Source organism: Rhodococcus sp. 14-2496-1d (assembly GCF_002259365.1).
In the GTDB taxonomy this organism is placed as follows: domain Bacteria; phylum Actinomycetota; class Actinomycetes; order Mycobacteriales; family Mycobacteriaceae; genus Rhodococcoides.
Window position 1 is genome coordinate 1 of record NZ_NPFV01000005.1, and the last position, 56,526, is coordinate 56,526.

The 56,526-nt window shown below is 64.4% G+C and carries 58 protein-coding genes and 2 pseudogenes (1 of these 60 only partly in view); 33 read left to right on the forward strand and 27 right to left on the reverse strand.

The window, feature by feature from the left end; genetic code table 11:
• On the reverse strand, positions 1–195 hold a 195-nt coding region (locus CH296_RS02125; RefSeq protein WP_303396063.1), incomplete at its 3' end, for a carboxyl transferase domain-containing protein.
• 42 nt (positions 196–237) lie between these two features.
• Positions 238–1,380 (reverse strand): acyl-CoA dehydrogenase family protein, encoded by a 1,143-nt coding sequence (locus CH296_RS02130; protein ID WP_094683914.1) that lies wholly within the window; start codon positions 1,378–1,380, stop codon positions 238–240.
• Positions 1,381–1,474: 94 nt separating this feature from the next.
• On the opposite strand from CH296_RS02130, the gene CH296_RS02135 reads away from it, so the two are divergent.
• The 6 genes from CH296_RS02135 to CH296_RS02160 all read left to right on the forward strand — a co-directional run bounded on the left by CH296_RS02135 (position 1,475) and on the right by CH296_RS02160 (position 4,905).
• The gene (locus CH296_RS02135) at positions 1,475–2,056 is read left to right on the forward strand and encodes a TetR/AcrR family transcriptional regulator (protein ID WP_222092734.1); all 582 of its coding nucleotides are present in this window, start codon (positions 1,475–1,477) and stop codon (positions 2,054–2,056) included.
• A gap of 81 nt (positions 2,057–2,137) precedes the next feature.
• On the forward strand, positions 2,138–3,157 hold the full coding sequence (locus tag CH296_RS02140; protein ID WP_032394268.1) for an LLM class flavin-dependent oxidoreductase: 1,020 nt from the start codon (positions 2,138–2,140) through the stop codon (positions 3,155–3,157).
• A gap of 85 nt (positions 3,158–3,242) precedes the next feature.
• Positions 3,243–4,049, forward strand: a complete 807-nt coding sequence (locus tag CH296_RS02145) for a transglutaminase family protein (protein ID WP_094683915.1) — start codon at positions 3,243–3,245, stop codon at positions 4,047–4,049.
• A 114-nt stretch (positions 4,050–4,163) separates the two neighbouring features.
• Positions 4,164–4,334 carry a CsbD family protein gene (locus CH296_RS02150; protein ID WP_008718579.1) on the forward strand — a complete coding sequence of 57 codons (171 nt, stop codon included), beginning with the start codon at positions 4,164–4,166 and terminating at the stop codon, positions 4,332–4,334.
• An 86-nt stretch (positions 4,335–4,420) separates the two neighbouring features.
• Complete coding sequence (locus CH296_RS02155) at positions 4,421–4,681, forward strand: lipopolysaccharide assembly protein LapA domain-containing protein (RefSeq protein ID WP_094683916.1); 261 nt, start codon at positions 4,421–4,423, stop codon at positions 4,679–4,681.
• Positions 4,678–4,905, forward strand: a complete 228-nt coding sequence (locus tag CH296_RS02160) for a hypothetical protein (protein WP_094645482.1) — start codon at positions 4,678–4,680, stop codon at positions 4,903–4,905. Before CH296_RS02155 ends, CH296_RS02160 begins: the two co-directional genes overlap by 4 nt.
• Before the next feature lie 49 nt (positions 4,906–4,954).
• On the opposite strand, the gene CH296_RS02165 is transcribed toward CH296_RS02160, so the two are convergent.
• From CH296_RS02165 to CH296_RS02175, 3 genes and pseudogenes are all read right to left on the reverse strand, one after another.
• Complete coding sequence (locus CH296_RS02165; protein ID WP_094645483.1) at positions 4,955–5,260, reverse strand: hypothetical protein; 306 nt, start codon at positions 5,258–5,260, stop codon at positions 4,955–4,957.
• Positions 5,261–5,379: 119 nt separating this feature from the next.
• Positions 5,380–6,171, reverse strand: a complete 792-nt coding sequence (gene thiD, locus CH296_RS02170; RefSeq protein ID WP_094631561.1) for a bifunctional hydroxymethylpyrimidine kinase/phosphomethylpyrimidine kinase — start codon at positions 6,169–6,171, stop codon at positions 5,380–5,382.
• Between the two features lie 65 nt (positions 6,172–6,236).
• A pseudogene (locus CH296_RS02175) lies at positions 6,237–6,428 on the reverse strand (ANTAR domain-containing protein); the annotation flags it as partial.
• Between the two features lie 186 nt (positions 6,429–6,614).
• On the opposite strand from CH296_RS02175, the gene CH296_RS02180 reads away from it, so the two are divergent.
• The 7 genes from CH296_RS02180 to CH296_RS02210 all read left to right on the forward strand — a co-directional run bounded on the left by CH296_RS02180 (position 6,615) and on the right by CH296_RS02210 (position 12,645).
• Positions 6,615–7,052: an SRPBCC family protein gene (locus tag CH296_RS02180; protein ID WP_094631559.1), complete on the forward strand. Its 438-nt coding sequence runs from the start codon at positions 6,615–6,617 to the stop codon at positions 7,050–7,052.
• Complete coding sequence (locus CH296_RS02185; RefSeq protein WP_256980306.1) at positions 7,049–8,368, forward strand: APC family permease; 1,320 nt, start codon at positions 7,049–7,051, stop codon at positions 8,366–8,368. The genes CH296_RS02180 and CH296_RS02185 overlap by 4 nt, the downstream gene beginning before the upstream one ends.
• On the forward strand, positions 8,365–9,957 hold the full coding sequence (locus CH296_RS02190) for an NAD(P)/FAD-dependent oxidoreductase (protein ID WP_094683919.1): 1,593 nt from the start codon (positions 8,365–8,367) through the stop codon (positions 9,955–9,957). The genes CH296_RS02185 and CH296_RS02190 overlap by 4 nt, the downstream gene beginning before the upstream one ends.
• 157 nt (positions 9,958–10,114) lie before the next feature.
• The gene (locus tag CH296_RS02195; RefSeq protein WP_032394260.1) at positions 10,115–10,471 is read left to right on the forward strand and encodes an STAS domain-containing protein; all 357 of its coding nucleotides are present in this window, start codon (positions 10,115–10,117) and stop codon (positions 10,469–10,471) included.
• A gap of 31 nt (positions 10,472–10,502) precedes the next feature.
• Positions 10,503–10,892 carry an STAS domain-containing protein gene (locus tag CH296_RS02200; RefSeq protein ID WP_032394259.1) on the forward strand — a complete coding sequence of 130 codons (390 nt, stop codon included), beginning with the start codon at positions 10,503–10,505 and terminating at the stop codon, positions 10,890–10,892.
• Between the two features lie 28 nt (positions 10,893–10,920).
• Positions 10,921–11,370 (forward strand): ATP-binding protein, encoded by a 450-nt coding sequence (locus tag CH296_RS02205; protein WP_094631557.1) that lies wholly within the window; start codon positions 10,921–10,923, stop codon positions 11,368–11,370.
• A gap of 15 nt (positions 11,371–11,385) precedes the next feature.
• Positions 11,386–12,645, forward strand: a complete 1,260-nt coding sequence (locus CH296_RS02210; protein ID WP_094683920.1) for a PP2C family protein-serine/threonine phosphatase — start codon at positions 11,386–11,388, stop codon at positions 12,643–12,645.
• A 22-nt stretch (positions 12,646–12,667) separates the two neighbouring features.
• Here the strand turns inward: CH296_RS02210 and CH296_RS02215 are convergent, their stop codons facing one another.
• The gene (locus CH296_RS02215; protein WP_094683312.1) at positions 12,668–13,909 is read right to left on the reverse strand and encodes a TetR/AcrR family transcriptional regulator; all 1,242 of its coding nucleotides are present in this window, start codon (positions 13,907–13,909) and stop codon (positions 12,668–12,670) included.
• Between the two features lie 210 nt (positions 13,910–14,119).
• On the opposite strand from CH296_RS02215, the gene CH296_RS02220 reads away from it, so the two are divergent.
• Positions 14,120–14,515 (forward strand): LuxR C-terminal-related transcriptional regulator, encoded by a 396-nt coding sequence (locus CH296_RS02220; protein WP_256980307.1) that lies wholly within the window; start codon positions 14,120–14,122, stop codon positions 14,513–14,515.
• A 26-nt stretch (positions 14,516–14,541) separates the two neighbouring features.
• Here the strand turns inward: CH296_RS02220 and CH296_RS02225 are convergent, their stop codons facing one another.
• Both CH296_RS02225 and CH296_RS02230 read right to left on the reverse strand, forming a co-directional pair.
• Entirely contained in the window at positions 14,542–15,471 is a 930-nt protein-coding gene (locus CH296_RS02225; RefSeq protein WP_094645492.1) for an MBL fold metallo-hydrolase, read from the reverse strand.
• Between the two features lie 2 nt (positions 15,472–15,473).
• The gene (locus tag CH296_RS02230) at positions 15,474–17,138 is read right to left on the reverse strand and encodes an FAD-binding dehydrogenase (protein ID WP_094683921.1); all 1,665 of its coding nucleotides are present in this window, start codon (positions 17,136–17,138) and stop codon (positions 15,474–15,476) included.
• A 128-nt stretch (positions 17,139–17,266) separates the two neighbouring features.
• Here CH296_RS02230 and CH296_RS02235 point away from each other — a divergent pair, with 128 nt between their 5' ends.
• On the forward strand, positions 17,267–18,469 hold the full coding sequence (locus tag CH296_RS02235) for a helix-turn-helix domain-containing protein (protein WP_094683922.1): 1,203 nt from the start codon (positions 17,267–17,269) through the stop codon (positions 18,467–18,469).
• 111 nt (positions 18,470–18,580) lie between these two features.
• Here CH296_RS02235 and CH296_RS02240 read toward each other — a convergent pair whose 3' ends face one another.
• On the reverse strand, positions 18,581–19,480 hold the full coding sequence (locus CH296_RS02240; RefSeq protein WP_094684073.1) for a 3-hydroxyacyl-CoA dehydrogenase: 900 nt from the start codon (positions 19,478–19,480) through the stop codon (positions 18,581–18,583).
• Positions 19,481–19,822: 342 nt separating this feature from the next.
• On the opposite strand from CH296_RS02240, the gene CH296_RS02245 reads away from it, so the two are divergent.
• The gene (locus CH296_RS02245; protein ID WP_032394254.1) at positions 19,823–20,188 is read left to right on the forward strand and encodes a DUF1330 domain-containing protein; all 366 of its coding nucleotides are present in this window, start codon (positions 19,823–19,825) and stop codon (positions 20,186–20,188) included.
• Between the two features lie 58 nt (positions 20,189–20,246).
• On the opposite strand, the gene CH296_RS02250 is transcribed toward CH296_RS02245, so the two are convergent.
• Together CH296_RS02250 and CH296_RS02255 are read right to left on the reverse strand one after the other, a co-directional pair.
• Complete coding sequence (locus tag CH296_RS02250) at positions 20,247–21,071, reverse strand: dienelactone hydrolase family protein (RefSeq protein WP_094683923.1); 825 nt, start codon at positions 21,069–21,071, stop codon at positions 20,247–20,249.
• 139 nt (positions 21,072–21,210) lie between these two features.
• Positions 21,211–21,588 (reverse strand): hypothetical protein, encoded by a 378-nt coding sequence (locus CH296_RS02255; RefSeq protein WP_094683924.1) that lies wholly within the window; start codon positions 21,586–21,588, stop codon positions 21,211–21,213.
• Positions 21,589–21,656: 68 nt separating this feature from the next.
• Between CH296_RS02255 and CH296_RS02260 the strand changes: the two genes are divergently transcribed.
• Positions 21,657–22,205 (forward strand): TetR/AcrR family transcriptional regulator, encoded by a 549-nt coding sequence (locus tag CH296_RS02260; RefSeq protein WP_143546306.1) that lies wholly within the window; start codon positions 21,657–21,659, stop codon positions 22,203–22,205.
• 13 nt (positions 22,206–22,218) lie between these two features.
• Here the strand turns inward: CH296_RS02260 and CH296_RS02265 are convergent, their stop codons facing one another.
• From CH296_RS02265 to CH296_RS02275, 3 genes are read right to left on the reverse strand one after another with little or no spacing between them, the layout of a single operon-like run.
• Positions 22,219–23,013: a MerR family transcriptional regulator gene (locus CH296_RS02265; RefSeq protein ID WP_094683926.1), complete on the reverse strand. Its 795-nt coding sequence runs from the start codon at positions 23,011–23,013 to the stop codon at positions 22,219–22,221.
• A gap of 55 nt (positions 23,014–23,068) precedes the next feature.
• Positions 23,069–24,361, reverse strand: a complete 1,293-nt coding sequence (locus CH296_RS02270; RefSeq protein WP_045196129.1) for an MFS transporter — start codon at positions 24,359–24,361, stop codon at positions 23,069–23,071.
• The gene (locus CH296_RS02275; protein ID WP_094683927.1) at positions 24,358–25,974 is read right to left on the reverse strand and encodes a class I adenylate-forming enzyme family protein; all 1,617 of its coding nucleotides are present in this window, start codon (positions 25,972–25,974) and stop codon (positions 24,358–24,360) included. The genes CH296_RS02270 and CH296_RS02275 overlap by 4 nt, the downstream gene beginning before the upstream one ends.
• A 152-nt stretch (positions 25,975–26,126) precedes the next feature.
• Here CH296_RS02275 and CH296_RS02280 point away from each other — a divergent pair, with 152 nt between their 5' ends.
• The 3 genes from CH296_RS02280 (at position 26,127) to CH296_RS02290 (ending at position 29,069) form a co-directional block, all read left to right on the forward strand.
• A complete protein-coding gene (locus CH296_RS02280) occupies positions 26,127–26,744 on the forward strand; it encodes a TetR/AcrR family transcriptional regulator (protein WP_032394273.1) in 618 nt (205 codons plus the stop codon).
• Positions 26,745–26,835: 91 nt separating this feature from the next.
• Entirely contained in the window at positions 26,836–28,047 is a 1,212-nt protein-coding gene (locus CH296_RS02285; protein WP_032394250.1) for an acyl-CoA dehydrogenase family protein, read from the forward strand.
• On the forward strand, positions 28,044–29,069 hold the full coding sequence (locus CH296_RS02290) for a phosphotransferase family protein (RefSeq protein ID WP_094683928.1): 1,026 nt from the start codon (positions 28,044–28,046) through the stop codon (positions 29,067–29,069). Before CH296_RS02285 ends, CH296_RS02290 begins: the two co-directional genes overlap by 4 nt.
• Positions 29,070–29,083: 14 nt before the next feature.
• On the opposite strand, the gene CH296_RS02295 is transcribed toward CH296_RS02290, so the two are convergent.
• Positions 29,084–30,016: an arabinofuranosidase gene (locus CH296_RS02295; protein WP_094683929.1), complete on the reverse strand. Its 933-nt coding sequence runs from the start codon at positions 30,014–30,016 to the stop codon at positions 29,084–29,086.
• A 113-nt stretch (positions 30,017–30,129) separates the two neighbouring features.
• Positions 30,130–31,737 carry a bifunctional diguanylate cyclase/phosphodiesterase gene (locus tag CH296_RS02300; protein ID WP_094683930.1) on the reverse strand — a complete coding sequence of 536 codons (1,608 nt, stop codon included), beginning with the start codon at positions 31,735–31,737 and terminating at the stop codon, positions 30,130–30,132.
• A 191-nt stretch (positions 31,738–31,928) separates the two neighbouring features.
• Here CH296_RS02300 and CH296_RS02305 point away from each other — a divergent pair, with 191 nt between their 5' ends.
• Positions 31,929–33,086 (forward strand): beta-ketoacyl synthase N-terminal-like domain-containing protein, encoded by a 1,158-nt coding sequence (locus tag CH296_RS02305; RefSeq protein WP_094683931.1) that lies wholly within the window; start codon positions 31,929–31,931, stop codon positions 33,084–33,086.
• A gap of 69 nt (positions 33,087–33,155) precedes the next feature.
• On the opposite strand, the gene CH296_RS02310 is transcribed toward CH296_RS02305, so the two are convergent.
• The 3 genes from CH296_RS02310 to fdhA all read right to left on the reverse strand — a co-directional run bounded on the left by CH296_RS02310 (position 33,156) and on the right by fdhA (position 35,248).
• On the reverse strand, positions 33,156–33,530 hold the full coding sequence (locus CH296_RS02310) for a luciferase family protein (protein WP_143546307.1): 375 nt from the start codon (positions 33,528–33,530) through the stop codon (positions 33,156–33,158).
• Positions 33,531–33,730: 200 nt separating this feature from the next.
• The gene (locus tag CH296_RS02315; RefSeq protein WP_094631541.1) at positions 33,731–33,934 is read right to left on the reverse strand and encodes a zinc-ribbon domain-containing protein; all 204 of its coding nucleotides are present in this window, start codon (positions 33,932–33,934) and stop codon (positions 33,731–33,733) included.
• A 96-nt stretch (positions 33,935–34,030) separates the two neighbouring features.
• On the reverse strand, positions 34,031–35,248 hold the full coding sequence (fdhA, locus tag CH296_RS02320) for a formaldehyde dehydrogenase, glutathione-independent (RefSeq protein ID WP_045200100.1): 1,218 nt from the start codon (positions 35,246–35,248) through the stop codon (positions 34,031–34,033).
• 272 nt (positions 35,249–35,520) lie between these two features.
• Between fdhA and araB the strand changes: the two genes are divergently transcribed.
• Genes araB through araA form a run of 3 tightly spaced genes read left to right on the forward strand, consistent with a single transcriptional unit; the run spans position 35,521 to position 39,390 of the window.
• Positions 35,521–37,194 (forward strand): ribulokinase, encoded by a 1,674-nt coding sequence (gene araB, locus CH296_RS02325; RefSeq protein WP_094683933.1) that lies wholly within the window; start codon positions 35,521–35,523, stop codon positions 37,192–37,194.
• Positions 37,191–37,868 (forward strand): L-ribulose-5-phosphate 4-epimerase, encoded by a 678-nt coding sequence (locus CH296_RS02330; protein ID WP_094683934.1) that lies wholly within the window; start codon positions 37,191–37,193, stop codon positions 37,866–37,868. Before araB ends, CH296_RS02330 begins: the two co-directional genes overlap by 4 nt.
• A gap of 37 nt (positions 37,869–37,905) precedes the next feature.
• Positions 37,906–39,390: an L-arabinose isomerase gene (gene araA, locus CH296_RS02335; RefSeq protein ID WP_094683935.1), complete on the forward strand. Its 1,485-nt coding sequence runs from the start codon at positions 37,906–37,908 to the stop codon at positions 39,388–39,390.
• Between the two features lie 9 nt (positions 39,391–39,399).
• On the opposite strand, the gene CH296_RS02340 is transcribed toward araA, so the two are convergent.
• From CH296_RS02340 to CH296_RS02360, 5 genes are all read right to left on the reverse strand, one after another.
• The gene (locus tag CH296_RS02340) at positions 39,400–40,338 is read right to left on the reverse strand and encodes a TAXI family TRAP transporter solute-binding subunit (protein WP_094684074.1); all 939 of its coding nucleotides are present in this window, start codon (positions 40,336–40,338) and stop codon (positions 39,400–39,402) included.
• 25 nt (positions 40,339–40,363) lie between these two features.
• A complete protein-coding gene (locus CH296_RS02345; RefSeq protein WP_094683348.1) occupies positions 40,364–41,728 on the reverse strand; it encodes an MFS transporter in 1,365 nt (454 codons plus the stop codon).
• Between the two features lie 124 nt (positions 41,729–41,852).
• Entirely contained in the window at positions 41,853–43,253 is a 1,401-nt protein-coding gene (locus tag CH296_RS02350; RefSeq protein ID WP_256980308.1) for a HAMP domain-containing sensor histidine kinase, read from the reverse strand.
• Position 43,254: 1 nt separating this feature from the next.
• On the reverse strand, positions 43,255–43,914 hold the full coding sequence (locus CH296_RS02355) for a response regulator transcription factor (RefSeq protein WP_094683936.1): 660 nt from the start codon (positions 43,912–43,914) through the stop codon (positions 43,255–43,257).
• Between the two features lie 127 nt (positions 43,915–44,041).
• On the reverse strand, positions 44,042–44,689 hold the full coding sequence (locus tag CH296_RS02360) for a hypothetical protein (protein ID WP_143546308.1): 648 nt from the start codon (positions 44,687–44,689) through the stop codon (positions 44,042–44,044).
• Positions 44,690–44,805: 116 nt separating this feature from the next.
• Between CH296_RS02360 and CH296_RS28760 the strand changes: the two genes are divergently transcribed.
• Complete coding sequence (locus CH296_RS28760) at positions 44,806–44,961, forward strand: hypothetical protein (RefSeq protein ID WP_176459362.1); 156 nt, start codon at positions 44,806–44,808, stop codon at positions 44,959–44,961.
• Positions 44,962–44,988: 27 nt separating this feature from the next.
• Positions 44,989–45,747 (forward strand): hypothetical protein, encoded by a 759-nt coding sequence (locus tag CH296_RS02365; RefSeq protein ID WP_094683938.1) that lies wholly within the window; start codon positions 44,989–44,991, stop codon positions 45,745–45,747.
• Between the two features lie 209 nt (positions 45,748–45,956).
• On the opposite strand, the gene CH296_RS02375 is transcribed toward CH296_RS02365, so the two are convergent.
• Positions 45,957–46,364 (reverse strand): DoxX family protein, encoded by a 408-nt coding sequence (locus CH296_RS02375; RefSeq protein WP_094683940.1) that lies wholly within the window; start codon positions 46,362–46,364, stop codon positions 45,957–45,959.
• Positions 46,365–46,455: 91 nt separating this feature from the next.
• Here CH296_RS02375 and CH296_RS02380 point away from each other — a divergent pair, with 91 nt between their 5' ends.
• From CH296_RS02380 to CH296_RS02405, 6 genes and pseudogenes are all read left to right on the forward strand, one after another.
• Positions 46,456–47,748: a competence/damage-inducible protein A gene (locus tag CH296_RS02380; RefSeq protein WP_094683941.1), complete on the forward strand. Its 1,293-nt coding sequence runs from the start codon at positions 46,456–46,458 to the stop codon at positions 47,746–47,748.
• Positions 47,749–47,817: 69 nt separating this feature from the next.
• Complete coding sequence (locus CH296_RS02385) at positions 47,818–50,394, forward strand: AMP-binding protein (RefSeq protein ID WP_094684075.1); 2,577 nt, start codon at positions 47,818–47,820, stop codon at positions 50,392–50,394.
• A 72-nt stretch (positions 50,395–50,466) separates the two neighbouring features.
• A complete protein-coding gene (locus CH296_RS02390) occupies positions 50,467–51,513 on the forward strand; it encodes an NAD(P)-dependent alcohol dehydrogenase (protein WP_094683942.1) in 1,047 nt (348 codons plus the stop codon).
• A 156-nt stretch (positions 51,514–51,669) separates the two neighbouring features.
• Positions 51,670–52,542, forward strand: coding sequence for a helix-turn-helix domain-containing protein (locus CH296_RS02395; protein WP_094645515.1), 873 nt, complete (start codon positions 51,670–51,672; stop codon positions 52,540–52,542).
• 52 nt (positions 52,543–52,594) lie between these two features.
• Positions 52,595–53,195: pseudogene (locus tag CH296_RS02400) on the forward strand (sulfite oxidase-like oxidoreductase).
• A gap of 1 nt (position 53,196) precedes the next feature.
• Positions 53,197–53,949, forward strand: a complete 753-nt coding sequence (locus CH296_RS02405) for a ferredoxin reductase (protein ID WP_094645517.1) — start codon at positions 53,197–53,199, stop codon at positions 53,947–53,949.
• Between the two features lie 10 nt (positions 53,950–53,959).
• Here CH296_RS02405 and CH296_RS02410 read toward each other — a convergent pair whose 3' ends face one another.
• Positions 53,960–55,297 carry an alpha/beta hydrolase gene (locus tag CH296_RS02410; protein WP_094683943.1) on the reverse strand — a complete coding sequence of 446 codons (1,338 nt, stop codon included), beginning with the start codon at positions 55,295–55,297 and terminating at the stop codon, positions 53,960–53,962.
• A gap of 73 nt (positions 55,298–55,370) precedes the next feature.
• Complete coding sequence (locus tag CH296_RS02415) at positions 55,371–55,859, reverse strand: nucleoside deaminase (protein ID WP_045196162.1); 489 nt, start codon at positions 55,857–55,859, stop codon at positions 55,371–55,373.
• Positions 55,860–55,968: 109 nt separating this feature from the next.
• On the opposite strand from CH296_RS02415, the gene CH296_RS02420 reads away from it, so the two are divergent.
• Positions 55,969–56,526, forward strand: the 5' portion of a protein-coding gene (locus CH296_RS02420; protein WP_094683944.1) for a GNAT family N-acetyltransferase. Its footprint extends 18 nt past the window's final position; only the first 558 of its 576 coding nucleotides appear in the window; the start codon lies at positions 55,969–55,971; the stop codon falls past the right edge of the window.

A 56,526-nucleotide genomic window follows, 5' to 3' on the forward strand; every position in this document is an offset into this window, starting at 1 on the left:
GGCGAGGGCGTCGAGTTCGACGAACGAGCCCTCGTCGAGCAGGGCGGTGATCCGCTCACGGGCGGTCAGCTTGCCTTTGGCGTGGACCTTGTCCACCGCCGCCTCACCGGACGGAATCTCCGCAACCGCGAGACGTTTACGAAGATCGGCCAATTTACCCGCAGTGGTATGGATATCGGGTTCGGTTGTGGTCATGCAGATGTCCCCTACGTTGTGTGGAATGGCAAACGGAGATCGTCAGTTCGTGGCGAGCGAGCGCGCGATCACCAGACGCTGAATCTGGTTGGTGCCCTCGAAGATCTGAGTGATCTTGGCGTCGCGCATGTATCGCTCGACGCGGAAGTCGCGGGTGTACCCGTAGCCACCGAACACCTGTACCGCGTCGGTGGTCACCTTCATGGCCGCATCGGTAGCGATCAGCTTGGCCACGGAAGCGTTGCGCGAGTAGGGAAGTCCGGCGTCACGCCGACGCGCAGCATCGAGGTAGGTGGCGCGGGCCGAGTCCACTGCCGCTGCCATGTCCGCCAACACGAAACCGAGGCCCTGATGGTCGATGATCTTCTTGCCGAACGCCGTACGTTCCTGGGCGTACTTCACCGCGTCGTCGAGCGCCGCCTGCGCGATTCCCACGGCTACAGCGGCAATTCCGAGCCTGCCTGCATCGAGGGCACTGAAGGCGATCTGCAGTCCCTGCCCCTCCACGCCGATTCGCCACTCGGTGGGTACGTGGACGTTGTCGTAGTGCGCGGCGGTCGTCGGGATCGCATGCAGTCCCATCTTCTCCTCGGGCTTGCCGAAGCTCAGGCCGTCGGTTCCGTCCGGAACGAGGAAGCACGAGATACCTTTCGACCCTTCGCCGGTACGAGCGAACAGGTTGTAGAAGTCGGCCACTCCGCCGTGTGTGATCCACGCCTTCGAACCGTTCACGGTGTAGCCACCCTCGGTCGGGGTGGCCTTGCAGCTCAGTGCGGCAGCGTCCGAGCCGGCCTGTGCTTCGGACAGTGAGTAGGCGCCGATCTGCGCCCCACCGAGCATGTCGGGGAGTTTGTCGGCTTTCTGCTGTTCGGTACCGAACGCCATCACGGGATAGCAAGCCAGACCGTGCACGCTCACTGCGACTGCAACCGCCGCCCAGCGCGACGCCAGTTCTTCGAGGACCTGGAGGTACACCTCGTACGGTTGGCCACCACCTCCCCATTCCTCCGCGTACGGCAGGCTCAACAGGCCCGCCTCGCCGAGGGTGGCGAACACTCCCTCAGGGTAGGTCTCACGCCGTTCGTGGTCGTCGACGATCGGGTCGAGGACCTTGTCTGCCACGTCCCGGGTCAGGGCGATCAGATCACGCGCTTCGGACGTGGGCAACAGACGGTCGACGGGCACGTGAAAACCTCCGGGGCTATCGAATCAGTACTGCCGGACGATCCGCAGTACTGATGCACAGTACTGCACAAGCCGATGCAGTACCATCCCTGATGTGAACGCACCCGTGACCTCGCATGCCACGGCACGCCGTTCCGAACTCTTCGACCAGCTCGTGAGCTTGTTTCTGGCGGAGGGCTTCGCACACCTGACCCTCGACACCATCGCGGCCCGGCTTCGGTGCTCCAAGTCCACGCTGTACACCCTGGCGTCGAGCAAGGATCAGCTGGTCGGCGGCGCAACGGTGCACTACTTCAAGTCCATGACCACGCAGGTGGAGAACGCGGTCGCCGAGGTGGACGGCACCCGCAATCGCATCACCACCTATCTCACCGCGGTGGGGGCAGCTCTCGAGTCCGCGTCCGAACAGTTCATGACCGACCTGGCGTCACTGGAGGCGGCCCGCTCGGTATACGAACGAAACACCGCCATCGCCGCGCGCCGCGTCCAGGAGTTGATCAGCGAGGGCGTGGCCAGCGGCGAAGTGCGCGACGTGCACGCGGCCTTCGTCGGGGACGTGGCCTCCTCGGTCATGGTTCGCATTCAGACTCGCGAGGTGTTTCGACTGACCGGACTGAGCGACGGCGACGCTTACCTCGAACTGGCGAAATTGCTGACGGCGGGCATCGGCGCGTAGCCGCGGAGCAGGGAATGAATCGACCTCGGTATGCGCTGACACCCAACGAATACAGTTGATCCTTCAACGAAAGAGCGCGTGATGAAGAAGATCGGATTTCTGTCCTTCGGACACTGGTCGGCGTCCCCACAGTCGCAGACGCGGTCCGCGTCGGACGTACTGCTGCAGTCCATCGACCTCGCGGTCGCCGCCGAAGAACTGGGTGCCGACGGCGCGTACTACCGCGTCCATCACTTCGCCAACCAGCTCGCGTCACCGTTCCCACTCCTCGCCGCCGTCGGTGCCAAGACGAGCACCATCGAGATCGGAACCGGTGTCATCGACATGCGATACGAGAACCCGTTCTACATGGCCGAGGACTCGGGTTCCGCCGATCTCATCTCGGGCGGGCGGCTGCAGCTCGGAGTCAGCCGAGGATCGCCCGAACAGGTCGTCGAGGGCTACCGCTACTTCGGCTACACACCGGCCGAGGGCTCCGATCACGCCGACATGGCCCGTGAACACACCCGCATCTACCTCGATCTTCTCGAAGGCAAGGGTTTCGCACAGCCCAATCCGCGGCCGATGTTTCCCAATCCGCCCGGACTCCTGCGCCTCGAACCACACTCCCCCGGTTTGCGGCAGCGCATCTGGTGGGGTGCAGGCACCCGCGACACCGCCGAGTGGACCGCGCGACAGGGCATGAACCTGATGAGCTCGACGCTGTTGAGCGAAGACACCGGAGTGCCGTTCCATCGATTGCAGGCCGAGCAGATCGAACGATTCCACAAGACGTGGAGCGACGCCGGACACGACTTCGCGCCGCGAACTTCGGTGAGTCGCAGCATTTTTCCGATCGTGAACGATCTCGATCGCGCCTACTTCGGCCGAGAGGGCAGCGGCGACGATCAGGTCGGCTACATCGACGGCGGCAAGGCCCGATTCGGCAAGACGTACGCAGGCGAGCCTGATCGACTGATCGAAGAGCTCGCCGCGGACGAAGCTATCGCAGCCGCCGATACGCTGCTGCTCACCGTCCCCAACCAGTTGGGCGTCGACTACTGCGCCCACGTCCTCGACACTGTGTTGCGCGACGTCGCTCCCGCGTTGGGGTGGCGCTGACCACTCGCAGAGTGGGAGGGGATTGGTATCGGCGGATACGGGTACTGGCAGCTCGTTCACCCGCCCTCGCTTGCCAGGAGTTCCCATGCTCAAACGCGACGTATCCGCGCGCCTCGATGTAGACATCACCGCAGCCACCACGCTCGAATTCCAGATCGCAATCGCGCCGCATCCGGGCACGACGGTCACCGAATCACTGTCCTTCGTTCTCGACGGCAACCCCATCGAGGCGAAGGAAGTGAGCGGGCCGCACGGCAACCGAATTCACGTCATGCCCGCCGACGTTGGCAACCTGCAGGTCTCGTACGACGCCACCATCTTGGGCAACACCACCCCGGCACCGGTCACCGACTACGACATGTCGCTCTACCTCCGACCGAGCCGGTACGCCGAGGCCGACAAGTTCTACGGTTTCGCCGCAACCGAATTCGGCGACTACGCGGACTCCGAGGAACTGCTGGCCAAGATCTCCGCGTGGGTCGGCGCTCGCCTGAGTTACGTTCCGGGGAGCAGTGATCCGATCGACGGTGCTGTCGACACACTGCTCGTCGGACAGGGCGTCTGCCGGGACTACTCGCACCTCGTGGTGGCCATGCTGCGGGCGGTCAACGTTCCGGCCCGCCTGGTGGCGGTGTACGCACCCGGCTGCGATCCGATGGACTTCCACGCCGTCGCCGAAGCCTTCGTGGGCGGCCAGTGGCGCGTCGTGGATGCCACCTGCCTCGCCCCGCGCTCGACGCTGGTGCGCATCTCGGTCGGTCGCGACGCCGCCGACACCGCATTCCTGGACAACCACAAGGGTGCCATCACGCTGAACAGTTCCGTGGTCACGGCAGTGGTCGACGGCGAGCTCCCCGAGGACGACATCACCGAACTGGTCTCCCTCACCTGATCTCCGGCCGGACACCGCCCCACTGTGATCTGCATCACACCAGCGTTTGCTTTCGGTGACGAAAACCGACTAAGTACCCGTTACCAACAATCACAGCCACCCGGAAGGACTCACATGAGCTTCATCGACAAGGCCAAGAACGCCGCGGAAGACGCCATCGGCAAGGCGAAGGAAGTTGTCGGCGACGCCACCGACAACAAGGACCTCGAGGCCGAGGGTAAGAAGGATCAGGGTTCGGCAGGCGTGAAGAAGGTCGGCGAGAACATCAAGGACACCTTCAAGTAACACCGCAATCGCATCGAGTGCCGCCGATCTCGATGATCGGCGGCACTCGCCTTTCACCCCTTCCACCTCACAGAACGGATTCCCTCATGACCACATCCACCGGCAACACCGAGACCACCAAGCGTCGCGGCGGATTCGCCTCGAAGTTCGCCCTCCTCGTCACGCTCGTCCTGGTCGCAGCACTGGTGATCTTCGTGCTGCAGAACACGATTCACACCAACATCAACTTCCTCGGCTGGAACTTCGAACTTGCTCAGGGCGTCTCCTTGCTCGGTGCCGCTGTCGTCGGAGCCGTCATCACGTTGACCGCCACCGCTGCGCTCAAGGTTCGACGCGCAGTCCGATGATCCCCCTGCTCGCGCGCAAGTACCTGTACCGCTACCTCATCGTTGCGATCGGGCTTCCCGTCCTCGCTCGGTTGTTGGCCCTCGCCGGCCAGAGCCTCGAAAAGCGAACGGGCAAGGACAATGTCGTGTCCAGAGGCCTGAAGTCGGCCGGTCGATTCGCACAACGGCGGGCCGACAAGTCGCAGGGCAAGAAGGATCGTGAGTCTCTTCGCGCACGCCGCTGAGCCGGTCGACCAATGCGTCGGCCGGCTGTACCGGCCTACCCGGCGACGATCAGTGTCCCGCCGGGTCGGTCAGCGACTTGCCTTCCCGAGCCTTGACACGTTTGCGCTCCAGTAGAACCAGTGCAATTCCGGCCGCGAGAAGAACCGGCGCGGCGATCGCACCGATCCACACCCATCCGGAGAACCCGTAGCCGGCGGCGGTAAGGGTGAGACCCAGGCTCACCAATGCAATTCCGATGAAGATGTATCCGGGCCAGTTTCGCGTGTCGACTATCGCCTCACCCGCGTGGCCGCGGGTCGTCCGATCGTCGTCGCGTGCGCCGGCGTCGGAATCGCTCGTGTTCTGGTGCGCCATGTGAACCTCTCGAGATGAGTGAGTGACGGCCACTGACCGCAGACCGGTCCTGAGGAGCGTTCACCGCCTTCACAGCGCGGTTCCCGTAAAGCGCCGTCGACAAACATCGGGCCGATGGTTCAGTCGTGCCAACTCACTGCGGCGAACGGGGCGTGGCTCGTCAGTCGTCCGACGATGCCTGCGTGTGCGAAGTTCTTGGCGGTGGCGACCGCGTCGAGCACGTCCACGCCTTTCGCGAGCTCGGCCGTGATGGCCGCGGCGAACACGCATCCGGCACCCGATACCCGCTCCTCGCCCACCTTGGGGGCGCGCAGCACGGTCAGTTCGGAACCGTCCCAGACGACGTCTACGGCCTCGTCGCCGGGCAACCCCGCACCCCCCTTGACCACCACGTACCGCGGTCCGAGTTCGGCAATTCGTTTGGCCGCCTCGCCCAGATCGTCGACGGTGGTGATGGCGTCCATTCCGGACAATGTCTGTGCCTCGAACAGATTGGGGGTGATCACGGTGGCCAGCGGAAGAATGTCGCGCCGAAGCGCATTGTCGGTGTCGAGCGCCGCGCCCGGCTCCTGACCCTTGCAGATCAACACCGGATCGACCACCACGTGCCGCCACGGCTGCAGACGCAGTGAGCTCGCCACGGTCTCGACGGTAGCGGGTGTGCCGAGCATGCCGATCTTGACGACATCGAGATCGTGTGCGGCAGTAGCGACTTCGATCTGATCGGCGATGACCGAGCTGTCGATGGGAACGAAGCGGTGGCCCCAGTCGGACTTCGGATCGAACGAGACGATGCATGTGATGGTGCCGACTCCGTAGACCCCGAGCCGCTCGAATGTCTTGAGGTCTGCCTGCAGACCGGCTCCACCGGTGGCTTCCGAACCTGCGATCACGTACGCGATTGTCGACATGACCTCAGTATGACAAGTACCTTTCGACCCGAAATCAGGTGGTCGCGCACCTGGTGGGGCGAACGTCAGCTCGGCAGATCGGGTTCGGTCGGGTGTTCACGGCTGATCAGCTGCGCCGCCAACGTCGATACCGGCACGTTCATTTCCTGTGACAGCGTACCGAGCATGTCGAACGCGCGGATGGCGTCGACGTCGAAGCGCTCCATGATGATCCCCTTGGCCTGACCGATTCGATCTCGCGAGGCCAGAGCGCTGCGGTGGGACATGACTTCTCCTCGATCTGCCGCACCGATTGAACCGGCCCGTTTCGGGGCATACGGCAGTGTCGGATCGTTCTACCGTGCGATCGCAGCACCCAGAGTGCCCCACTTCCAGTCCCGGAGTGTCGGCGAGCGCGGATCACGTGCTCACACAGGACGACAAGAGATTCCGGAGGCCGAATCGTGCCCACGAGCAGAGAAACCACAGCCAGCTGTGAGGACGTCTGGAGCGTCCTCGCGGACGGTTGGACGTACGCAACCTGGGTGGTCGGTGCATCCCGAATTCGCGCCGTCGACAACACCTGGCCCGCACCGGGTTCCACGATTCACCATTCCGTCGGCACCTGGCCCGCGGTGCTGAGCGACGTGACTCGTTCGGTGGGAATTCACGCCGAACGAGAGATACGACTCGAAGCGCGCGCCCTGCCGTTCGGCAAAGCGTCGGTCACGGTGCGGCTACACCCGATTGCCACCGGTTGCCGCATCGAGATCATCGAGCACGCGATCACTGCGCCGTTCGCCCTGGTGCCGAATCGGATACAGCATCTGTTGGCGCATCCACGCAACGCCGAGGCGCTCCGTCGGCTCGCCCTGCTCGCAGAGCGGTCCACAGCTCCGTGAGCAAGTCCCCACTGCGACATGCAGTCTCGGGAAAAATGCTGTTCGTCTTCATTCTCGGCGATGTGCTCGGTGCCGGAATCTACGCTCTCGTCGGCGAGATAGCGGGCGAGGTCGGCGGAGCGATCTGGCTGCCCATGCTCGTCGCCCTGCTGATGGCACTGCTGACCGCTGCGTCGTACGCAGAACTCGTCACCAAGTACCCACGAGCAGGCGGCGCAGCCGTGTTCGCGCAGCGGGCGTACAAGAAACCGCTCGTGTCGTTTCTGGTGGGATTCTCGATGCTCGCCGCAGGTGTCACCAGCGCCGCCGGCCTGGCGCTTGCCTTCTCGGGCGACTACCTGGGCGTGTTCCTCGACGTGCCCGCCGTCCCCGCCGCAGTGGTCTTCCTGCTCCTGGTCGGGCTGCTCAACGCTCGCGGGATCACCGAATCGTTGCGGGCGAACCTCGCCATGACGGTCGTCGAGGTATCGGGTCTGGTGCTGATCGTCGCCCTCGCCGGTCTCGTGCTGAGCCGGGGTGACGGCACGCCGTCCAGGGTCCTCGAATTCACCGACGCGACGACTCCGACGCTCGCGGTGCTCGGCGCGGCTCTGCTCGCGTTCTATTCGTTCGTCGGATTCGAGACGTCGGCGAACATCGCCGAAGAAGTCGAGGACGTGCGCCGGGTCTACCCACGGGCTCTTCTCGGTGCTGTCACCGTCGCCGGGGTGGTGTACGTGCTCGTCGGTCTCGCAGTGTCCACCGTCGTGCCCGCCGACACTCTGGCGCAATCGACCGGTCCGCTGCTCGAGGTCGTCGACGCTGCCGATGCGGGCATTCCGCCGTGGGTCTTCGGCCTCGTCGCACTGGTCGCCGTGGCCAACGGCGCACTGCTGACCATGATCATGGCGTCGCGACTGACCTTCGGCATGGCTCGTGACGGTCTGCTTCCCGGCGCATTGGCCAAGGTTCTGCCGGGCCGCAGAACTCCGTGGGCAGCGATCGTGGCCACCACCGTCGTCGCGATGGTGTTGTGCAGCACCGGTTCCGTCGCTGCGCTTGCGGAGACGGTCGTGCTGCTCCTGCTGTTCGTCTTCATCAGCACCAACGTGGCGGTACTGGTGCTTCGCAGCGATCGCGCCGACTCCGGTCATTTCCGGACGCCGACCGCACTCCCCGTGCTGGCACTGATCACGTGCGCAGTTCTACTGACCCAGCAGTCCGCGGCAACGTGGCTGCGCGCCGGATTGCTCCTCGCCGTAGGAGTAGCGCTGTACTTCGTCGGTAACCTGCTGACCGACAAGACCGATACCGACCAGAGGAGTGCAGTCTCATGACCACCACCGAGGTCGACGCGATCGTGATCGGCAGTGGCCACAACGGCTTGGTTGCGGCGGCAGCGATGGCCGACGCCGGCTGGGACGTCGTGGTCCTCGAGGCTGCCGAACATCCCGGCGGCGCTGTGCGCAGCGCCGAGCTCGTTCCCGGTTTCACCAGCGACCTCTTCAGCGCCTTCTATCCGCTGGCGCTCGCCTCGCCTGCCATGACTGCACTCGACTTGGAAAGCCACGGGCTGCAGTGGTCGCACTCCCCCGCGGTGTACGGCCATGCGCGGTCACCGCAGGACACCGACGCTCCGGTCGTTCACCACGACGTCGAGACCACCGCTGCGCGGCTGTCGGAACACGACGCGCGAGACGGCCGAACCTGGCTGCGGCTCTTCGAGCAGTGGGAGCGCATTCGCGAGCCCTTCATGAATTCGCTGTTCGGACCGTTTCCACCCGTCGTCCCAGCGGCTCGACTCGTCCACACCTTGGGGGTGCCCGAGACACTGCGCTTCGCGCGATTCGCGGCCCTCCCCGCCCGCGTGATGGCTCACGAGCTCTTTCACAGCGAGGCTGCTCGCTGCCTGCTGCTGGGCAACGCCATGCACGGTGACGTCCCGACCGATGCCCCGGTGAGCGGCATGATGGGCTGGCTGCTCACGATGCTGGCTCAGGACGTCGGGTTTCCGGCCCCTGTGGGCGGATCGTCTGCGCTGACGACCGCGTTGATTCGTCGTGGTGCCGCGTCGGGTGCGGTGCTCGAGTGCGGTCAGGCGGTCGAGCACATCGAGGTGCGCGGCGGCCGCGCTCGCGGGGTGCACACCGCTGCCGGAGACACGTTTCGAGCGCGTCGGGCGATAGTGGCCGACGTGTCCGCACCGGCTCTGTACGGTTCACTGCTTCCGTTCGACGCCGTGCCGCGCCGAGTGCACGACGACTTGCGCACCTTCGAGTGGGACACCCCGGTGGTCAAGGTGAACTACGCACTCGATCGTCGAATACCCTGGAACTCACCGTCTTTGGCCGACGCCGGCACCGTCCACCTCGGTGCGGACGACAACGGCCTCGTGCACTGGGCGGCAGATCTCACCACCGGAGTTCTTCCCCAGAGCCCGTTCATGCTGTTCGGCCAGATGACCACTGCCGATCGGAGCAGGTCACCGGAGGGCACGGAAAGCGCTTGGGCCTACACACATCTGCCGAGGGGCGTCGTCGACGACGCGGCCGCCGACACCGTGGCGGATCGGGTCGACGAAGTCCTCGACGCCCATGCACCGGGATTTGCCGATTCGGTCGTCGGGCGGGTCGTCCAACGACCGAGCGATCTGTGCGGTGCCGATGCCAATCTGCACGGTGGTGCGGTGAACGGCGGAACCGCGCAGCTGCAGCAGCAGTTGATATTTCGACCGACGCCGGGGCTGGGGCGGGCGGAAACGCCGGTGGAAGGACTGTTTCTCGGGTCGGCATCGGCGCACCCCGGTGGAGGAGTGCACGGAGCCGCCGGCCTCAACGCTGCCCGGGCAGCGCTGGGCCAGCGAGGTGTACACGGCTGGATGAAGAAGAAAATCACCGGTTCGCTCATCGACGTGTTGACCCGGTGACGGCGTTATCGAAACGAGATCTTTCGTTACTCGTTCGAGATGTGCGGCGGAGTCTCCTGCAATCAGGCACTGGCATCGTTGAAAGCACAACAACTCAGCGTTGTGCACCGCGCGGGCAGACCGACCGGGACGAACGCTTCGGGGAAGAGGTAAAGATATGTTGACCAGCACTGCAACGATGGAACGCTCCATTCGCGACGACGAGGGCGTGTTTCGGGTCGAGACCGTCGTTCGACCGGACGGACACAACATTCTGCGAGCGTCGGGCGAACTCGACATGTCGACCAGAGCCGAGTTCGTGCACAGCCTGGACCGCCTGGCCGCCGCCTCCGATCGGGTCTGTGTCGATCTGTCGGCGGTGTCGTTCATGTACTCCGGCGTTGCCAACGCAATAATCGATGCCACCTATGTACATCCGGGCAAGATCGCCGTGCTCGCGCCTGCACGATCGGTGCGTATGGTCCTGGAGGTACTGGGCGCAGGCGACCTGTTCGTCGACGCGTTTCGGTCGTGAGTTCGACTCGACAACAGGTAACGTCGAACCCATGCCAGACGAGCCGACCGGAGCAGCCTTCGAGATCGTGGCAGCGGACCACGACGCGACGACCGTGCTCACCGTTCGAGGCGAACTCGATCTCGACACCATACCGGAGCTGTCGGCTGCTGCGTTCCCGGCGGCAGACACAGCCCGGGCCGGACTCGTGGTGGATCTGACGGATGTGAGCTTCCTGTCGTCGAGCGCCATCACCGTACTGGTGCGAGTCTGCGATCGACTGCCCGATGCCTCGCTCATGGCGCTCGTGGCAGTCGATGGTGTCGTGGTTCGGCCCGTGCAGCTCAGCGGAATCGATCGGGTGATGGCCACTTTCACGACCGTTCCCGACGCGGTGGCTCACGTGCGGTCGGCAGCTCTCGACTCGGAAGTCGACCGATGACCGGCCGGTACCGGTTCGGACAGCGACGATGACCGAGAGCAGTCCCGGACCCACTCCACAGCGTTGGAGCCACACCGCACCGGCCGAATCGGCCGTGGCGACCGCGCTTCGACGTCGGCTGCATAACTGGGTTCTCGACCTGGGAGTGAGCAACTCATTGGTGGACGACATCGTCCTCGGGGTCTACGAAGCGCTCGCGAACGTGGTCGAGCATGCCTACCACGCAGTGCCCGAGCCCGGAACGATGACGGTCACCGCCGCATACGAACATCGAACCCTGACTGTCACGATTTCCGACACCGGAACGTGGCGGCCACCGACGCCGACGACCAATCGCAGCCATGGGTTGCAACTCGCTGCCGCAGTGTCGGACGACCTCCTCGTCGATCACCGGCCGGGGTTCGGGACCATCGTGACTGCGGTGTGGACCGATCCGGTCTCGGCAAGCCGCTCCAGTTCTGCCACCCGCTCGTCATGAACGAAGGGAGTGCCCATGTCTGCCACCGCTGCTGAATTGCTCGACAGTGCACCGTGCGGGGTGTTCTCCGTCGATGTGGCCACGGCACGGATCCTCTACGCCAATGCTGCCGCCGCCCGCATCACCGCACGCAGTCGTGACGCTCTCGTGGGAACTTCGGTCACCGACCTGTTCACGATCGAGTTCGAGCCCGTACTGACGGCGCTGATCGACGTCGCGTCGAATTCACGGGCCGACTCCCCGATCGGAGCCTCCGCGAAGCTGACCGTCGCACCCGACAGGAGCGATGCAATCGCCGTGTCGATACTCGCCAACGCCCTGCGCACGCCCACAGGTCCCATGACTGTGACGATGACGCTGCACAACGAGACCGAGCGGAACGTCCGCGAAAGAGATCTGATCGACGCCCGCGACAACGCCGAGGCGGCGCAGGACAGCGCCGAGGCCGCTCTGGACAGATCACAGGATGCACTGGGCGCCTCGGAGGAAGCGCGCAAGCAGGCCGAGGCAGAGAGAACGCAAGTGCAGATTCTGGCGTCGACCCTGCAACGCACCCTGCTCCCCCCGATCCTGTCCGCTCCGACGGGTATGAATGTGGCGGCTCACTATCACCCCGCATCCATCGACGAGGTCGGTGGCGATTTCTACGATGTGTTCCCCCTCGACAATCGGACATGGGGATTCTTTCTCGGTGACGTCAGCGGGAAGGGTGCCGGAGCCGCCGCCGTCACCTCGCTGACCCGATACACCCTGCGCGCCGCGGCGGTGTTCGACCGCGACCCGATCTCGGTACTCGAGAACCTCAACACCGTTCTGCACCACGAGTTCCACGGCGACGACCCACGTTTCTGCACAGTGGTTTTCGGCACCATCACTCCGGGCCCGGACGGCGCGGTGGTCGACCTCGCCAGCGGAGGACATCCGCCGGCACTGCGCATCGGTCACGACGCCGTCGTGGACTTCGTCGACACCACCGGTGGTCAGTTGGTCGGAGCATTGGCCGAGCCGCACTTCGCGTCGGCATCGGTGACACTGCGACCCGGCGACGTCATGGCCTTCTACACCGATGGGTTGACCGAGGCGATCGTCGGACCGGGGCGAACACGCTTCGACGACGACGGTGGCCTCGAATCTTTTGCTGCCGAAAGAGGTCCGACGACTGCACCGAAGATCGTCGACGATCTCACGTCACTTCTGGCTTCCTTCGGAGACGGTCTGCAGGACGACGTAGCACTGCTCGCCTTCGAGGTACCCCGGGTCGACGCCGACGCGTAGCTGTTCAGGCCCGCAGGCTCGCTCAACGTGCGCGTATTCCCGACAGGAACACCCGCAGGACGTAGTCGGAGACTTGTTCCGGACCTTCCTCGGACCGTGAGACGGATCTGATCACCACGTTGTTGGCGAGTATCGTCGCAAGTTCGCTTGCCGACGCCTCGGTACCGAAGTCGCCTCGACGCTGGCCACGTTCGAGGATCGGGGTGAGCGCCGAGGGCAGCGGGAGTTGCTCCCGAATGGTGGTGACAGTGCTCGGCTCGTGAAACTGCTCGAAGCTCAGTGCCAGCAGCATCCCCGAGCTCATAGAGCGGTTGCGCGCCACGAACTCCGCAAGCCGACCGACCGAACGTTCCAGAGCCGCAATGGGTTCCACCTCCAGTCGGGCGTCCGCACGACCCAGCCGGAGGACGCGCTCGAACTCGGGCGTCAGTGCGGCAACGATGATGTCGACCTTGCTCGGGAACAGGCGCTTGAGATCGGCAACGGTGAGCGAGGAAGCAGTGGCGATGTCGGCGAGGGTGACCGAGAAGTATCCGTGTGCCGCAAACAACCTCTCGGTCGCCGCGATGACGTCGGATTCGATGTCGGCCCTCGAATGATCGAAACCGTCGAGAGAAGCGGGCACGTCCGCGGGTCCCGCTGTGCGTTCACGACGATCCGAGTGAACTGGGTCCACCGCCCATTCCAGCAGCGATTCGACAGCCGTGGACGCACGAGACGTGGGCACCGTTCCCGGGCTGAGGGTCTCACGGAAAGCAAGACCGTCGAGCAGGGCGACGAGGACATTGGACAGTCCGGTCACCGTCAGCGGCGTTCTCACCGAACCCCCGATTGCACGGAGCTTGTGCCGGACGGCATCCTCGACTGCGGCGTCCATGGCATCGAATTCGGGTGCCAACGACGATCTCGCTCCGGCGTGGTCGGAGGCGATCATCGCGCCGATCATTCTCCTGCGCAGCAGACCGGAGGTCAGTTGCTCGAAGTAGGACGCGAGATCCGACGAGGCATGCTCTGCATCGCCGGGCTTCGTGTACTGCAGAGTCACGTGCGCGAGCAAGTCCTCGACGAACGCTTCCTTGCCACCACGCTCCCCGGCACGGGAGGACCCGGGGTACGCATTGTGGAAAGTCTGGTGCGACAACCCGGCTTCTTCGACGACCGAGGCGATAGACAGCGATCGTGCGAGCACCGACATATCGAGATCGGTCAGCAATCGTGAGCCCGCCCGCAGCAGTTGTTCGCGGGGTGTGGATTTCGGGCTCAACGACGACCGCCTACGGTATTCGATCCGGTGGACAGTGAACTATAACAATGGCCCCGTGAAGACCCGACTTTACAATCCGATAAACCTGGATCGACAGAAGCCTCCAATGCCGTGTTCTGTCTCGAACCCGTTGGTGTTGTTTCATATCCTCCGGCGTGGTCGGATGTCCGAAACACCCAAGTCGGACAGCAGGGGTCGGATGCAATGCGAGTGACGAGTACAGGTCTGTCGACCACGACGATTCAGGTCGCGTCCGGTACCGCGATCCATCCGGCGCAGCGATTCGCGCCGCGCCGCAGTGCATCGACCGTGCGCGCCAGGACCGTCGCAAATCCCGGTACCGAGACTCCCAGGTCACGGCAGGAAGCGACGAGGTTCGCCGATCCCGGACTCACCGCCCGCGAGATCGCGGTCCTGGGTGCGTGGTTGCGCTGCGACTCCAAACAAGAAGTGTGTGCGGTTCTGCACATCGCACTCGGCACGGTGAATACCCACCTGTCTCGAATTCGCGCGAAGTACGCCACCGTCGGTCGTGCGGCACCGACCAAAGCGTCGCTCGTGGCCCGGGCGCTGCAGGACGGCTTGGTCACCCTCGACGATCTGTGATCGTCAGCCCGCGTGCAGGGTCGGTGTCAGGCTCGTTCCGCCCACGGGTCCGCGCGTCGCCACAGGGTCGGCAATTCGAGGTCGATGTCGTCTCTCCGCGCGCAGGCGTTCAGCACATCGACGGAGGCAGACATGTCGTCGAAGACGTACGCGAGCGCTTGCAGTGGTTCGTCCAGGGACCGAAAGAAGTTGTCCCAGTGCGTCAACACCACGCGTCGGGCACCGACCGCCACGACCGTCTCCTGCCAGTACTGCTCGATGAACACGCGCGGCCGTCGACCGAGTTGCCCTATCGAGAGGTAGACCACGTCGGCACGGCGGCCTTCGAGCATGCCGGAACGAAAACCGGCGCTGCTGTGCACCAGTGCCGTACGGCCGCTGGGAACGTGTTCGATGTGCATCGACCATGCCTCCCCGCATCGGTACTCGCGCACCCGAGCCGGCTGGGTCAGTGGCCGCTCGATCCTGCCGTGCGCCCGATCCGGATACGAGTGAACCGATTCGACGAACGAGACGGCGAAGTTGCCCTGCACCGTTGTCTCGTCGTTCGCGACCACGACGATCCGGTCGTCCGGGAGCCCGGAACCCTGCCCGATGAACCCGGTCGAGGAACCGCCGACCAGAACTGCATCGGTACGCAGCGCTACCGCCGCCGAGTCGAGTGCGTGATCGTAGTGCGAGTGGGCACACAGCACCGCGTCGAGCGTGGTGATCCCCGCTCTGCGCAGGGCTGCATCGATGCGCCCCATGTCCGACCGCAGCGGTCGTACGAGGGTTTTCGGAAGCGACGGTCGCGAGAAGAAGCCGTCGGTGAGGATCGCCGATCGGCCGTCGTCGAAGAGCACGGTGCTGACACCGAGAAACGACACTGTCACCGGCGAATGGGGACCCGCCGACTCAGTGGTGGCGATCTCCGCCGGACCCGGCAGCGCGGGACGACCGATTCTGAGGGCCACCGTCACGCCTGCGCGGCGATCGCGCGTCCCGCCTGACGGCCGCCGAAGATGCACCCACCGAGGAAGGTTCCCTCCAGTGAGCGATACCCGTGCACACCGCCGCCGCCGAATCCTGCGATCTCACCGGCCGCCCACAGCCCGTCGATCGCGTGTCCGTCGCCATCGAGAACCCGGCCCTGCAGGTCGGTTTGGATGCCGCCCAACGTTTTCCGCGTGATGATATTCAGACGCACGGCAATCAACGGACCCGACTTGGGATCGAGAATCTTGTGCGGCGAGGCGGTACGCGCGATGCGTTCTCCGCGCGAACGACGCGAGTTGTGGATTGCGGAGATTTGCAGGTCCTTGGTGAACGGGTTGTCGACCTCACGGTCGCGGGCCTCGATCTGCCGCTTCAGATCGACGAAGTCGATCAGATTTTCGCCGGAGATCCTGTTCATGCCCTGGACGAGTTCGGCGAGGGTGTCGGCGACGACGAAATCCTCTCCGTTCTTCTTGAACGCCTCGACCGGTCCGCTGGCACCGGGCAGCACTCGACCGAGGACGAGCTTGAGGTTCTTTCCGGTGATGTCCGGATTCTGCTCCGATCCCGAGAGCGCGAACTCCTTCTCAATGATCTTCTGCGTCAGAACGAACCAGGAGTAGTCGAATCCACTGTCCTGGATGGCTTTCAACGTTCCGAGGGTATCGAAACCGGGAAAATTGGGCACCGGGAACCGTCGACCACGCGCGTCGAACCACATGGACGACGGGCCGGGAATGATTCTGATTCCGTGATTCTTCCAGACCGGATTCCAGTTCTTGATGCCCTCGGTGTAATGCCACATGCGGTCCTTGTTGACCAGACGTCCACCGACTTTTTCGGTGATGCCGAGCATGCGGCCGTCGACGTGTTCGGGGACTCCGGAGATCAGAGACTTCGGAGCCGTTCCCAACCGTGCCGGCCAGTTCTCCCGCACCATGTCGTGGTTGGCTCCGATGCCGCCCGCGGTGACGAGCACGGCTCCGGCACGCAGCTCGAACTCGCCCACCTCGACGCGGGTACTACCCGAACCTCGTTCCGCGGCACTGGGTTCGAGAACTACGCCGCGAACTCCCTCAACTGTGCCTGCACTGACGATGAACTCGTCGACGCGGTGACGAAAACCGAAGCGCACCAATCCCTTGTCGGCGGCCTCCCGCACGCGCCGCTCGAACGGTGCGACAACCCCGGGCCCGGTACCCCAGGTCAGGTGGAACCGCGGAACCGAATTCCCGTGTCCCTCGGCGAGGTAGCCACCACGTTCGGCCCACCCGACTATGGGTACCCACCGCACGCCCTGCGCGTGCAGCCAGGAGCGCTTCTCCCCGGCCGCGAAGTCGAGGTACGCGCGCGCCCACTGGTGTCCCCAGTAGTCCTCGCCGGCCGGATCGTCGACGCCGCGATCGAAGGTAGCGGTGCCGAGCCAGTCCTGCCACGCAAGCTCCGCGGAATCCTTGATACCCATGCGTCGCTGCTCCGGGGTGTCGACCATGAACAGACCGCCCAGGGACCAGAACGCTTGACCGCCCAGGTTCTGCTCGGGCTCCTGGTCGAGGAGGAGCACCCGTTTTCCGGCGTCGGCCAGTTCGGCGGTCGCCACCAGTCCGGCCAAGCCTGCACCCACCACGATCACGTCTGCGTCCATTGCCCCACTCTTCTGCTCGACCCGACTGTCTCCCTCGACTGTGCTGTCGTGGGTGCCGGAACTCAAGGAAATCGGCTTCGTTGACAATACGGTTCATCAGCCACCGACAAATATGAGACGATGCCGCGATGTACCGAGCCCGGGCCGCGGTGGTCGCCGAGATCGAAGCGGAACTGGTGGCTGTGGTGGCGTCGGCAGTGCAGGCCGTGCGGGATGCAATTCCGGTCTACCGCACCCTGGACGGTCCGCAGTCGGCCGATGTCGAGGCGATCGCCTACTGGTCGCTGCGTCGCCTGATGACGCTGTGGGCAGGCGGAGATCCGGCTCTCGACGGACGTGATCACAGCCGATTTCGCGCGATCGGTGCGGCCCGCGCAGCCGACGGCCGACCGTTGGCCGACGTGCTCAGAGCCTATCGAGTTGCATCGAGCGTGTTCGTTCGGCACGTGGCGACCGAGTACCTCGATGCGCTCGACCCACCGGACATCGCCGATCTCAGCCTGGGCGTGCTCGACGCCATCGACGCGATATCCGAGGAGATCATCGGCGCGTACATCGTTGCGCGCGAACAACTCACATCCAATCGGGCGCAGGCTCACGCCCTCTTGCTCGACGACCTGCTGGCGAACAGACACAACTCGCCCGGAGCGGTGGCCGATCGCGCCCGCGAACTCGACCTGGAACTGTCCAGTCACCCGAATCTACTGGTGGTGGAAATGACAAGCGCGGGCAGAGCACTGACCGATGACACCATCGAATCTCTGGTTCTCGCACTGGGACTCGCGCCGCCCGATCGCACCGCGCCGTCAACGACGCGCAGTCACCTGTGCACCCGACGCGAGCAGCGGGCGATCCTGCTGCTGCCTTCCTCGATCGGTCGAGACCGTGCCGACGGCGCGTCCCGAGCGACCGGTGTGCGTGGATGCCTCGTGGAGCTGTCGACCATTGCCGGTGTCAGCGGCGCGTGGAGGCTCGCTTCCGATGCTCTGGACACGGCACCGGATCATGCGTTCGACGATCGTGCCGTGCTCGACACCGGCGACGGGCAGCTGCTGGCACTGTTGACCGCGCGGCCCACCGCGGACACGAGCGAGGTGGTGCGCACCGTACTCGGCTCGCTCATCGAAGCCGCGAATGCGCATATCCTCGACGGGCTTTCGACCTTCATCGCCACCGGCACCGCCACGGCCGCAGCGGCACAGTTGCATGTGCATCCGCAAACGTTGCGTTATCGACTGCGCCGAGCCCAGGAACTGACCGGCCGAGATCCGCGATCGGCGTGGCATCGGCTGGCACTCGACACGGCGATTCAACTGCGGCAACTCGGTTGATTCGGCTCGGCGGCCATCGCTGCGGTGCGCGACGGGCTACGACAGGAAGCTGTCCGGGCCATACCTCGACAACAGCCTCTTCCATCGGAACGAGACAGTGATCGAGCGCGTTCAGTTGATGTTCCACGACTCGACAGCATCGAGTCGCCGGCCGTCGGAATCGTACGTGTAGAAACCCTCTCCGTCCCCGAGGCCTGTCTTTCCCGCGTCGATGCCCTTCTGCAGCATATCGGCGAATTTCACTTGGTCCTCGCCACCGCTTGCGCGCGCGATGTGTGCTGCGACGTTGAAGCCGACCGTGTCGTATATCTGGAACGGACCCGCGGGCGCCCCGGTGGCTATTCGCCATACATTGTCGATGTCGGCAGGATTGGCAACACCGCCGACATAGAGGTTGGCTCCTGCTTGCAGCAGCGGAATCAACAGACTGTTCAACACGTATCCCGGTACTTCCTTTCGGACCGGAACGGGAACGAGACCGATCTCCGAAGCGAAGTTCAATACGGTATCGAAGTGAACGGGATCTGTTGCAGCAGTTGCCATCACCTCACCTGTGTTGTACCGCCACACGAGATTGGCGAAGTGCAGTGCGAGAAATTTATCCGGCCGCCCGGTGGCCTCCGCAAAGCTGCTGGGCAGTAGCGACGACGAGTTGGTCACGAAGATAGTTCTCGGCGGGGCGGACGCGCCGATATCCGACCAGACACGTTTCTTCAGCTCGAGATCCTCCGGAACCGCTTCGATCACCAGGTCGGCGTCCGAAACGGCTTCCGCGACGCTGGTGGTGGTCGTGATGGATTCGATGGCCTCGTCGAAGCGTGCCTCGTCGAAGGTCTTCAGGTCGCGCTTGTAGTATCCGCGCATCCATTCCCAGCGATCCGGCAGTTTGGCCAACAATTCGTCTGAAATATCGTATCCCACAACGGTTTTCCCATGGTACGCCGCCTGCATCATGATCTGCGAACCGAGCACTCCAGTTCCGAATACGGTCACTTTCTCAACATCGGCCATGGACGACACACTTCCCATTCATCGAGTCACTGGTTTCCCGCTCTACAAGTTCTACCGCTGACCATGGAACCACCGTCTCGGCATCGAACAGCGGATCGACTCGCTGAACGAGCGGTCGACTGTCCCGAGGAGCTGTCACCCGGGCCAAGAAATCGAGCGCGCTCCCATGACAACCACCATGGCCAACCGCCCGGCGGTGTCACCGATACTGTCGGTTGTATCTGCATTCGGAGGCCCTTCGCCGCCGTCCGTGCTGGATTTTCGATGCGTGGTGCCGTCGGTGGTGCGTGCGCGGTGGCAATTTCCTCTCCATCGGATCGTCGGCTGACGCATACTCGATCGATGGCTGTCGATCCCCGCGGAAGAGACCTCAGGCGCTATCTGGAAGAAGACCCCGGTGGGCCTGTGGTGATGCTCAACCTGCTGCGGTTCGCCGACGGTGGCCGCGATTCGTACGCAGAGTATGCGAAAGCACTGGACGAGACGTTCCTCCCGCGCTACGGCGCGACGGTGCTGTATGCGGGCGACGGCTCGACGGCATTGGTAGCCGACGACGGTCAGGCCTGGGATGCGGTTCTGCTGGTGCAGTACCCCTCGCGCAAGGCGTTCAGCGACATGGTGGCCGATCCCGATTACCAGGCGGTGACGGCACTGCGGACCGGCGCGTTGAAGGAGGCGGTTCTGCAGGCCACCGTTCCGTGGTCGTGAATTCAGGGCTCGCCGACCGAGTTGCTCGGTACTCGGCAGGGGCGAGACAGCGATCTACTCACTCTGTCGGCAGCAACCGACTACGGAACAGGTCGAGCACCTGATCCAACGCCTGCCGTGTCGGCTCCCCCGGAGCATCGATCAGTCCTTCGGTGACGACCGAATGCGGCGGTCCGAATGCTTCCGGGTTGAAGGCGGAGTCGGGCAGTTCCACCGAGACGAATGCGTCGCCGAGCTGCTCGCGCAACCATTGGAATCGCGCGGGCGGGCACATCTTGTCGCCTTCGAAACGCATCCCCAGGACCGTGAGCTCGCCTGCTGCACAACGACTCTTCACCTTGTCGAGGTCGCCGGGGGTGATGTCGATGGACCTAGCGCGAGACTTCGATGCCGCGAACGGAAGTGAGGGCTGCGAGAGCACCGGTGCGATCAGTCGATCGTCCGCTGCCATCGCAAGAGCGAATCCGCCGGTGAAGCACATTCCGATGGCACCGACGCCCGGTCCGCCGCAGCGCTCGTGCTCCTGCGCTGCCAGAGCGCGCAACCACACCACGATGCGCGACGATCTGCCGGTGGCCAGGATGGTGAATTCGCGGCTGATGCATGCCGGCACCATGGCGCGGGACATGGTGGCCACGGTGCCGAGCGGTCCCAGCGGGGCGGCCAGCGGATCCTTGCCGTCGACTCCGAACAGGTGCGGAACAACGGCCGTACAACCGATTCCGGCAACGGTTCTCGCGAAGTCCGCGACCCTCGGAGTGATGCCCGGCATTTCCGACATCACGATCACGGCCGGTCCGGTTCCGATGCGATATACCGGCGCGGTCCGCCCGTCCGCGGTGAACTCGGTTCGCTCGAAGTCGGCCAGCGTGTCATCGGTCATGGGAGTTCGCCCTTCTGTCGGATATCCACCGCGCCCAGCCGACGCATGCCGTCCAAGCTAGCCGTGCTTCACGAAATACGTCACCCCGACCGAGGATGTACGACAGGCGGCGACCGATACCGACGCGCTGACCGGATGATCACCAGGAATCCGAGTCCGCGATGATCGTCACGCCCAGCACGACGAACAGCGTTGCGCCGGCGGCCACTCCGGCCAGACTCGCCGCAGGCGCGCCCGCACGACGTCCGATCACACTTGCCGCGACGTCGAGAACATCGATCACGATCCCGGCCTCCACAGCTGCTTTGCGAACGTCTGCGGATGGGTGGTGCAGTGCCATTCCCAGCGCGAGATCGCGAACTCCGAACAGACGCGTCGCCACCCCCGCACTTCCGGCTTGACGCATGGGTCCGAGACCGAAGGCACGCCACGAGTGCGCTGGACTCACCCACGAGACCACTCCGGCGGTCGATCGCAGAACCGACAGGGCGAGCAGTGGAGTCGAACGTGTACGCATGACGTCTCCTTCGAGTTGTAGTGGTCACTACAACTCAAGCTACCTGTAGTGGCCACTACAATCAAGGAGTGGTCAAGAGACATTCACGCGAGGAGATGCTGTCCGTGGCACTGGACGCCGCCCTGGAAGGCGGCCTGAGCCGCTTGACCTTCGGCAGACTCGCAGCGCGTTTGAAGATCAGCGATCGCACGGTCGTCTACTACTTCCCGACGAAGGACGACCTCGTCACGTCTGTGCTGTCGGTAGTCGGAGATCGATTGCAAACCGTGTTGGCCGCGGCGTTCTCGACGCCGATGAGGGATCACCGCGCGCTGGTCGCGACGGCGTGGCCGGTTGTGGCACAGCCTGAGTACGATCCGCTGTTCGGTCTGTACTTCGAGGCGATCGGACAAGCAACAGCAGGACTCGAGCCCTACAGATCTGTGGCCTCGCACTTGGTCGAGGGCTGGATCGAATGGCTCGGGGGCTTCGTGGTCGGCGACGCGCACCATCGACGAACGGAAGCGGCAGCTGCCGTGGCGATGCTCGACGGCCTTCTGCTCATGCGTCTTCTGGGAGGCAGTGACCTCGCCGATACTGCATCGACCTCATTGCTCGATCACCGACGAATCCGCTGAGGGACAAACGGATTCAGGACGCCACCGGTTCCGAGATCGGCGTCTGGAAGGACCACAGGTGACCCTCGAGATCACGAACGCCGTACTCCCTGACGCCGTAGGGCATGTCGGTGGGCGCGTAGTCGATTGCTGCGCCGGTTGCGGACACCCGTCCATGATGGGTGTCCACGTCGTCGATCAGGACAGCGAGCGAGGCGGTGACCATGCCGTTGGTCAGGGGCGACACCATCCGATGTTCAGGAGCCTCGCGGTGCAACCAGACAACACCGTCACCGGCGTGAACCTCGCCGTGGACTGCTCGGTCGCCGTCGTATTCGATCGGTCCCGGTGCGAGTCCCAGCACGTCGACGAGGTAGGAATGGGCTGCCGCGATGTCTCGATAGACGAGCAAGGTGGTACGCCTGGTCACCGCCGGCTCGTCGGTCGACAGGCCCGACAGCAGGTCCAACAGGGCGTCGTCTCCCGGCTGAGCGCCCTGCAGAAGCCGGTCCTCGACCGCCCGAACCCGTTCGCGCACCCGGGCGAGCTGTGCCATCCGATGGTCCAGGTCGGTCAGGTGCTGCCGCGTCAGGTGCTGGAGGTCCATCGCTTCCGGATCGACATCGGCAAGCGGTGTACCCAATTCTCGGAGCAACCGAATTCGGTACAGCCGATCGAGGTCTCCCCCGTCGTACCGACGCCTGCCCCCGCCGTCTCGGTCGGGGGCGAGCAAACCCAGTTCCTCGTAGTACCGCAACGTACGTTCGGTGACGCCGGTTCGACGCGCGACGTCACCGATTCCCCAGGTGATCGGACCGTTGTTGTTCATGAATCAGACGGTAGAACCTCACGTCACGTCAGGAGCAAGCTCGACCGAAGTCGGTTCAGACATCTTCGAGTCGAATTCCCTTGGTTTCCTTCATGAAGAAGCACGCGACACCGGTCATCGCGGCCAGGAACATGATGTACACGCCGAACACCCAGCCCAGATCGAGGCCGAGGAAGAGTTGGTTGAGATAGGGCGCAGTTCCGCCGAATACCGCCACCGAGAACGAATAGGCGAATCCGATTGCCTGCGTGCGGAGTCGGGTGGGAAAGCTCTCCGACAGTGTCGACGACAGGATCGAAGCCGGAACGGCGATGACGAGCAGTGCAACCGTCGACGGGAGCAGCAACGTCCACCACTGCGTCGAGATCATCATCGTCAGCGGGATCTGCAGAACGAACATCAGCACGGCGAAGGCGGCCAGCATCGGCCGACGACCGATCGAATCCGAGAGACGACCGAAGAACGGCAGCGACACCAACGCGATCAACTGAGCGATGACCAGCATCCAGTACGCGGTGTCGGGGTTCATCCCACGCTGTGTGATGGCGAACGTCGAGACGTAGGAGGTCCAGGTGTAGTGCGCCGCCGTGATTCCCGACGTCATTCCGATCATCAATACGATCGCCTTCACGACGGTCTTGCGTGCGATCGGGGCCTGCTTCACCTTGTTCTGTTCCGAATCGAAGACGTCGCTCTCGTCCATGTTCTTGCGCAGGTACAGAGCGAACAGCGCCAGGAGTGCACCCAGCAGGAACGGGATGCGCCAACCCCATTGACCGACAGCAGATTCGGACAGGGTCGAGGTGATGACGCCACCGACCGTGTATGCCAGTGCCGAGCCACCGAAGATCGCGACGAACGCGACGCTTCCCCACATGCCTCGACGGTTCGGTGGCGCGATCTCGCCGACGTAGGAGTAGGCCGTCGCCGACTCGCCGCCGTGCGCGAAACCCTGCATGACGCGGGCGAGCAGCAGCAGTACCGATGCCCAGGCCCCGATCGCTCCGTAGGTGGGCATGATGCCGATCAGCAGGCTCCCGGCTGCCATCATCAGCATGGTGGTGACGAGAACGAACTTGCGCCCCTTCTTGTCTGCGATCCGGCCGAACACGATGCCGCCGAGCGGCCGCATCAGGAATCCGACGGCGAACACCGCCAACGTCGACAGCAGGGCCGAGACCGGATCGCTCTGGCTGAACATCGCCGCGGCGATGAACGGCGCGAACACTGCGTAGGCGCTCCACTCGTACCATTCGAGTACGTTGCCGATCGTGCTGGCGAACAACGACTTCTTCCGCGAGGAGATGTCCGGTGTCGAGCGGGTGTCGCGGGGTGATCCGACGGTCATGGGGTGCCACTTTCGCTCGAGTGAGTCTGTGCTGAAACAGGTTTGAGTGCTGCGCGACGAATCTTCCCGGTCTGCGTCTTGGGCAGCTCGTCGATGATGTGGATTTCTTTCGGACGTTTGTAGGCAGCGAGCCGATCGCGCGCGAAGGCCATCAGCTCGTCCGTGGTCACGGCCGGACCACTGCGGACCGACACGTACGCGACCACCGATTCCCCTTGATAGGTGTCGGGACGACCGACCACGGCTGCCTCGAACACCATCGGGTGTTCGTAGAGGGCGTCCTCGACTTCTCGGGGCCAGACCTTGTATCCGGAGACGTTGATCTGGTCCTTGAGTCGGTCGACGAGGTAGACCCAGCCCTGTTCGTCGATGATCGCTACGTCCCCGGTGTGCAGGCGACCTTCGGGCATCGTCGACGCCGACGCCTCCGGGTTCTGCCAGTACCCCGAGACCACCTGCGGCCCGGACACTTCCAACTCGCCGGCTACTCCCGTTTCGGTGGGTAGCCCGGTGGGATCGAGTGTGCGCAACCGCACGCGAGGGAGGGGCAGTCCGACGGACAACGATCCACTCGACGCGTCCACCGGTGCCCGGAGTCCTGGCGGTACCGCGATCACGCCTGCGGTGGTCTCGGTCATTCCGTACGCGTTGTGGATGTAGCACCCGAACTTCGCCTCGAACGCGGAGACGGTGGCCGGCGGAATGGGTGCGCCGCCGGAGTACAGCGCCTTGACGGAGGCGAAATGTCTGCGGTCCGCGCCGGGGCTCTCGGAGATCGCGTTGAACACGGTGATGGATCCGATGGTGTAGGTGACTCGATGCTCGACGAAAGCGTCCAGTGTGACGCCTGCGTGGAAGCGGTGAGCGAACACGAGCACGCAGTCGCGCACCAGAGCCACAGCAGCATCGAGCATGGCCCCGGTGATGTGGAACAGGCGCGCGACGGCGAAGACGACGTCGCCGTCCTCCGTGCCCGCACGCTCACCGAAGTCCGAGGCCGTCGCGAACGCGTTGGCGTGCGAGATCCGGGCCCCCTTGGGCGGCCCCGTGGTTCCGGAGGTGTATGCCAACAGCGCAAGATCGTCCGGCTGCGGTGCGGTGTCCTCCGGCATTCGACCGCGGTAGGCCTCGACGAGGCCGAGCATGTCGTTCTCGGGTGTGGGCGTGACCCGCGTCGTCGCGGCGAACACTCGCGGATCGTTGCGAGTCTGCAGATCCAGTCCGCTGGTGCTCACGAAGAACCGAATCGTACTGCCTTGCAACGAGGTTTCGAGCTCGCCGAGATCCGACTCGTCGCACACGAGCGCTACGGGCTCCGCGTCGTCGAGCAGGTGTCGCAGTTCTCGGTTGCGGTACATCGGATTCAGGATCAGAGCTACGGCACCGATCTTCCACAGCGCCAAGAACGTCAGTGCGTAGTGCGGAACGTTCTGCAGGTAGATGCCGACGCGGTCACCGGGATTCACTCCGCGGTCCGCGAACGCGGCAGCGAGAGCGTCGGAGGCCTCGTCGACCTCGCAGGCGGTGAGAACGGCATCGAAGTACGCCAATGCAGGCCGGTCGGGCGACCGGAACACCCGGGCGCGCCAGGCATCGAGGATGGTGAGGGGCATCGAGGACTCTTTCCATCGAACGTTGGCCTGACCGAGATCGACCGACCGAACACTCGCTCGGTCGATACTCGGTAGTGTTACGGATCACAACAGAAGTGTCAACCGGGTGCTTCCGGGACCACACCCGCCGCCCGGCCATCTACGGTGGGCGCATGACCGCGACATCCACCTGGCGAACGTACGAGGGCTCGAACCTCTCCCCTGCCTTGTCGTCGGCGTTGAAGACGTTCGTGGAACAGGGCTACCACGGAACATCGGTGCGGCAGATCGCAGCAGAAGCCGGACTGTCGGTTCCCGGGCTCTACCACCACTTTCCGTCGAAGCAGGCTCTTCTGGTGGGCATCATGGACGCGGCGATGGACGAGCTGTTGGAGCGAACTCGATCGGCCGAGGCCGGTGCCGGTACGTCGCCGAGTGACCGTTTCGACGCCGTCGTCGAATCGCTACTGCTGTTCCACATTCACAGGCGCGACGCCGCATTCGTGTGCTCGACGGAAATCCGCAGCCTGGATCCCGGGAACCGCTCCGCCTACATTGCCAAACGGGACGAGGAGCAACGACTGCTCGACGCGATCGTCGCCGCCGGTGTCGATGCGGGCCTGTTCGACACACCGCACCCGAGGGACGCCAGTCGAGCCGTGACGACGATGTGTGTCGGCGTAGCGACGTGGTATCGACCGGACGGGCCGTCGACTCCGAGCGAGCTGGTGGCGGTCTATCTCGACATCGCCCGTCGCACGGTGGGTGCCACGACCGGCGGGCACCGATAGCTACCCGGGGATCCTTGACCCGACCGACCGATTGTGCCAATCTTCCAGTGACCGAGCGAGTGTTCGGTCGGTACCGGAATGGGAGCGCATCGTGGCCATCGATCTGACGTACGACCCCGACATCGAGAAGCTGATCGATCGGACACGCACGTTCACCCGCAATCATGTGCTTCCCATCGAAGACCGATTCCTGGGCAACGTCGCCGACGCCGGAGGTGACGATCTACGCATCGAGATGCAGGCGGCCGCCAAGGACGCAGGCGTGTTCGCGCCGCACGCGCCGGTCGAGTACGGCGGCCACGGGCTGTCGATGAGCGACCGGGCACCGGTGTTCGAGGAAGCCGGATACTCGCTGTTCGGTCCGATCGCCCTCAACCTCGGAGCCCCCGACGAAGGCAACGTGCACATGCTCGCTCACATCGCGTCGGCAGCGCAGAAAGAGCAGTTTCTCGCTCCGCTCGCGCGCGGCGACGTGCGGTCGGCTTTCGCGATGACCGAACCCGCGCCGGGTGCCGGTTCCGATCCCGCGGCACTCACCACCGCCGCCGAGCGAGTCGAGGGTGGCTGGAAGATCAACGGGCACAAGTGGTTCATCACCGGAGCCGACGGCGCAGGCTTCTTCATCATCATGGCCCGCACCTCGGGCGCGCCCGGCGATCGCGGCGGGGCCACGATGTTCCTGGCACCCGCCGACACCGCGGGAATCAGGGTCGGCCGACACATCGGTACTTTGGACAAAGCGATGATCGGCGGTCACTGCGAGGTGTTCTTCGAGAACGCGTTCGTGCCCGACGAGAACGTGCTCGGTGCCGTCGACGAGGGATTCGCGTACGCCCAGGTTCGATTGGGCCCTGCCCGGATGACGCACGTGATGCGCTGGCTCGGAGCCTCCCGCCGTGCGCACGACATCGCCGTCGCGCAGGTTGCCCGGCGCGAGGGATTCGGCGGAAAGCTCGGAGACCTCGGCATGGTGCAGAAGATGGTCGCGGACAACGAGATCGACATCGCGGCCACCAGGGCGCTGCTGACGGTGGCGTGCTTCGAGTTGGATCGAGGTGGGCACGCGGCCAACGAGACGTCGATCGCGAAGACGTTCGCTGCCGAGGCCATCTTCCGTATCGTCGACCGCAGTATCCAGATGTGCGGCGGTCTCGGGGTTTCCGACGATCTTCCGTTGGCCAGGCTCTCCCGCGAAGTACGCCCGTTCCGGGTCTACGACGGCCCGTCCGAGGTACACCGGTGGGCCATCGCCAAGCGGACGATCGGTGCTGCCAAGCGCGCAGCGCGGGAGGCACAGGCGTGAGCGAACTGCCCGGTATGAATCTCGTTGCGCTGGAGAGGTTTCTTCGAGAACACGGAATCGACGTCGACGGCGCATTGTCGGTCGAGATGATCAGCGGCGGTCGGTCCAATCTCACCTACCGGGCGTACGACGACACCTCGACCTGGGTCGTCCGTCGACCTCCAACCAGTGGGCTGACGCCCTCCGCGCACGACATGGCCCGGGAATGGGCCGTCACCGAGGCGCTGGCGGGCACCGATGTACCGGTCGCTCGAACCGTCGCGTTCGACCGAGACGGTTCCACGTTGGGTGCGCCCATGACCGTCGTGGAGTTCGTCCCCGGCCGAGTGGTCCGCACGCGGGAAGATCTCGACGATCTGACGGACGAGCAGGTCACTGCCAACGCCGCGGAGCTGGTTCGAGTTCTCGCGCGACTGCATGCGGTGGATCCGGACGCCGTCGGCCTGGGTACCTTCGGCCGACCCGACGGTTTCGTCGCGCGGCAGGTCGCCACGTGGGCTCGGCAGTGGGACCGAGTCAAGACTCGCGACCTGCCCGATGTCGACCGATTGCATCGCGCGCTCGAAGCGGCCGTACCGGCGGGATCTGCGTCGTCCATCGTGCACGGCGACTATCGTGTCGACAACACCATTCTCGACGCCGATGACGTCGGTTCCGTTGCTGCGGTTGTGGACTGGGAGATGTCGACACTCGGTGATCCCCTGACCGACGTCGCATTGATGTGCATCTACCGCCAACCGGTCTTCGATGCGGTCCTCGGCGCAGACGCTGCATGGACGAGCGATCGATACCCGTCCGCGGCGGACCTCGCACAACACTACGCAGTGGAATCCGGTCGAGAACTTCACGATTGGGGCTTCTACCTCGCCCTGGCCAATTTCAAGCTCGGAGTGATCGGTGAGGGAATCACCCACCGCGCGCTGTCGGGCTCCGACACCGGGGCCGGTGCAGGCAATGCCGCGGAGGCCACCGGGGAGTTCATCGCGGCCGGGCTACGGGCACTCGCAGGAGTCACCGGCTGACGCGAAATCCACTGTCAGGCGGGCTCTCTCATCACACCGACGTGACGGACGGTGTCCGACACACCCGGGAGTTCCCGAGGCTCGGACCAGGTGTTCAACCCATCGGTGCTGTCGGAGTAGAAGTACTTTCGGTTGGTGTAGTCGTCGTAGTACAACCGCCATGTACCGTCGGGTAATTCGATGACGGTCGGACCTTCTTTCAGTGGCCCGAAATCGCGGCTCGGGACGAGGGTGTACGGACCGATCGACGACGGCGCCGTCCAGTGTTCGATGACCTTGTGGGTCTCGTTCTTGGTGAACGCGTGATAGGTCGGCCCCACTTTCACCACAGTGGTGTCGATGTGGTCGGCTCCGATGCCGACGAACGGAACCGGAAAGCTCCACATCCTCAGGCCCGGATCCAGGGCCGTCATCAGATACGGCACGAACCCACCGCCGGTGGACAGCGACACGATGACGCTGACACGGTCTCCCTCGACGAACCACTCCGGTGCCCACGCCTTCGTGGTGAACGGAGACAACGACGGTCCGTCCGAGAAGCCGGCCGATCCGCTGAACCCGGATGGGCTGGCCGAGCCGGTACCGGCTCCGGTGCCCGGGAGGAAAGCGCAGCAGAACGGAATGGGGAAGTTCTGCAAGAACGTCCAGTTCACGCGGTCACTGCTGCGCGCGACGCCGATGTTCGCACCGCCGCCGGTCGTGTACGTCACGTAGTACATACCGTCGGTGTGCCGGAATATGCTCGCGTCACGCACGACTCCGGACGGGGGTCGGTACGCCGCTGTCTGCAGCGCTGTGAAATCGGTGCCGTCGCCGGATTCGTAGACATCCATGTCTCGATCGCTGTCGTTACCGAACGCCACCATCGTGTAGCGCCACACAGAGGGCGCAGCGGCACCGGTTCCTGCAGCAGAGAACAGCAACCCGGCGACCGCCAGGATCACCATGGGTACGACGAGAAGGAACCTGCGCACGGTCGATATCACCGACGAAGTATGTCCGAGTCGCACGCACCATGCGTACCTTCGGTAACAGAAACAACAGATTGCTACCAATGTTGTTATGAATGCGAAGTGTACTGCGTGATCGGCTTGGCCTGGTACATCTCGTGATCGGCATCGTCGAGTATGTCCAGGGCACTTCGGGTGTCGTCGCGGTCGACGGTCACGCCGCCGATGCTCGCAGTCACCGTCAACACCCGCCCCGCGACCGTGATCGGTGTGGCGAGTTCGGCGCGTACGTCGTCGGCCTCGGTACCCACACAGTGCGAAACGACGGCCACGAACTCGTCGCCTCCGATACGCCCCACGAAGGCTTCGGCCGGAAGGGCTCGCGTCAGACGGTCTGCGACCACACCCAGAACGGCGTCGCCGACGGTGTGACCGTACAGATCGTTGATGGTCTTGAAGTTGTCGAGGTCGATGAACAGCACGGCCATCGAGTCCTCGCGATCGGACTCGGCCAACTGCTCGTCCAGACGAGCCAGGATCAACGGCCTGTTCGGTAGGCCGGTCAGGTCGTCGTGTGTGGCCGCATGCTCGAGCTTCATGCTCATTCGATAGGTGTCGGTGATGTCGACGAACGTCGCGACGACCGAGGGGGTCGGGTCGGATGCGTTGAGCATCGTCGCCGTCAAGGACAACCAGAAGTGTCGGCCGTCCCGACGCCGTTCGATTCCGATCACGGCCTGGCAGGGTTGTCCGGTCTTGCTGGTGACGGCGACCGGGTGCTCGTCCGGCTCGATCGGCCCCTCGTCGGTGCCGTACACGCGAAACGGAAGGACCGACGCCTGTCCTGCCGTCGCCATTCCGACCTGAATGTCGAGAATCGTCTTCGCTGCGAGGTTCGCCGATTCGATGCGGCCGGAGTGATCGAGGACCACCACCCCCGCCTCCAGCGATTCCACGACGGCGGTGAAGTGTTCCTCGACTCTGCGCACCGCGCTCTGGTCGGCACAGACCAACACGTAACCGTCGGGCATCTGGGCTGCGGAGACCATCACGGCCAGCGCCGATCCGTCCGCGTGCCGATGCGACTCGCACAGCCGACCACCGAGACCGAGAATGGCCGCCGGATCGCACGGCACCCCCACCGCATGCGAGACGCTACGCCCGAGTACGTCCTCGGCCGGTCGTCCGTAGACCGACTCGGCGGCGGGATTCCAACTCGACACCAGACCGTCGGCGGATACCCCGATGATGGCGTCGCTGACGTGCTCGACCAGTGCAGCTTGCTTCTGCAGCGCCCTCTGCGCAGCCTTGTGCTCGGTGAGATCCCGAAGTATCACCTGGTACGCCGGCTCGCCGTTCCACACCGTGCGAACCGACACCGCTTCCATTGTCAGGACCGTCCCGTCGAGGGCCAGTACCGTCGCCTCCGACGCTGCACTGGCGGTGCCGTGCCTGTCGAGGGCGGCGATCCGTTCGAGCATGGGCCCAACGGACTCGGGGGCGATGAACGCCGTGATCGGGCGGCCGATGACGTCGGCGGCACTCCGGGCACGGAGATACTTCATTCCGGCGGGGTTGAGGTAGACCATCACGCCTCGTCGATGGACTCCGATCGCATCCGGTGAATGTTCGACGAGAACCCGATATCGATCCGCCAGTCCTGGCGACGCGGCACGTGAATCAGGGTCGCCGACGCTGTTGCGCTCCCCTGATTCCATGCTCGGTCCTCGCGTTCGTAGACGGACGGTCAACACCCGATTGAACCACCTACCGAGGCACCTCTGGAGTGTACCGCCCGATTCGGGCGCTATGCCTCTTTCTCGGCTGGACCCGATGCCGGTTTACCGGGCTAAATCGAGGAGCGAGCCGAATCCGGTTCGCGTACCTCGAAAAGAAATGGATTTCGACGATGAGCTCTCATGGCATCGACATCACCGGGATCGGCGCACTGTCCGGCTACGGCTGGGGCGCATCCGCACTGTGGGACGGCCTCTTCACCGGCAAGGCGGCGGCCACCCTGCACCACGACCGGACCAGACCCGGGCACAATCCGGTGTGGCTCGCGAAAGTTCCCGACGGCGGGGACGAGAACGACGGATCGAGTCGATTCGGGCGTGCACTTCGCGGGGCCGCACGCGAAGCCGTCGAAGATGCGTTGGCGCGTGGCTGGCAGCCGGGTCGACGGGTGGGTCTGATCCATGCCGTCGTCCTGGGTGAAGTGGACGAGTGGCGCAACTTCTATCTACGCGACGGCGGAGAACGCCGTGTTCGGGACTACCTGACGCTGATGCCGTCTACCCCGGTGTCGCTGTTGATGCAGGAATACGGCTTTCACGGCCCGGCGATGAACGTCTCGGCGATGTGCGCGTCGGGCAACGCCGGTCTGCTCACCGCCAAGATGTGGCTCGATACGGCATTCGTCGACGACGTGGTGTTCGTCGCCACGGATCTGTCCCTGACTTCGGAGAACATAGACCACTTCGTCAAGCTCGGCGTCGGTGTCGTGGACGTGGAGCCGCAGGAAGGCTGCCGGCCGTTCCAAGAAGGTAGCCGCGGTTTCGGAATGGGCGAGGCCGCAACGGCATTCGTATTGTCGACGCGCAGTTCGGCGTCGTACGCACGGGTGCTGGGCGGTTCGATGACACACGACGCTTTTCACGCCACCTCGATCGACCCTGCGCTCACCCAGGTGCGGGACTGCTTCGAGCAGGCCTTGGCCGACGCCGACGTCACTGCCAAGCAGGTGCGGTATCTCAACGCCCACGGACCCGGCACCGCGCAGTGCGATGCAGCGGAAACCACCATGTTGGAGACGGTGCTGGACTCCCACGCGCAGGTGTATTCGGTGAAGCCGTTGACCGGACATTGCCAAGGCGCGGCGTCGGCGATCGAAACCATCTCTGCGGTGATGGGATTCGAGCGTGGACTCGTGCCCGCAGCCCCGCAGGTATCCGATGCGCACCCGTTGCTGCTCGACGGTTTCACCGCTGCGGAGCCCGGCTTGACCGTCAAATCGTCCCTGGGAATGGGCGGACACAACTCGGTGGTGGTGCTGGCACCGGCGTGAGTCGTCATCGGAGGCTCGGCAGCTCGCGTGGGCTGCCGAGCTCCCGAGCGCCGCTCGGCGATCGAGCGATCAAGTTGTGCTGACAGCAGTTTCGACAATGCGATAGAGGATCCGGGTGATCTGCTCGACGTCGTGACGGTCTCGAGGCGAGTACAGCAGGACGTAGGGCTCGGGAAGTCCGATCGGTGGGCGGCCGGCCAGCGGATGCAATTCTCCCCAACCGGCATCGATGATGCGCTGGGCATCGCCGTGCTGCGCGACGACGTGCAGCGACCCGTCGCTGGGGTGGACGTGAACGATCTCCCCACCGGCTTGTCTCACCACACCGGGTCGTCGGGCCTCGGCGACCACGTACAGAGCCTGCCCGCGCTTCTCGAAATGACTTGTGCCCAGGTAAAGACGATCGGAATCTGCACGCGCACAGGACTCGAGGACGTCGAACATCGACACCGGGCCGGGTTGGCAGCTCCCACGCCGACGATGCGGCGTCGACGCCACGCACGGTCAACGGATCCCTACCGAGCGGGGTGAGGATCTTGGTGATTGCCCACCCCACCATGTTGGCGGGTAGCCCACCGGGGCCGAGCGCTTTCCATGCCGCGTAGTCCTCGGCGATGTTCACGAGCCGAGGATTCTGGAGGCTTTCACACCGACACTGCCTCGCCACAGATTCCGCACTGCTCGAACTCGACCCGCTTCCACCGAGCAACGGGGACGAAGAACAGCGTGAATTGCTGGTACTGCTTCATGCGCGCCCACTGCGTGGTGTTGTGGCACCGCGGGCAGGTCCGCGTCGAGCCTGGGCCGACGTGTTTGCGCTTGCTGCCGAAACCGAAGAGTAGGAACATCACCCCAGCATAGGTGTCACGAACATCGGCCGAACTCGGCGCAGCACGGTCACCGTCGCGTTCTTCTCGACTGTAACCGTGCCGGCAGGGTTGGTGTCAGCTCGCGATCATGCCGTGTGGATCGATGACGAATTTCTGAGCGACTCCGCTGTCGAATTCGCGGTAGCCCCGCGGTGCGTCGTCGAGGGTGATGACCGTCGCGTTCACCGCCTTCGCGATCGAAACACGTTCCTTCAGAATCGCATTCATCAACTCGCGGTGGTAGCTCATCACTGGGCACTGCCCGGTGGCGAACGACAGCGACTTGGCCCAACCGGTGCCGAGGCTGAGCGACAGAGCTCCGCGCTGAGCAGCCTCGTCCACGCCGCCGGGATCACCGGTCACGTACAACCCCGGGATGCCGATGCCGCCGCCCGCCGTGGTGATGTCCATCAGCGAGTTGAGAACCGTGGCCGGGGCCTCCCTCGACGAATCTCCACCGTGACCGCGGGCCTCGAAACCCACCGCATCCACCGCGGCATCGACCTCTGGCACGCCGAGAATCTGTTCGATCTGATCCTGCGGTGCACCCTTGCCCACGTCGACGGTCTCACAGCCGAACGTTCGCGCCTGGGCCAACCGGTCGGCGTTCATGTCGCCCACGATCACCACCGACGCTCCCAGCAACTGCGCACCGACCGCAGCAGCGAGGCCGACCGGTCCCGCGCCCGCGATGTACACCGTCGCACCGGGTTTGACTCCTGCGGTGACCGCTCCGTGGAAGCCGGTGGGGAAGATGTCCGAGAGCATGGTCAGGTCGAGAATCTTCTCCAGAGCCTGATCACGATCGGGGAACTTCAGCAGGTTGAAGTCTGCGTACGGTGCCATGACGTACTCGGCTTGTCCGCCAACCCACCCGCCCATGTCGACGTAGCCGAAGGCCGAGCCAGGTCGATCGGGGTTGACGTTGAGACAGATTCCGGTCTTGCGCTCCTTGCAGTTTCGACACCGCCCGCAGGCGATGTTGAACGGAACCGAGCAGATGTCCCCCACCTTCAGGAACTCGACGTCGCGTCCGACCTCGACGATTTCGCCGGTGATCTCGTGGCCGAGCACCAGACCCTCGGGCGCGGTCGTGCGCCCACGAACCATGTGCTGGTCACTGCCGCAGATGTTGGTCGAGACGACCTTCAGAATCACTCCGTGCTCGCACTTGCGTCCGACGTTGGCCGGATTCACACCAGGGCCGTCGGTCAACTCCAGGCCCGGAAAAGCGATGTCCTGCACCTCTACCTTGCCCGGTCCTGCGTACGTCACTGCTCTGTTGTCTGCCATGAGTTCTCCTCTTCGGTGAGTGAGTTGCGCGACCGGCGGGCCGAGATCATCGAACTGATCGCGCATGTGGCCCGCATCACACCAGTATGCACAGGCGCGCATGCGAGCGCTGCGAGTAACTCCGATCCGGACATAGGCGGCAAGGACCACCCGAGACGAACGCATCGTGTCGGATCCGCCCACTTCGCGATGCAGACACTTGACTCGACACGATGTTAGCGCTCACACTGTGTTGCACACGTCACAGTCGGTGACCCACGAAGGAGATCTGAATGCCGGTTGACCGATACACGGTTGGGGTCGACTTCGGCACCCTGTCCGGACGCGCCGTCGTCGTTCGGGTGTCCGACGGCACCGAAATCGCCTCGGCAGTAAATGATTACCGACACGCAGTGCTCGAGGAGACGCTGCCCGACGGCACGGTCCGATTGCCCGACGCATGGGCCCTGCAGGTACCGGACGACTATCGAGACGTCCTGCGTCGGGCGGTACCCGCCGCGCTGGCCGCTGCGGGCATCGAGGCCGAGCAGGTGGTCGGCATCGCCACCGACTTCACCGCGTGCACCATGGTGCCCACCTACGCCGACGGCACTCCGCTGTGCGAAGATCCGCGCTTCGCCGATCGACCGCACTCGTACGTGAAATTGTGGAAACACCATGCGGCACAGGGGCAGGCGGACCGCATCAACGAACTCGCCGCGCGTCGCGGCGAGAGTTGGCTGCCTCGTTACGGCGGACTGATCTCCTCGGAATGGGAGTTCGCCAAGGCACTGCAGATTCACGAGGAAGATTCCGAGATCTACGACGCGATGGACCGATGGGTCGAAGCCGCCGATTGGATCGTGTGGCAACTGTGCGGACACTACGTACGCAACGCCTGTACCGCCGGTTACAAGGGCATCTATCAGGACGGGCACTACCCGTCCGTGGACTTCCTCACCGAACTGGCACCGGGCTTCGGTTCCTTCGTCGCCGACAAGCTCGATCAGCCTCTGGGCGAGTTGGGTTCTCGTGCAGGTACGTTGACCGCCGAGGCTGCGCGATGGACCGGACTTCCCGAGGGCATAGCCGTCGCCGTCGGCAACGTCGATGCGCACGTGACGGCACCCGCGGCCGGAGCGGTGGAACCGGGCCGAATGGTCGCCATCATGGGGACCTCGACCTGCCACGTCATGAGCTCGACCGTCCTGAAGGAAGTTCCCGGCATGTGCGGGGTTGTGAACGGCGGAATCGTCGCCGGATCGTTCGGCTACGAGGCAGGCCAGAGCGGCGTAGGCGACATTTTCGGATGGTTCACGCGCACATCGGTTCCCGCGGTGTACAGCGAGGCGGCTGCTGCGGCAGGTGAGTCGGTGCACGAACACCTGACCCGCCTCGCGCAGGCGCAGGACGTGGGCGAGCACGGACTCGTCGCGCTCGATTGGCACAGCGGGAACCGGTCGGTTCTGGTCGATCACGAGCTCTCCGGCCTGGTCGTCGGGACCACGCTGGCCACGCGTCCCGAGGACACCTACCGTGCGCTGCTCGAAGCAACTGCATTCGGAACCCGCGTCATCGTGGAAACCTTCCGCAACAGTGGCGTCCCGGTCGAGGAGTTCGTCGTCGCCGGCGGGTTGGCACGCAACGCGCTGCTCATGCAGATCTACGCCGATGTGCTGCGAATGCCGTTGTCGGTCATCGCCTCCGCACAGGGACCTGCTCTGGGATCTGCCATCCATGCGGCGGTGGCGGCCGGGTGCTACCCGGACGTGCCCGTCGCCTCGAAGTCGATGGGCAAGGTACACCGGGCCGCTTTCGTGCCCGACGAATCGCGATCGAAAGCCTACGACTCCCTGTTCGAGATCTACCTGGAATTGCACGACCGGTTCGGCCGGGACGTGCCGACCATGCGCCGTCTGCGAGCACTGCGACGTGACGCGCTGACCCGAAGGGTGGATGCACGATGACCGTCGTCGACGACGTGCGCGAGGCCATCGAGCAGATCCGCCGCGACGTCTGCACCCTGCACGCCGAGTTGGTGCGGTACGGACTGGTCGTGTGGACGGCAGGCAACGTCTCGGCGCGGGTTCCGGGCCGGGATCTGATGGTCATCAAACCCAGTGGCGTCTCGTACGACGATCTCACGCCCGGCAACATGGTGGTGTGCGATCTGTACGGAAATGTGGTCGAGGGTGACCATGCGCCGTCATCGGACACCGAAGCGCAGGCCTACGTCTATCGACACCTCGATCACATCGGCGGTGTGGTGCACACACATTCGCCGTACGCGGTGGCGTGGGCGGCCCGAGGAGAACCGATTCCCGTGGTCACCACGATGTGCGCGGACGAGTTCGGCGGAGACATCCCGGTCGGACCCTTTGCCACGATCGGCGACGACTCAATCGGCCGCGGCATCGTCGACACCCTCGCGGACAGTCGATCTCCCGCCGTGCTGATGCAGAACCACGGTGTGTTCGCGGTGGGACCCACCGCTCGATCGGCGGTGAAGGCGGCTGTCATGTGCGAGGACGTCGCGCGATCGGTACATCTGTCCTACCAACTGGGACAGCCACTTCGCATTCCGAGCGCATCGGTCGACGCGCTCTACGACCGCTATCAGAACGTCTACGGCCAGCGCTGACCGGCGCGCCGAATCTTCTCTCCACGGAGGTACTCCTATGTCCGAAGTATGGTTTCTCACCGGTAGTCAAAGCCTCTACGGGCCCGAGACCCTCGAACAAGTAGCAGTCCAGTCTCGCGAGATCGCGGACAAACTCGATGCGGCACTTCCTGTCTCGGTGGTCTGGAAGCCGGTTCTGCTCGACGCGTCGTCCATCCTCGGCACCATGCGCGAGGCCAATGCCGCCGAAGAATGCGTTGGCGTGGTGACGTGGATGCACACCTTCTCCCCCGCCAAGATGTGGATCGCCGGCCTCGATGCGTTGGACGTTCCGCTGCTGCACCTGCATACGCAGGCGGGAATGTCGTTGCCCTGGTCCACGATCGACATGGAGTTCATGAACCTCAATCAGGCCGCCCACGGTGATCGCGAGTTCGGGCACGTCGAGTCCCGGGTGGGGGTTCTGCGCACGATCGTGGCGGGCCACGTCGACAACCCCGCGGTTGTGGAGCGTGCGGAGCAGTGGGTGCGAGCGGCCCTCGGCCGAGCGGAGCTGAGGTCACTGCGCCTGGCACGTTTCGGCGACAACATGCGCGACGTCGCAGTGACGGAAGGCGACAAGGTCGAAGCGCAGTTGCGATTCGGAGTCTCCGTCAACACCTACGGCGTCAACGATCTGGTCGAGGTGGTGGACGGAGTGAGCGACTCGGCGATCTCGGACCTGATCGACGAATACCGCTCGTCCTACGACATCGCACCGAGCCTCGACAAGGGCGGTGACCGCCACGAATCCCTCCGCTACGGTGCTCGTGTCGAAGCCGGGCTGCGGCAGTTCCTGACCGACGGCGGATTCAAGGCCTTCACCACCAACTTCGAGGATCTCGGCGGACTTCGTCAGTTGCCCGGGCTCGCAGTGCAGCGCCTCATGGCCGACGGATACGGCTTCGGCGGCGAGGGTGACTGGAAGACCTCGATGTTGTTGCGCGGCATGAAGGTGATGGCCGAGGGACTCGACGGTGGAACGTCGTTCATGGAGGACTACACCTACAACCTCGTTCCCGGTGCGGAGAAGATCCTCGGCGCACACATGCTCGAGGTGTGCCCGTCGATCACCGCCTCGCGGCCCACCCTGGAGATCCATCCACTGTCCATCGGTGGCCGCGAAGACCCGGTGCGACTGCGATTCACCGCCGATCCAGGACCCGGCGTAGTCGTCGGACTCTCGGATGTCGGTGAACGATTCAGATTGACAGCCAACGTGATCGACGTCGTCGAGCCCGACGAGGCGCTGCCGAAACTACCCGTGGCGTGCGCTGTGTGGGAACCGCAGCCCTCACTCGCGGTGTCGGCGGAATCCTGGCTGACGGCCGGTGCGCCCCACCACACGGTTCTGAGCACCGCCATCGGTCTGCCTGTGCTGGAGGCATTCTCGGACATGATCGGCGTCGAACTGCTCACCATCGATGCGGGCACCACCACGCGTGGATTCCAACAGACACTGCGATGGAACGCGGCGTATCACCGACTCGCAGCGAGGTTGTGAGGTCGGCGATCATCCATGTCGTCTGCGATATTCCTGTTCGGCTCCGGGGTGGAGGGGGATGCTGCCGGTCATGACCAGCGACCGCGCATCGAGAAATTGGCTGCCGATCGCCTGGCTGGGAACCAGCCCGGACGACTGATCGAGAAGCACACCCACCAGTGCAGCGACAACGCGGTCCGGCACGTCCGGATGTGCCAGGAGAAGATTCGGAATGCCCACGGAGGTCACCTCCGGATGTTCGCCGTACACGTTTGCCGGTACCAGCACAGCCTCGTACGCGGTACCGAATTCGCGTCTGAGATCAGCGACGACGGTACCCAGATCGAGTAGACGAATCGCGGCTCGAGGCTGGGCAAATGCCGGTGTCGGCAACCCGCCCGCCCACATCACGGCGTCGACTTCGTTGGCCGTCAGGGCATCTGCCGCTGAGCTCATCGAGAGCTGAACCTGTTCGACAGCACCGTCTTCCGAAACACCCGCTGCGCGGAGGACTCGCTGAGATACTTCGGTGGCACCGGATCCCGGGGCACCGATGCTCACGTTTCGTCCTCTCAGATCGTCCACGGACTCGATGGTCGAGTCTGCTCGCACGGCCACTTGAAAGTAGTTCTCGTAGACGCACCCGACTGCCGCCAGCTCTCCGCTGGGATGACTGTAAGCAGCGTCCATGAGCGTCAGTGCCAGCTCGGCCTGCCGAGAACCCAATGCCTCGAGGTTGTCGACGGAGCCGGCCGAGGTGAGCGGAACGATCTGCGTTACAGCGGTTTTCGCGGCAGCGTCGGAAAGCAGTCCGGCGAACTCCCAGAAGAAGCCACCGACCTCGCCTGCAGCGAGGCGCAGCTGCATCGGCGGATCCGAGGCGCAGGCACCCGCGAAAGCAGCGCTCAGTGCCAACAGACCGGCCTGCAGCGCCGTTCTACGCGAGAGCGACGCTGCATGCTCGGCCATGTCAGTCACTGTAGGGCGTCACAGGTCACTGGAACGCTCGACCCTGCTCTCGGTCGAGTACGGTCTCGGACTTGTTGCGCAGTACGAAGATGTACACAAGCAGCGAGATAGCGATCACGACCGTCACGTAGAGGATGAACCAACCCACGTGCCCGCCGTTCTTCGCGGCTTGGTAGATCAGTGGTGCTGTGCCGCCGAAGGCCGAGTTGGCGAGCGCGTATCCCAAGCCGACGCCGAGTGCGCGGACGTGCGAGGGGAACAGCTCTGCTTTGACGATCGCATTGATCGAGGTGTAGCCGGTGAGGATGACGTAGCCGACGCACACCAGTGCGAGCGACTGCACCACCGACGTCGCCGTCGGCAGGTACGTGATGAGTACGTAGGTGTACAGCACGCCTCCGATACCGAAGAAGACGAGCAGCGGCTTGCGGCCCACCTTGTCGCTGATCATTCCGCCGATGGGCTGCAGCAGCATGAGGAAGACCAGGCCGGCGAGGTTGATCCAGGTACCGGTCATTCCCCGGTCCTCGTACGCGGTCTTGACCATCGAGGGTGCGTTGACGCTGTAGGTGTAGAACGCAATGGTGCCACCGGCCGTCACCATGAAGCAGATCAGCAACGCCCGCCAGTGGTTGGCGACCAACTCCTTCAAGGAACCGGAGGCTTTGTCCGCACCGCTGCGAACGGCGTCGAGTCGATCCTCGGTCAAGGATTCGTCCATGCTGCGGCGCAGCCAGAAGACCACCACTGCCGCGACTCCGCCGATGAAGAAGGCTATGCGCCAACCGAAGTCCTCGATCTGTTCGCGCTCGAGGAACACCTGCATCAGCAGCAGAGTCACCTGTGCGAGCACATGCCCACCGACGAGGGTGACGTATTGGAACGACGAGAAGAATCCCCGACGCTCGCGCGTGGCGGCCTCGGACATGTACGTCGCCGACGCACCGTACTCACCACCGGTGGCGAAGCCCTGAACCAGCCGGCACAGGATCAGGATCACGGCGGCCCATACGCCGATGCTCTCCCGTCCGGGAGTGAGCGCGATGACCAGCGAGCACGCCGCCATCATCGAGACGCTGAACGTCAGTGCAGCCCTGCGCCCGTTGCGGTCGGCGTAGCGGCCGAAGAACCACGACCCGACCGGTCGCATCAAGAACGTGACCGCAAAGATCCCGTACACGTAGATGGTGGAGTTCTTGTCGGCGGAGTCGAAGAACTGATTCTCGAAATACGTCGCGAAGACGGTGTAGACGTACACGTCGTACCACTCGACCAGATTTCCGGACGACCCCCGCAGCGTGTTGAAGACGGCACGGCGGGTGGCAGCGCGAGAGGAAACGGGTGGACTCGGGAGCGTCGAACCGGTGATCGAGGTGGCCTCGTTGGCCATGGTTTGGTCCTTCCACATTCAGCGGACAATTGGGCTGCCGGTCAACGATCGGCAACCGAAGCCTCCCTACTGTGACGGCAAGCACAGCCCGGAACCAAGCCGTTTCGGATTTCCTAACACTCCCTTAGGAAACGACTTTCGGAAGGCGCAGTTCGATCCGCAGTCCCACTGGCCGACGCTCCATGACCCGAAGGGATCCGCCGGCTCGCTCGGTCAGGGCGTGGACGATCGACAGACCCAGACCGGTACCGTCGCCGTGCGAACCGGACGCTCGATAGAACCGATCGACGACCTTGCCGAGTTCGTCAGTGGGCACGCCCGGTCCGTTGTCGGACAACCACATCGTGACGTCCGCATCACTGCTTCGATAGTCGATCTCGATGCCGGAGCCGGAGCCGGCGTACTTGGTTGCATTGCTCAGCAGAGCGTCGAGAATTCGAGTCAGGTCGTCCTCGGACATCGCAACGCGACAATCCGCATCGGCATCCGGCTCCGAGACGTGAACGGTCATTCCCGCCACGACTATCGTGCTGGACCAGAATTCGACTCGATCTGCGACAACCGCACCGAGATCGCAGCCGGGAGACCGGGTGCTCGCCGGGGTTTCGGCAGCTGCGAGAACGAGCAGACCTTCCACCACGGAGCTCAAACGATCCACCTCGAGTGTGGTCCGCCGGTGCGCATCGGTCGCCGAATCCGGCACCCGCATTCCCAGCACGTCCATCCGAATTCGCAATGCTGCCAGCGGGTTCCGGAGAGCGTGGGCGGTGTCGGCCACCAATCGACGTTGCGCAGCGGTGGCGGCCTCGACGTCGTCGGCCATGGCCTCGAAGGCACTGGACAGCTCACGCACCTCCGGTGGCCCGACGTAGGGCACCGGCTCGAGTCGGTGCGACCCCTCGACCGACACCTGATCGTGGAACTTGTCGCCGAACGAATGGACTCGTGAGGACAATGCGCTCAGCGGACGAACGACCCAGCGCGACAACGCAACAGCGATCACCGCGACCGTCGCGAGGATCAGCATGGCACCGACAGCGATGACCACCCAGGCAATCGCGACGTCCCTGCGCGCAGAATCGGTGGACGCCTCTAGCACCACTGCGCCGTCCACTTGCGTTCCCCCACCGACCGGGGCGGCAATCAACACCGAGGAATCCGACCACGGCGTCAGACTCGACGGTAGGTCTCCGCGCTGATTGCGCAGCGCTCCTGCCACCGACTGCTGGACGTCGACACGCTGCACGTCCAGACCTGATTCCGCCCGCACCCCTCCGGTGCGATCGACGACGGCAACTCCCTCGTCGTACAGACTGTTGTAGCGCTGCAACGATTCTCGGATACGGGCTACGCCGGATTCGTCTTCTCGCGAGCTGAGTTCCGCAAAGAACGATGCTGCGGCGGCCCGATTCTCGCCGAATCGTTGGGCTCGTTCGCGACCGACCAACAGCGCGAGGGGAACCGACAGAGCAAGCACGACCACGGTGGAGTAGATCATCAACACCAAAAGGACACGCCGCCGCACGTCAGGTATCCCAGCGGTAGCCGAAGCCGCGGATCGTGACGATGGCACCCGGGCGAGCAAGCTTGGAACGCAACGCCGTCATGTGTACGTCGAGCGTTCGTGAGATCGCGACGTAGGCGTCACCCCAGATGGCGTCCATCAACTGTTCCCGGCTCACTGCTTCACCGCGTCGCGTCACGAGATGAGCCAACAGGTCGAACTCCTTGGTGGTCAGCGCAACAGCGCGTCCGCCGACTTCGACGGCACGGCCGGAGAGATCGACGACGATGTCACCGAGCGTCAGCCTGTCGGCCGTGGGTTCGGTGGCCGCGCTTCGACGATGCGCGGCCACCTCGAGTCTCGCGTGCAATTCACCCAATCGAGCCGGCTTGACGACGTAGTCGTCGGCACCGCCGCGCAGGGCCCGCACCACCGAGCGCTCGTCGTCTCGCGCCGTCAGCACCACCACCGGAACCGAACTCAGCGTCCTGAGCTTTCGAAGAACGTCGAGGCCATCCATGTCGGGCAGTCCGAGATCCAGCAGCACGATGTCCATCTCGCGATAGCCGAGCAGGGCGTCGGCACCGCGGCGCATGCGGACAGCCGTGTGCCCCACCTCGGTCAACGCGTCCACCAACGCATCACCGAGTCCGTCGTCGTCCTCCACCACAGCTATTCGCATCGAACTCAAGATAGGCCACTGGACGCGCGCGGACGTGACTGTTCACCATCGGGTGTCATCCGCGGGATGCCGCCGGTGAGTGACGGTAGTGAACGCACAGCTGCGGCCCGTAGGAGCACCCAGTTCGTCAGGCAGGTGTGCTTGCGCGAAGGCCGGGTGCCAGAGCGATATCGATGACTTGCTCGAGCGTCAGTACACCCTTGGCGTTCACATCGATTCGGGTGCCGTCGATCGCGCTCGCGACGACGCGAGTCGTGTGCGTGCTGTCCTGGATGTCGAGCACAGTTCCGTCTGATTGCGTCGACCGCTGGTCGACGAAGCCCGCGAGGCACGGACCAGCGGGCTGATCGGACAACCCGACGGTGACTGTCAGCGTGCCGGTCCGGTTGCCGACGGTGACGGTTCCGAGCGCGTCGGCCTCGCCGTCGAGCGACTGCCGTACTGAGCCCGCGTCGAAGCCGAAGGTCGGTGCGAACGGTTCGGGTTCGACGGTCGCTCCGGTGGGAAGTGCCGCGATCAGGGCATCGGTCATCGACTGTGCTTTGGAGTCGAATCTCCACGGCACTTCGGAGTTGTCGGCGTCGCCCTCGATGGCGAATGCGTAGTTCACTCGCACCGAGTCCTCGGGCTGAACGACCTCCGCGCAACCTGGAATCGTGATCGGGTCGGGCTGCGGTTCGTGCAGCAGTCCGGCAACAACCGTGCCGACAGCAACAATCCCGACGATCACTGCAACCGTCGACCATACCGAGCCCCGTGCGCCTGTCGATGTCATACGGTCCTTGTCGTTTTCGGAACGATGCGTGTCGCGGGTGTAATTCTGTGCTCACTGGGGCACACCCACGTTGTCCAACCTATGGCGACTCCTCGCCCCGACCCTGTGGAGACTTCATGACAATGCCGACCGACGCAAGCGATGCAGTTCCGTCCGAAGGCAGCAACGACGGCCCACGCGAGCACACCGCCGAAACGGACGCGGTCGAGGGCGCACACGTGGACGACGAGAACGTGCCACACCCTCCCGAGAACGGCAACGTGCAGAACTGAACCGCGAGTCGACGGCATGATCGGTACGTGATCACGAACCCGTCCATCGAACAGTTTCGCAGGTTGGCGCAGTCGTCACCGTGGCGGTGGAAGACCGTCGAGTTCGAGCTCCTACCTTCTCGCCACGCACTGCCGGTGCACGCATGGATTCGTCGTCCTGGAAATATGCGCGTGGAGGACGCCAAGGGCAAGGTTGTCGAAAGAGTGTGCGCTGGTGTGCCGTTCGCCGACACGCTCGTGCAGTACTCGAACGGCGCATTCAGTCCGGCGGAGGGGCGTTGGCCGTCGGACACTTCACCGATGTTCGACTCCGACGGCCTCGTGTCTGCTCTACCGTCCATCACCGATTCATGGCTCGTGGATTACGACGATCCGTTCTACGAGAACTACCAGTGGATCGCCATGCTCAACCCGATCGAACTCACCCGCTCTGCTCACGATCATTCGTCCACCGAGACGGTCACGGAACTGTCCGAGGTGAGGGCCGTCGAGCATCACGGCCGACCGGCCTGGCAGGCGACTGTAGTCACGACGAACCGATACGACGCCCGATGCGAGTGCTGTGCTCTGCTGAGCGGGCACTACGACTTCGAGGCGGACCACTGGGTCCCGGGACCACCGGAAACCGTGCGACTGGACGTCCAAACCGGCATCTGCGCCTACGTCGGCGCTCTTGGCGACGAATCGACCACAGCACCGGACCTCGACCTGACGATCATCGCCGTCGACGCTCGGATGGACGACCATCTGTTCACGGGCGGCGGCCGCGCGGGAGAAACAACCTGACCGGTGGCCGGATTCGAGCTCGAATTGCACGGCCGGCTTGCCCGAGTTCGACTCGTGGACAACGAAGTCGCGGCAAACGCGCGCGCATTCGCCAGGCGCGCGCAGGTTCATCGACGATTCCGCGAGCATTCGGCGAACGCGCACGCGTTTGCGGCGGACAGGGAGAAGCTCGGCCACCCGAGCGAACGCGCGCGCGTTTGCGGAGAGCTCTAGGTTCGGCGCAACGGAATGATGCTGCGAACCCGCTCGTCCCGCAGCCACAGCGCTCCCCACGCTGCGATGCCCACGTAGATCGCGAAGAACACTGTGCTCAGCAGCGGCTTCTCGACGCGCCAATTGGTCAGCACCGCACCGCCGAGATAGCCGGTGAGCACGATGGCACCCAGGATCGACGTCACGGGAACTGCGTAGAGAACCAAGATGACGAGCATGACGATTCCGGTGATCGGCGCCATCTCGTCGCGCAGACCGAGGTCGACCGACGCGTCCTTCACCACCTGGAGATTCAGAATATGGCTGATCGCGTCGAACAGAAGAAAGACGATCACGAGGGTCTGTAGAACGAGGCCGATCCGCGGGGCGATCTTGCCCGGCGTTGTGGTGTGGGTGGTGGTCATGGCTGTCTCCTCGGTAGCGGTAGATGTCACGTGTTGGACCCGGGCCAACCGCAAAAGTCACCGCCCGCGCCCCGATCAGTAAGGTCGAGGGATGACTGTGCGAGCAGGTGTGGTGGTCACGGGAACCGAGGTTCTGGCCGGTCGCGTCACAGACCGGAACGGCCCGTGGGTGGCTCAGCGTCTTCTGGAGATGGGGGTCGACGTCGCCCACATCACCGTCTGCGGTGATCGGCCGGACGATCTGACGGCCCAGGTTCGGTTCCTGGCCGATCAACGCGTCGACTTGATCGTCACCACCGGCGGTTTGGGTCCGACTGCCGATGACCTCACCGTCCCGACCGTCGCCGCGCTGTACGGTCGCGAATTGACACTGGACACCGAGCTCGAAGATCGCATCCACGCGATCGTGCAGCGGTGGCGAAGCCGAATGAGTTCTGCAGCCGACTCCGAGACGCTGCGCGCCGGTATCCGAAAGCAGGCGATGGTTCCTCGAGGCGCGCAGTCGATTTCACCGACCGGAACCGCACCCGGGGTAGCGATACCCGCCGACGACTCCAGGTCGCTACCCGCCGTCCTCATCCTGCCCGGCCCACCTCGCGAATTGCAGGCGATGTGGCCGGAGGCCCTCGACAGCGCACCCGTCGCCGAGGTTCTCGCCCGCCGCACGCACATGCGTCAGGACACCATTCGCGGCTATCGACTGTCCGAGGCCGACCTTGCCGCAACGCTGCGGACAGCCGAAAGCGAGATCACGGGATTCGGCGATCTCGAAATCACCACCTGTCTGAGCCTCGGCGAGCTCGAAATGGTGACCCGCTATACCGAGTCGGCGAGAACTGCCTACGCCGATCTCGAACGTCTCATCGAAAAAATCCATGGCACACAGGTCTTTTCGACCGACGGTTCCACGATCGACGACATCGTGGCACACCGTCTGTCCGGGCATCGCATCGCCACGGCGGAATCGTGCACCGGAGGGATGATCGCCGCACGTCTCACCGATCGCGCAGGATCGTCGGCGTACGTCATCGGCGCGGTGGTGTCCTACGCCAACGAGGCCAAGACCGGCCTGCTCGACGTCCCCGCCGAGGTCATCGAGCAACACGGAGCCGTGAGCGAGCCGGTGGCCGCGCTGATGGCCGAAGGCGCGTTGAACCGACTGAACGTCGACATCGCGGTATCGACCAGCGGCGTCGCGGGCCCGGGTGGGGGCACCGAGGCGAAGCCGGTCGGCACCGTCTGTTTTGCCATCGCATCCACCGGCCAACCGACTGTCACCCGCACCCTTCATCTCCCCGGCGACCGGGCAAGTGTGCGTGCACTGTCCACCACCGAGGCAATGCACATGCTCGCCGACGCATTGGAGCCGGCGACCTACGCCTGAAGCATGCTGCGCACTGCCGTCTAGTTAGGTTCGGCATTCCTTATATAGACTCCGTCGGTGCTCAGCGAGATGACCTACCTCGGCCGCCCCGGCGTGCGCTTCGCGCGCGACCTCGGCCGCTTCGGTGACGCCCCCGCTCTGATCACGACCGACGAGACGCTCACCTACCGTGACCTCGACGAACGCGTCGAGCATCGGGCATCGGAACTCGGAACGACGCGTCGTCTCGTGGTGATCGCCGGTTCCAACGACGTCGACGTTCTCGTCACGTATCTGGCGGCGCTGCGGGCCGGGCATCCGGTGCTGATGGCTCCAGGCGAGAATCCCGCCCACTTCGACGGCCTGATCGACGCCTACCGGCCCGATGTGGTGGTGCGCACCCTCGACGGCCGCAGCGTCGTCGACAAGGACGACCGACGGCCCGCGCGCCACCTGCACCCCGACCTCGCGTTGCTTCTGAGCACGTCCGGCTCCACCGGTTCACCCAAACTCGTCCGACTCTCACACCGAAACGTGCAGTCCAACGCCGAGTCGATCGCCGAATATCTCGGCATCCGCGGCACCGACCGAGCAGTGACGACCCTGCCCATGCACTACTGCTACGGATTGTCGGTCGTGCACAGCCACCTCCTACGCGGTGCCGCGTTGATTCTGACCGATTCGTCCGTCACCGATCCCGACTTCTGGACCCTCGTGCGGACTCAGCGCGGAACGACGTTCGCGGGTGTGCCGTACACCTTCGATCTGCTCGACCGGATGGGGTTCGAGGAGCTGGATCTGCCCGATCTGCGCTACATCACGCAGGCCGGTGGCAAGATGCCGCCGGACCGCGTCCGGAAGTACGCAGAGCTTGGTCGACGTCGGGGATGGGACCTCTTCGTCATGTACGGGCAGACCGAGGCAACGGCCCGAATGGCCTATCTGCCATCCGATCTGGCCGTCACTCACCCGCACACCATCGGCCGTCCGATTCCCGGGGGAGCCTTCCGACTGGAGACGGTCGACGACTGCCCCAGTGGGACAGGCGAACTCGTCTACTCGGGGCCGAACGTCATGCTCGGCTACGCCGAGAGTCCCGACGACCTTCGCCTCGGTGACACCCTCGCCGGCGAACTGCACACCGGCGATCTCGCGCGACTCACGGACGACGGATTCTACGAGGTGGTGGGCCGCCGCAGTCGATTCGCGAAGGTCTTCGGCCTGCGTATCGACCTGCAGCGCGTCGAGTCAGCGCTCGCGCAACGTGGGTTCACGGCATGCTGCGCCGGTGGTGTCGACGAGCTGGTCGTCGTCCTGGAGGGCGGAGACATCGACGCCGTCCGCCGCACAGCCGCGCAAACCAGTGGTCTTCCCGCTGCAGCGGTTCGGGTGTGTCTCGTCGACCGAGTGCCGCGAACGCCCACCGGCAAACCCGATCTGCGAGCGGTGGCGGACATCGCTGCCCGGCAGGATCTCGTCACATCGGACACCGTCCCACCTACCGCCGATGTGAAGGCTCTGTTCGCCGAGATCCTGCACTGCTCACAGGTGGAGGACGACAGTACGTTCGTGAGTTTGGGCGGTGACTCGCTGTCGTACGTCCGAATGTCCCTGCGGCTGGAGGCCATGCTCGGCCATCTGCCCGAGAACTGGCACACCACACCGGTTCGAGACTTCGATCGAGGTCCGCGCTCACGCCGCGGCTGGCGCCGAGTGGAGACGAACGTTCTGCTGCGCGCCCTCGCGATCCTGCTGATCGTCGGCTCGCACATTCACCTGTTCGCGGTACTCGGCGGGGCTCACGTGCTTCTCGGCATAGCTGGCTACAACTTCGCCCGCTTTCACCTCGGGGCTGCAGATCGCACCGAACGAACACGACGTGTGCTCCGAAGCGTCGCCCGGATAGCGATTCCCAGCATGGTGTGGATCGGACTCGTCATTGCCCTCACCGGGGACTATCGAATCACCAGTGCATTTCTGCTCAACGGGATCCTGGGCCCGGACGGGTGGTCCGCGGAATGGCGGTACTGGTTCGTCGAGGCGATCGTGTACATCGTGCTCGCCGCTGCCGCGACACTGTCCGTTCCGTGGCTCGATCGGCTCGAACGTCGTCATGCGTTCTGGTTCCCGATGGGCCTCGTAGGCCTCGGACTCCTCACCCGGTACGGGCTGGTCGACATCGACGACAGCCCCAACCGCATCCTGACCGCGTCGGTGGTCTTCTGGTTGTTCGCGTTGGGTTGGGCTGCGGCGCAGGCAAATACGATTCGGCAACGACTGTGGGTGACGGTAGTCATCGCGGCCACGGTTCCCGGGTTCTTCTTCGGAGACACGCAACGAGAAATCATCGTCACCATCGGCCTGTGCATGGTGGTATGGCTGTCGTCGGTTCCGTTCCCCGCGTTGCTGGGCCGGGTGGCAGGAGTTCTGGCGAGCGCCTCCCTCTTCATCTACCTCACCCATTTCCAGGTCTATCTGCCGCTGCGCGACGACCATCCCTGGCTGGCATTCGCCCTGTCGATCGTCGTCGGGATTCTGTACTGGCAGGCGGTCGAATTCGTAGTCTCCCTCCGCCGTCGAATCGCGTCTCGGGTTCGACGATACGATCGGACCCCGCCGGTAGCACGAGGGCGGGCGCGTATTCTGACGTTCGACGACGAGGTCTGACGAGGGGTGCCTTTTCGGTACACCTCTCACCAGAGACTGTTTCGGCCCGGTCTGCCCATGTTGGATCGAGTCATGACAACTTCTGTAAAGGCATACGCCGCAACCGCAGCTGATCAGCCCCTGTCTCCTTCCACCATCGAGCGCCGCGATGTCGGACCGCACGACGTCCGGATCGACATCGAGTTCGCGGGAATCTGTCACTCCGACATACACACCGCACGAGGCGAGTGGGGCCCGGTGCCATACCCGCTGGTCGTCGGCCACGAAATCGCAGGAACAGTGGCCGAGGTCGGATCCGCCGTCACCAAGCACGCCGTCGGCGATCGAGTAGGAGTCGGCTGCATGGTCAACTCGTGTGGCGAATGCGCCCAGTGCGTCAAGGGACTCGAACAGTACTGCCTCGTCGGCAACATCCAGACCTACGGCGGCACCGACCGCGACGGCACGACCACCCAGGGCGGCTACTCCCAGCAGGTCGTCGTCACCGAACACTTCGTCGTCAAGATCCCCGACGGCATCGCGCTCGACGCCGCCGCACCCCTGCTGTGCGCCGGCATCACCACCTATTCACCCCTCCGCCACTGGGGAGCCGGACCCGGCAAGAAGGTCGCTATCGTCGGCATGGGCGGACTGGGCCACATGGCCGTCAAGATCGCCCACGCCATGGGAGCCGAGGTGACCGTGCTGTCGCAGTCGCTGAAGAAGCAAGAGGACGGACTCCGACTGGGAGCGGACCACTATTACGCAACCAGCGACCCCGATACGTTCGAGAAACTCGCGTCCACATTCGATCTGATCATCAACACCGTCAGCGCTTCGATCGACCTGAACGCCCACTTGTCTTTGCTCGCCGTCGACGGCGCAATGGTCAACGTCGGTGCTCCTGCGGAACCGCTTCCGGTGCAGATCTTCTCGCTCATCCCCCACCGCAGGACTTTTGCCGGCTCGGCCATCGGTTCGATCGCCGAAACTCAGGAAATGCTCGACTTCTGCGCCGAGCATCATCTCGGTGCCGAAATCGAAGTGATCTCTGCCGACAAAATCAACGACGCGTGGGAGCGGGTGCTCGCCTCCGACGTTCGCTACCGCTTCGTCATCGATACCTCGACCCTGGTCTGATCACCGCAGGACAGGGCAGAACTAGCCCGCCGTTGCACGCACGCGATGTGCTGGCAACGGCGGTCTTTCTGCATCGGGATTCGGCCGGCCTGTCGTCCTGAAGGGTGTATCAGCAGGGCATCGCTCGATTCGTCGGACAGTCCTACCCTTGAACGCATGGACACCAAGGCCGAGGTGCGCGAGTTCCTCATGACGCGTCGAGCCAGGCTCACCCCGGATGCGGCCGGGATCACGGGCGGAGGCAACCGTCGCAGAGTCCCCGGACTACGACGAAGTGAAGTGGCAGCGCTCGCAGGACTGTCCGTCGAGTACTACGCGCGCATCGAGCGCGGTGCCATCGGCGGTGCATCGGCGTCCGTACTCGACGCACTCTCGCGCGCACTACAACTCGACGACACCGAGCACACACACCTTCTCGACCTCGCCCGAGCCGTGGACGGCGTCCCGACCTCAGGACGTCCGCGACGGAAGGCTGCGCGCCCTGCAACTCAGAGGATCAGCCTCCAGTGGGCCCTCGACTCGATAACGGACGGAATTGCCTTCGTTCGCAATCAACGTCAAGACCTTTTGGCGACCAACGAACTCGCAAAAGCGTTCTACGCTCCGTTGATCGGGGACGGTGGACGAACACCCAATCTCGCCCGATTCCAGTTTCTGGATCCGTCGTCCAGAGAGTTCTACCCCGACTGGGATACCTTCGCAGAAATGTGCGTGGCCATCATGCGCGCCGAAGCAGGCCGCGACCCCCATGACAAAGGACTCCAAGACCTCGTCGGTGAACTCTCCACGCGCGACGAGACATTCCGAAAGTTGTGGGGTGCCCACAACGTTCGGACCCACGGGGCGGGCATGAAGCGCTTCAACCACCCGGTCGTCGGCGAGGTCCACCTCGCGTACGAGGCGCTTGCGATCACCGCTGATCCCGGATCCTTCCTCATGATCTATACCGCGGAGCCAGGCTCGCCGAGCGCGGAGCGCATTCGCCTCCTTGGATCATGGGCAGCAGAACATACAAAAGCGCAGACGTAGTTCGGTGCTTCGACTTGTCAGACTCCCGACCACGAGCGCACAATTTGGCACCATGGCATTGATCTCGAAGGGCTTCGTGGGCCGACGACGCGGCGACGACGGGCGCACTCCCCCCCGGTCAGTACCTGACCAAGGACTTTCCCGTCCTCGCGATCGGGCCCGCGCCGGTGGTCGCGACCGACACGTGGTCCTTCTCGATCGCTACCGAACGCGGCGACACTCGAAGCTGGACCTGGGACGACTTCGCGGCACTTCCGCACGAGAGCCCGACCGTCGACATCCACTGCGTCACCAAGTGGTCGAAGCTCGATACGACGTGGAAGGGCGTGAGCCTGGACGTTCTGTTGGACGGACTCGACACCGATGCCGGGTACGTCGTGGTGCACGGCTTCGACGGCTACACCACCAACCTCCCGCTCGAAGACCTCAGGGATGGGAAGGCCTGGCTGGTCACCGAGTTCGACGGCGCTCCCCTGGCTCGCGAACACGGCGGTCCCGCAAGGCTTCTCGTTCCGCATCTGTACTTCTGGAAATCCGCGAAATGGATCTCACGCATCGAGCTCACGCTGGAGAACGAACAAGGCTTCTGGGAGCGTGGTGGATACCACGACTACGGAGATCCGTGGCGCGAGCAGCGATACCAAGGCGACTGACGTGACATCGGCGGCCGGGGCGAAACCCTGGCTCGTTGCCACGGTGGCGGCCGTGCGGCGTGAGACACCCACTGCGTCCACCCTCGTTCTCGACGTCGACGGTTGGCCCGGCCACCTTGCCGGGCAGCATGTGGACGTCAAGCTCACGGCCGAGGACGGCTACAGCGCACAGCGAAGCTACTCCTTGGCGTCGGCACCCGACGGCACGTCGCGCATCGAGATCGCGGTGCAGAACGTCGCGGACGGCGAGGTATCGCCCTACCTGGTCGACGTCGTCGAAGCCGGTGATCGCATCGAAATCCGCGGTCCGGTGGGCCGATGGTTCGTCTGGCGGCCGTCCCAGCCCTCCGAGAGACCGTCCCCGCCGATCCTGTTGGTGGGTGGCGGTTCCGGCATCGTCCCGCTCCGCGCGATGGTCCGCGCGCAGGCGTCCGCAACGGGTGGACGGGTGCCGTTCCGGGTGCTGTATTCGGTGCGCGAGCCCGCGGAGGTCTACTTCGCGGACGAGTGGGCTCGCCCTCCGGCGGGCGTGGACATCACCATGATCCACACGCGGCGCGCTCCTGCAGGTAACGCACGCCCCCTCGGCCGCATCACGATCGAAGACCTCGACGCCCACGGATGGCCGGCGGAGTTCGAACCACGCTGCTACATCTGCGGTCCCACGAGCTTCGTCGACACCGTGGCCGACATGCTGGTGGAGCGGGGCCACTCGGCAGCGAACATCCGAACGGAACGTTTCGGACCGAGCTGAAGGCGATGAATCAGACGATGCCGCGGAGAAACTCGATCTTCAGGCGGCTGTAGTCGTCGGTCCACTGTGAATCAACCGACATGAACGAGTGGTCGAGTCTCGCCTGATTCTTGCTGTACAGGTTCAGGCGATTGGCGACGCCCATTCTGTCGAGCTGGGCGCTCAGTTCGGCTGCCTGGTCGGGAAAAGTCCCGGTGTTGCCGTCGGAGATGAAACTCGGTGGAAAGTCGGCGGTGACATTGTCGATGATGTTCGCCTGCGCAAGCAAAGCGGTGTCGGTGGTGTCGAGATAGCTTCGGGCGGCGATGTCGAAGAAGAAACCGTTCGACGGGCTCGGTGATTGCGGTGCGCCCGCTCTAGCGACGTCGAGGGCTGCACTCTCGAACACGATCGCCTTCAGAGCACTTCGGTCCATGGTGGGTTCGATACCCAGTGCTCGCGCGTACTCGGAGTTGGTCTGCACGGCGGCGTAATTGCCCACGATGTGACCACCCGCGCTGGTTCCGGCGAGCACGACGCGACTCATGTCGAGTCCGTAACGGTCGGCGTTCGTTTCCAGGAACTGCATGGCCTGGCCCAGTTGTATTGTCTGCGTGGGGAATCGGTAACTCGGTGCGAACGCGTAGTTCACCGACATCACGTTGTAGCCGGCGTCGAGCATGGGGCCGGCCCACGACGCACCGGCGGAATCTGCGCTGGGAGCACCGTCCGTTTTGTCGCCGACGATCCAGCCACCACCGTGAATCGTGATGTATGTGGGCCGGCTGACCGATGGATCGTCGTCGGCGATGTAGATGTCGAGGAACGAATTCGGAAGCGTCGAGCCGTATTCGACGTCGTTGGTGAGGCGCGCACCGTCGACCACTGTCGTCGCAGTCCGGGCGTCGGCCTCGAAGGAATTGCTCTGCCCCACTGCATGCAGGGATCGAATCAGCGGAGCCGGACTGGCCGCCGTGCCGACGACCACCGCCGAGACCAGCAATGCAACAGCTGCAGCGACGCCGACCGGGATTGCGGTGGCCACCCTCCGCGTGGAGGCCCTCGAACGGCCTGCCCACGCCGACGCGAGCATGAAGAAGCCGAGCGCCGTGGCCGCGGTCAAGGTCGTGACCCACAGTGCGTGAAGGCCCGTCACCAACCATGCCGCCTGAGCGACCACGACGACACCGCCGAGCGCGGTTCCCAGCGCGGCGGGCTTACCGGCGCGGGACACGCGCACCAGAGCGATCGACGCGACAGCCACGGCGATGACCCACAATCCCACCGCGAGCTGCTGCCGGATGAGGACGAACTCGAGCCACGCGAGTACGACGCCGACGCCGCCGGTGGCCGCGAGCGCAGTCGTCATCGCTCTAGTAGGACGCGCTGATCCGCCCTCGATGCCGTACGGCACAGTCTTCCCCTCTTCGTTCGCGAGTGCGCTACCGAGCAGAGGCGTGACGTTGTCTGTGCAGTTCGCGAACGGTGTCGCCGAACTCGGCCACCGGACCGTCCACAACTATGCCCGGCACGATTTGTTCGATGGGCGACGCCGTGATTGCCAGTGGTGCAGCACCGAATTCTTCGAGCCACGTGAGCAATTGAGCCGTGGATGTGGCGTAGACGATGCGACCGAGTCCGACGATTCCGTGGCTCGCAGCACACATCACGCAATGCTCACCGGAGGTGTAGACCGTCGAGGATCGACGCTGATCGGCGTCCAGGTTGGTCGCAGCCCACCGCGACAGTGCGATCTCGGGGTGCTGGGTGGGATCGTTCAGGTCGCCGACCCTGTTCCTGTCCTCGGCCAACACTTCACCGCTGTCCGACACCAACAGCGAGCCGAACGGATCGTTGCCCGTTCGCACTGCGTCCGTTGCCAGATCCACGGCCCGGGCCAGGAATGCACGGTCGCTCGCGGAGATGTTCACACGGCACCGGTGCCGACGATCGAAGTTTTCACACCCTCGACCGTACCGTCTCGAAACACACCGCCTGCTGGACCAGTAGTACAGCACCGCCGCTGGGTATGGTCGGCGGGTGAGCTTCTCGGTACGGCCTGCGACGTCGTTCGCGGACGTGCGTGCGATTCTCGGCCCGAAGAATCCGACCTCGTCGGTGTGTTGGTGCCTGAGTCACCGCATCGATCCCGCGACCAACAGGTCACTCGTCGGCCCGGAACGCGCCGCGTACGTCGAGAAGCTGACGCGACGAAAAGTCGCGCCGGGTGTGTTGGCCTACGACGGAGACGAGGTGGTCGGCTGGGCTGCGGTCGCGCCGCGCGCGGAGTTACCGTTCGCGCGGTCCAACAAGATTCCGCACGTCGACGATCAGCCGGTCTGGACGGCCTGGTGCTTCCGAGTCAAGGCCGGACACCGCCGACGCGGCATCGCGCATGCGTTGCTGGACGGCGCGGTTCGGTTCGCAGCCGATCACGGCGCTCCCGCGATCGAGGGCTATCCGGTGGACAACAAGGGTGCGAAAGTCGACCTCACGATGACCTACGTCGGCACCCGCGGGTTGTTCGAGTCGGCGGGCTTCGAGTTCGCAGCCGAGACGACGTCTGTATCCGGCGGTATCCCACGGGTGATCATGCGA

Coding starts and splice junctions, on each gene's coding strand:
- CH296_RS02140 (WP_032394268.1), top strand. CDS start 2,138: ATGAAGAAGATCGGATTTCTGTCCTTCGGACACTGGTCGGCGTCCCCA.
- CH296_RS02145 (WP_094683915.1), top strand. CDS start 3,243: ATGCTCAAACGCGACGTATCCGCGCGCCTCGATGTAGACATCACCGCA.
- CH296_RS02150 (WP_008718579.1), top strand. CDS start 4,164: ATGAGCTTCATCGACAAGGCCAAGAACGCCGCGGAAGACGCCATCGGC.
- CH296_RS02155 (WP_094683916.1), top strand. CDS start 4,421: ATGACCACATCCACCGGCAACACCGAGACCACCAAGCGTCGCGGCGGA.
- CH296_RS02160 (WP_094645482.1), top strand. CDS start 4,678: ATGATCCCCCTGCTCGCGCGCAAGTACCTGTACCGCTACCTCATCGTT.
- CH296_RS02165 (WP_094645483.1), bottom strand. CDS start 5,260: ATGGCGCACCAGAACACGAGCGATTCCGACGCCGGCGCACGCGACGAC.
- thiD (WP_094631561.1), bottom strand. CDS start 6,171: ATGTCGACAATCGCGTACGTGATCGCAGGTTCGGAAGCCACCGGTGGA.
- CH296_RS02190 (WP_094683919.1), top strand. CDS start 8,365: ATGACCACCACCGAGGTCGACGCGATCGTGATCGGCAGTGGCCACAAC.
- CH296_RS02195 (WP_032394260.1), top strand. CDS start 10,115: ATGTTGACCAGCACTGCAACGATGGAACGCTCCATTCGCGACGACGAG.
- CH296_RS02200 (WP_032394259.1), top strand. CDS start 10,503: ATGCCAGACGAGCCGACCGGAGCAGCCTTCGAGATCGTGGCAGCGGAC.
- CH296_RS02205 (WP_094631557.1), top strand. CDS start 10,921: ATGACCGAGAGCAGTCCCGGACCCACTCCACAGCGTTGGAGCCACACC.
- CH296_RS02210 (WP_094683920.1), top strand. CDS start 11,386: ATGTCTGCCACCGCTGCTGAATTGCTCGACAGTGCACCGTGCGGGGTG.
- CH296_RS02230 (WP_094683921.1), bottom strand. CDS start 17,138: ATGGACGCAGACGTGATCGTGGTGGGTGCAGGCTTGGCCGGACTGGTG.
- CH296_RS02235 (WP_094683922.1), top strand. CDS start 17,267: ATGTACCGAGCCCGGGCCGCGGTGGTCGCCGAGATCGAAGCGGAACTG.
- CH296_RS02240 (WP_094684073.1), bottom strand. CDS start 19,480: ATGGCCGATGTTGAGAAAGTGACCGTATTCGGAACTGGAGTGCTCGGT.
- CH296_RS02245 (WP_032394254.1), top strand. CDS start 19,823: ATGGCTGTCGATCCCCGCGGAAGAGACCTCAGGCGCTATCTGGAAGAA.
- CH296_RS02250 (WP_094683923.1), bottom strand. CDS start 21,071: ATGACCGATGACACGCTGGCCGACTTCGAGCGAACCGAGTTCACCGCG.
- CH296_RS02255 (WP_094683924.1), bottom strand. CDS start 21,588: ATGCGTACACGTTCGACTCCACTGCTCGCCCTGTCGGTTCTGCGATCG.
- CH296_RS02265 (WP_094683926.1), bottom strand. CDS start 23,013: ATGAACAACAACGGTCCGATCACCTGGGGAATCGGTGACGTCGCGCGT.
- CH296_RS02270 (WP_045196129.1), bottom strand. CDS start 24,361: ATGACCGTCGGATCACCCCGCGACACCCGCTCGACACCGGACATCTCC.
- CH296_RS02275 (WP_094683927.1), bottom strand. CDS start 25,974: ATGCCCCTCACCATCCTCGATGCCTGGCGCGCCCGGGTGTTCCGGTCG.
- CH296_RS02280 (WP_032394273.1), top strand. CDS start 26,127: ATGACCGCGACATCCACCTGGCGAACGTACGAGGGCTCGAACCTCTCC.
- CH296_RS02295 (WP_094683929.1), bottom strand. CDS start 30,016: ATGGTGATCCTGGCGGTCGCCGGGTTGCTGTTCTCTGCTGCAGGAACC.
- CH296_RS02300 (WP_094683930.1), bottom strand. CDS start 31,737: ATGGAATCAGGGGAGCGCAACAGCGTCGGCGACCCTGATTCACGTGCC.
- CH296_RS02305 (WP_094683931.1), top strand. CDS start 31,929: ATGAGCTCTCATGGCATCGACATCACCGGGATCGGCGCACTGTCCGGC.
- CH296_RS02310 (WP_143546307.1), bottom strand. CDS start 33,530: ATGTTCGACGTCCTCGAGTCCTGTGCGCGTGCAGATTCCGATCGTCTT.
- CH296_RS02315 (WP_094631541.1), bottom strand. CDS start 33,934: ATGTTCCTACTCTTCGGTTTCGGCAGCAAGCGCAAACACGTCGGCCCA.
- fdhA (WP_045200100.1), bottom strand. CDS start 35,248: ATGGCAGACAACAGAGCAGTGACGTACGCAGGACCGGGCAAGGTAGAG.
- araB (WP_094683933.1), top strand. CDS start 35,521: ATGCCGGTTGACCGATACACGGTTGGGGTCGACTTCGGCACCCTGTCC.
- CH296_RS02330 (WP_094683934.1), top strand. CDS start 37,191: ATGACCGTCGTCGACGACGTGCGCGAGGCCATCGAGCAGATCCGCCGC.
- araA (WP_094683935.1), top strand. CDS start 37,906: ATGTCCGAAGTATGGTTTCTCACCGGTAGTCAAAGCCTCTACGGGCCC.
- CH296_RS02340 (WP_094684074.1), bottom strand. CDS start 40,338: ATGGCCGAGCATGCAGCGTCGCTCTCGCGTAGAACGGCGCTGCAGGCC.
- CH296_RS02345 (WP_094683348.1), bottom strand. CDS start 41,728: ATGGCCAACGAGGCCACCTCGATCACCGGTTCGACGCTCCCGAGTCCA.
- CH296_RS02355 (WP_094683936.1), bottom strand. CDS start 43,914: ATGCGAATAGCTGTGGTGGAGGACGACGACGGACTCGGTGATGCGTTG.
- CH296_RS02360 (WP_143546308.1), bottom strand. CDS start 44,689: ATGACATCGACAGGCGCACGGGGCTCGGTATGGTCGACGGTTGCAGTG.
- CH296_RS28760 (WP_176459362.1), top strand. CDS start 44,806: ATGACAATGCCGACCGACGCAAGCGATGCAGTTCCGTCCGAAGGCAGC.
- CH296_RS02375 (WP_094683940.1), bottom strand. CDS start 46,364: ATGACCACCACCCACACCACAACGCCGGGCAAGATCGCCCCGCGGATC.
- CH296_RS02380 (WP_094683941.1), top strand. CDS start 46,456: ATGACTGTGCGAGCAGGTGTGGTGGTCACGGGAACCGAGGTTCTGGCC.
- CH296_RS02385 (WP_094684075.1), top strand. CDS start 47,818: ATGACCTACCTCGGCCGCCCCGGCGTGCGCTTCGCGCGCGACCTCGGC.
- CH296_RS02390 (WP_094683942.1), top strand. CDS start 50,467: ATGACAACTTCTGTAAAGGCATACGCCGCAACCGCAGCTGATCAGCCC.
- CH296_RS02395 (WP_094645515.1), top strand. CDS start 51,670: ATGGACACCAAGGCCGAGGTGCGCGAGTTCCTCATGACGCGTCGAGCC.
- CH296_RS02410 (WP_094683943.1), bottom strand. CDS start 55,297: ATGACGACTGCGCTCGCGGCCACCGGCGGCGTCGGCGTCGTACTCGCG.